40 protein-coding genes and 1 pseudogene (1 of these 41 running past the window's edge) are annotated in these 57,671 nt (G+C 71.4%); 31 read left to right on the top strand and 10 right to left on the bottom strand.

Annotated elements, in window-relative coordinates:
• From GXP76_RS00775 to GXP76_RS00730, 10 genes are all read left to right on the top strand, one after another.
• Positions 1 to 14,892 carry the 3' portion of a non-ribosomal peptide synthetase gene (locus GXP76_RS00775; protein ID WP_242569414.1) on the top strand. 942 nt of this gene lie to the left of the window's left edge, so 14,892 of the gene's 15,834 nt are visible here — the last part of the coding sequence; the start codon falls outside the window, past its left edge; the stop codon is at positions 14,890 to 14,892.
• A complete protein-coding gene (locus GXP76_RS00770; RefSeq protein WP_242569413.1) occupies positions 14,889 to 22,109 on the top strand; it encodes a non-ribosomal peptide synthetase in 7,221 nt (2,406 codons plus the stop codon). Before GXP76_RS00775 ends, GXP76_RS00770 begins: the two co-directional genes overlap by 4 nt.
• A gap of 3 nt (positions 22,110 to 22,112) precedes the next feature.
• Positions 22,113 to 22,349 carry an MbtH family protein gene (locus tag GXP76_RS00765; protein ID WP_242569412.1) on the top strand — a complete coding sequence of 79 codons (237 nt, stop codon included), beginning with the start codon at positions 22,113 to 22,115 and terminating at the stop codon, positions 22,347 to 22,349.
• 124 nt (positions 22,350 to 22,473) lie between these two features.
• Positions 22,474 to 23,343: an alpha/beta fold hydrolase gene (locus GXP76_RS00760; protein ID WP_242569411.1), complete on the top strand. Its 870-nt coding sequence runs from the start codon at positions 22,474 to 22,476 to the stop codon at positions 23,341 to 23,343.
• The gene (locus GXP76_RS00755; protein WP_242569410.1) at positions 23,340 to 24,383 is read left to right on the top strand and encodes a class I SAM-dependent methyltransferase; all 1,044 of its coding nucleotides are present in this window, start codon (positions 23,340 to 23,342) and stop codon (positions 24,381 to 24,383) included. The genes GXP76_RS00760 and GXP76_RS00755 overlap by 4 nt, the downstream gene beginning before the upstream one ends.
• Positions 24,384 to 24,395: 12 nt before the next feature.
• Entirely contained in the window at positions 24,396 to 25,358 is a 963-nt protein-coding gene (locus GXP76_RS00750) for a TauD/TfdA family dioxygenase (protein WP_242569409.1), read from the top strand.
• Positions 25,359 to 25,398: 40 nt separating this feature from the next.
• Positions 25,399 to 26,241, top strand: a complete 843-nt coding sequence (locus GXP76_RS00745) for an FkbM family methyltransferase (RefSeq protein WP_242569408.1) — start codon at positions 25,399 to 25,401, stop codon at positions 26,239 to 26,241.
• Positions 26,238 to 27,197, top strand: a complete 960-nt coding sequence (locus GXP76_RS00740; protein WP_242569407.1) for a TauD/TfdA family dioxygenase — start codon at positions 26,238 to 26,240, stop codon at positions 27,195 to 27,197. Before GXP76_RS00745 ends, GXP76_RS00740 begins: the two co-directional genes overlap by 4 nt.
• 13 nt (positions 27,198 to 27,210) lie before the next feature.
• Positions 27,211 to 28,158: an ATP-binding cassette domain-containing protein gene (locus tag GXP76_RS00735; protein ID WP_242569406.1), complete on the top strand. Its 948-nt coding sequence runs from the start codon at positions 27,211 to 27,213 to the stop codon at positions 28,156 to 28,158.
• Positions 28,155 to 29,015: an ABC transporter permease gene (locus tag GXP76_RS00730; RefSeq protein WP_242569405.1), complete on the top strand. Its 861-nt coding sequence runs from the start codon at positions 28,155 to 28,157 to the stop codon at positions 29,013 to 29,015. Before GXP76_RS00735 ends, GXP76_RS00730 begins: the two co-directional genes overlap by 4 nt.
• A 40-nt stretch (positions 29,016 to 29,055) precedes the next feature.
• Here GXP76_RS00730 and GXP76_RS00725 read toward each other — a convergent pair whose 3' ends face one another.
• Positions 29,056 to 29,478 carry a hypothetical protein gene (locus GXP76_RS00725; RefSeq protein WP_242569404.1) on the bottom strand — a complete coding sequence of 141 codons (423 nt, stop codon included), beginning with the start codon at positions 29,476 to 29,478 and terminating at the stop codon, positions 29,056 to 29,058.
• Between the two features lie 827 nt (positions 29,479 to 30,305).
• Between GXP76_RS00725 and GXP76_RS00720 the strand changes: the two genes are divergently transcribed.
• Both GXP76_RS00720 and GXP76_RS35485 read left to right on the top strand, forming a co-directional pair.
• Entirely contained in the window at positions 30,306 to 30,971 is a 666-nt protein-coding gene (locus GXP76_RS00720; protein WP_242569403.1) for a hypothetical protein, read from the top strand.
• A 543-nt stretch (positions 30,972 to 31,514) separates the two neighbouring features.
• The gene (locus GXP76_RS35485; protein WP_308354058.1) at positions 31,515 to 32,069 is read left to right on the top strand and encodes a M23 family metallopeptidase; all 555 of its coding nucleotides are present in this window, start codon (positions 31,515 to 31,517) and stop codon (positions 32,067 to 32,069) included.
• Positions 32,070 to 32,332: 263 nt separating this feature from the next.
• On the opposite strand, the gene GXP76_RS00710 is transcribed toward GXP76_RS35485, so the two are convergent.
• Positions 32,333 to 32,992 carry a TetR/AcrR family transcriptional regulator gene (locus GXP76_RS00710; protein WP_242569402.1) on the bottom strand — a complete coding sequence of 220 codons (660 nt, stop codon included), beginning with the start codon at positions 32,990 to 32,992 and terminating at the stop codon, positions 32,333 to 32,335.
• A gap of 62 nt (positions 32,993 to 33,054) precedes the next feature.
• Here GXP76_RS00710 and GXP76_RS00705 point away from each other — a divergent pair, with 62 nt between their 5' ends.
• Together GXP76_RS00705 and GXP76_RS00700 are read left to right on the top strand one after the other, a co-directional pair.
• A complete protein-coding gene (locus tag GXP76_RS00705; RefSeq protein ID WP_242569401.1) occupies positions 33,055 to 33,678 on the top strand; it encodes a class I SAM-dependent methyltransferase in 624 nt (207 codons plus the stop codon).
• Between the two features lie 404 nt (positions 33,679 to 34,082).
• Positions 34,083 to 34,454 (top strand): hypothetical protein, encoded by a 372-nt coding sequence (locus GXP76_RS00700; protein WP_242569400.1) that lies wholly within the window; start codon positions 34,083 to 34,085, stop codon positions 34,452 to 34,454.
• A 482-nt stretch (positions 34,455 to 34,936) separates the two neighbouring features.
• Here GXP76_RS00700 and GXP76_RS00690 read toward each other — a convergent pair whose 3' ends face one another.
• On the bottom strand, positions 34,937 to 36,157 hold the full coding sequence (locus GXP76_RS00690; RefSeq protein ID WP_242569399.1) for a metallophosphoesterase: 1,221 nt from the start codon (positions 36,155 to 36,157) through the stop codon (positions 34,937 to 34,939).
• 106 nt (positions 36,158 to 36,263) lie between these two features.
• Here GXP76_RS00690 and GXP76_RS00685 point away from each other — a divergent pair, with 106 nt between their 5' ends.
• The 5 genes and pseudogenes from GXP76_RS00685 to GXP76_RS00665 all read left to right on the top strand — a co-directional run bounded on the left by GXP76_RS00685 (position 36,264) and on the right by GXP76_RS00665 (position 40,471).
• Complete coding sequence (locus GXP76_RS00685) at positions 36,264 to 36,839, top strand: dihydrofolate reductase family protein (protein ID WP_242569398.1); 576 nt, start codon at positions 36,264 to 36,266, stop codon at positions 36,837 to 36,839.
• Positions 36,840 to 36,879: 40 nt separating this feature from the next.
• Positions 36,880 to 37,160: pseudogene (locus GXP76_RS00680) on the top strand (DUF2267 domain-containing protein); the annotation flags it as partial.
• A gap of 64 nt (positions 37,161 to 37,224) precedes the next feature.
• Complete coding sequence (locus GXP76_RS00675) at positions 37,225 to 37,875, top strand: type III effector protein (protein WP_242569397.1); 651 nt, start codon at positions 37,225 to 37,227, stop codon at positions 37,873 to 37,875.
• Positions 37,876 to 38,005: 130 nt separating this feature from the next.
• On the top strand, positions 38,006 to 39,925 hold the full coding sequence (gene htpG / locus GXP76_RS00670; RefSeq protein ID WP_242569396.1) for a molecular chaperone HtpG: 1,920 nt from the start codon (positions 38,006 to 38,008) through the stop codon (positions 39,923 to 39,925).
• Positions 39,926 to 40,096: 171 nt separating this feature from the next.
• On the top strand, positions 40,097 to 40,471 hold the full coding sequence (locus GXP76_RS00665; RefSeq protein ID WP_242569395.1) for a hypothetical protein: 375 nt from the start codon (positions 40,097 to 40,099) through the stop codon (positions 40,469 to 40,471).
• An 83-nt stretch (positions 40,472 to 40,554) separates the two neighbouring features.
• Here the strand turns inward: GXP76_RS00665 and GXP76_RS00660 are convergent, their stop codons facing one another.
• From GXP76_RS00660 to GXP76_RS00645, 4 genes are all read right to left on the bottom strand, one after another.
• Positions 40,555 to 40,791: a hypothetical protein gene (locus tag GXP76_RS00660; RefSeq protein ID WP_242569394.1), complete on the bottom strand. Its 237-nt coding sequence runs from the start codon at positions 40,789 to 40,791 to the stop codon at positions 40,555 to 40,557.
• Between the two features lie 57 nt (positions 40,792 to 40,848).
• Complete coding sequence (locus GXP76_RS00655; RefSeq protein WP_242569393.1) at positions 40,849 to 41,007, bottom strand: hypothetical protein; 159 nt, start codon at positions 41,005 to 41,007, stop codon at positions 40,849 to 40,851.
• 1,101 nt (positions 41,008 to 42,108) lie between these two features.
• The gene (locus tag GXP76_RS00650) at positions 42,109 to 42,885 is read right to left on the bottom strand and encodes an IclR family transcriptional regulator (RefSeq protein ID WP_277992838.1); all 777 of its coding nucleotides are present in this window, start codon (positions 42,883 to 42,885) and stop codon (positions 42,109 to 42,111) included.
• 150 nt (positions 42,886 to 43,035) lie between these two features.
• Positions 43,036 to 43,848 carry a nucleoside phosphorylase gene (locus GXP76_RS00645; protein WP_242569391.1) on the bottom strand — a complete coding sequence of 271 codons (813 nt, stop codon included), beginning with the start codon at positions 43,846 to 43,848 and terminating at the stop codon, positions 43,036 to 43,038.
• Between the two features lie 405 nt (positions 43,849 to 44,253).
• Here GXP76_RS00645 and GXP76_RS00640 point away from each other — a divergent pair, with 405 nt between their 5' ends.
• From GXP76_RS00640 to GXP76_RS00590, 11 genes are all read left to right on the top strand, one after another.
• Positions 44,254 to 45,003 carry an ABC transporter ATP-binding protein gene (locus tag GXP76_RS00640; RefSeq protein ID WP_242569390.1) on the top strand — a complete coding sequence of 250 codons (750 nt, stop codon included), beginning with the start codon at positions 44,254 to 44,256 and terminating at the stop codon, positions 45,001 to 45,003.
• A gap of 2 nt (positions 45,004 to 45,005) precedes the next feature.
• The gene (locus GXP76_RS00635) at positions 45,006 to 45,842 is read left to right on the top strand and encodes an ABC transporter permease (protein ID WP_242569438.1); all 837 of its coding nucleotides are present in this window, start codon (positions 45,006 to 45,008) and stop codon (positions 45,840 to 45,842) included.
• Positions 45,843 to 45,874: 32 nt separating this feature from the next.
• Positions 45,875 to 46,903: an ABC transporter substrate-binding protein gene (locus GXP76_RS00630; protein ID WP_242569389.1), complete on the top strand. Its 1,029-nt coding sequence runs from the start codon at positions 45,875 to 45,877 to the stop codon at positions 46,901 to 46,903.
• Complete coding sequence (locus GXP76_RS00625; RefSeq protein WP_242569388.1) at positions 46,890 to 47,702, top strand: ABC transporter permease; 813 nt, start codon at positions 46,890 to 46,892, stop codon at positions 47,700 to 47,702. The genes GXP76_RS00630 and GXP76_RS00625 overlap by 14 nt, the downstream gene beginning before the upstream one ends.
• A gap of 57 nt (positions 47,703 to 47,759) precedes the next feature.
• Positions 47,760 to 48,737, top strand: a complete 978-nt coding sequence (locus GXP76_RS00620; RefSeq protein ID WP_242569387.1) for a dihydroorotate dehydrogenase — start codon at positions 47,760 to 47,762, stop codon at positions 48,735 to 48,737.
• A gap of 77 nt (positions 48,738 to 48,814) precedes the next feature.
• Complete coding sequence (locus tag GXP76_RS00615) at positions 48,815 to 49,399, top strand: hypothetical protein (RefSeq protein ID WP_242569386.1); 585 nt, start codon at positions 48,815 to 48,817, stop codon at positions 49,397 to 49,399.
• On the top strand, positions 49,396 to 49,875 hold the full coding sequence (locus GXP76_RS00610) for a hypothetical protein (RefSeq protein WP_242569385.1): 480 nt from the start codon (positions 49,396 to 49,398) through the stop codon (positions 49,873 to 49,875). Before GXP76_RS00615 ends, GXP76_RS00610 begins: the two co-directional genes overlap by 4 nt.
• Positions 49,875 to 51,173: a Zn-dependent hydrolase gene (locus GXP76_RS00605; protein WP_242569384.1), complete on the top strand. Its 1,299-nt coding sequence runs from the start codon at positions 49,875 to 49,877 to the stop codon at positions 51,171 to 51,173. Before GXP76_RS00610 ends, GXP76_RS00605 begins: the two co-directional genes overlap by 1 nt.
• Positions 51,170 to 52,060, top strand: a complete 891-nt coding sequence (locus tag GXP76_RS00600; RefSeq protein ID WP_242569383.1) for a dihydroorotate oxidase electron transfer subunit — start codon at positions 51,170 to 51,172, stop codon at positions 52,058 to 52,060. The genes GXP76_RS00605 and GXP76_RS00600 overlap by 4 nt, the downstream gene beginning before the upstream one ends.
• A gap of 17 nt (positions 52,061 to 52,077) precedes the next feature.
• Positions 52,078 to 53,418 carry a dihydroorotase gene (locus tag GXP76_RS00595; protein ID WP_242569437.1) on the top strand — a complete coding sequence of 447 codons (1,341 nt, stop codon included), beginning with the start codon at positions 52,078 to 52,080 and terminating at the stop codon, positions 53,416 to 53,418.
• A 270-nt stretch (positions 53,419 to 53,688) separates the two neighbouring features.
• Positions 53,689 to 53,985, top strand: a complete 297-nt coding sequence (locus GXP76_RS00590; RefSeq protein ID WP_242569382.1) for a hypothetical protein — start codon at positions 53,689 to 53,691, stop codon at positions 53,983 to 53,985.
• Positions 53,986 to 54,218: 233 nt separating this feature from the next.
• Here the strand turns inward: GXP76_RS00590 and GXP76_RS00585 are convergent, their stop codons facing one another.
• Complete coding sequence (locus GXP76_RS00585) at positions 54,219 to 55,085, bottom strand: AraC family transcriptional regulator (RefSeq protein ID WP_242569436.1); 867 nt, start codon at positions 55,083 to 55,085, stop codon at positions 54,219 to 54,221.
• Positions 55,086 to 55,204: 119 nt separating this feature from the next.
• Between GXP76_RS00585 and GXP76_RS00580 the strand changes: the two genes are divergently transcribed.
• Positions 55,205 to 56,014 (top strand): phytanoyl-CoA dioxygenase family protein, encoded by an 810-nt coding sequence (locus GXP76_RS00580; RefSeq protein WP_242569381.1) that lies wholly within the window; start codon positions 55,205 to 55,207, stop codon positions 56,012 to 56,014.
• 373 nt (positions 56,015 to 56,387) lie between these two features.
• On the opposite strand, the gene GXP76_RS00575 is transcribed toward GXP76_RS00580, so the two are convergent.
• Together GXP76_RS00575 and GXP76_RS00570 are read right to left on the bottom strand one after the other, a co-directional pair.
• Positions 56,388 to 57,041, bottom strand: coding sequence for a TetR family transcriptional regulator (locus tag GXP76_RS00575; RefSeq protein WP_242569380.1), 654 nt, complete (start codon positions 57,039 to 57,041; stop codon positions 56,388 to 56,390).
• A 95-nt stretch (positions 57,042 to 57,136) separates the two neighbouring features.
• Positions 57,137 to 57,671: VOC family protein (locus GXP76_RS00570; RefSeq protein ID WP_242569379.1), on the bottom strand; the 535-nt coding region annotated here is incomplete at its 5' end.

The raw sequence follows: 57,671 nt of genomic DNA, 5'->3' as shown, positions 1-57,671 counted from the left end.
CGGCAGACCGATCTGGCCGCGTACGCCCACCAAGACGTCCCGTTCGAGGGCCTGGTGGAGGCCCTGAGCCCGGAGCGCTCCCTGGCCAGGCACCCGCTCTTCCAGGTCAGCCTCAACCTGCACAACACCGCCGCGACCCGCGTCGACCTGCCGGGGCTGCGGGTGTCGGGCATGGACACGGGCCGGCGCGCGGCCAAGTTCGACCTCGCCTTCGACCTCGTCGAGCGATTCGGGCCCGACGGTGACCCCGACGGCATCACCGGCAGCATCGAGTACGCCACGGACCTCTTCGACGCCGGGACCGTACGCGCCCTCGGCGAGCGGTACGTCCGGCTGCTGACCGCGGTTCTCACCAACCCGGCGGCGCGTATCGGATCGGCCGACCTGCTGGAGCCCGCGGAACGGCACGAGTTGCTGAGGGACTTCGGCACCGGGGCGCACCCCGGCTCCGCGGTGGACGGCGCCCGGGTGCGGGACGAGGACACGCCACTGCCGGACATATTCAGCGCGCAGGCCGCACGCACCCCGGAAGCCACGGCCGTCGTCAGCGGCGCCGTTTCCCTGACCTTCGCCGAGGTCGAGGCCCGCGCCAACCGGCTGGCCCGGCTTCTCATCGACCGCGGTGCGGGACCGGAGAAGCATGTCGGTGTCTGCCTGCCGCGCACCCACGAGTGGGTGACCGCCGTGCTGGCGGTCCTCAAGAGCGGGGCCGCCTACGTCCCGCTGGACCCGGGGCTGCCCGCGGAACGTCTCGCCGCCGTCACCGAGGACGTGGCCCCGGTGCTCGTGCTGACCGACGGCCACGGCGCCGGGAGGTTCCCCGGCGCGACGGGCCCCGGCCTGCTGCGTACCGACCACCCCGGCACCGGGACCGAGCTGGGTCGCCGCAGCGCCGCCGCCGTCACGGACGGGGACCGTATCGCTCCGCTCACCCCCGCCAACGCCGCCTACGTCATCCACACCTCGGGCTCCACCGGGCGCCCCAAGGGCGTCGTGGTCAGCCACCGCTCCCTCGCCCATCTGTTCGCCGCGCACCGGGCGGTGACCTTCCCCCGGATCGTCCCCTCCCTGCCGGGCCCGGGCCGCGTCGCCCACGTCTCGTCATTCTCCTTCGACGCCTCCTGGGACCCGCTGCTGGCCATGGTCGAGGGCCGCGAACTGCACATCATCGACGACGACATGCGGCTGGACCCGGCCGCGACCGTCGCGTACCTCCGCGACCGGAACATCGACCACGTCGACCTCAGCCCCACGTACTTCCGCCAACTCCTCGACGCCGGCGTGCTGGAGGGGTCCGGCAACCGGCCCTCCGTCCTCGCGCTCGGCGGCGAGGCCGTCGACGCGGAGCTGTGGGACCGGCTGCGCGCCGCCGCGCCCGGCGTCACCGGCATGAACACCTACGGTCCGACCGAATGCGCCGTGGACGCGGTCGTCGCCATGGCCGACGCCCACGGACGTCCCGTCATCGGCAGGCCGCTGCCCGGCTACCGCGCCTACGTCCTGGACGCGGCGCTGCAGCCGGTGCCCGTCGGCGTGGCCGGCGAGCTGTACCTGGCGGGACCCGGTGTCGCCCGCGGCTACCTCGGTCGCCCCGCCATGACCGCGGAACGCTTCGTTTCCTGCCCGTTCGGCCCGCCCGGCGACCGCATGTACCGGACGGGCGACATCGTCCGCTGGGACGCCGACGGCGCCCTCGGCTACCTCGGGCGGGCCGACGAGCAGGTGAAGATCCGCGGTTTCCGCATCGAGCCCGGCGAGATCGAAGCCGTACTGGCCGCACTCGACGATGTCGCGCACGCCGCCGTCGTCGTCCTGGAGGACCAGCCCGGCGTCCGCCGCGTCGTCGCCTACGTCGTGGGGACCGAAGGCCGCCCCGACCTCGGGAAGACCGACGTCCGGCTGCGTGAACTGCTCCCCGAGTACCTGGTGCCGGCGGCACTCGTCGCCCTCGACGCGCTGCCGTACACCACCAGCGGCAAGCTCGACCGGAAGGCGCTGCCCGCCCCCGGCCACGCGGAGCGCCGCACGGCCCGGGCGCCCGGCACCGCGCTGGAGGCACGGCTGTGCGGGTTCTTCGACGCGATCCTCGGCACCGGGGACACCGGCGTGGACGACGACTTCTTCCGCGGGGGCGGCGACAGCATCCTGTCCATCCAGCTCGTCGGCGCCGCCCGCAGGGCCGGTGTGGTCTTCACCGTCCGCGACGTGTTCGAGCGGCGCACCCCCGCGGGGCTGGCCGCTGTCGCGCGCCGGGAGGACAACGCTCTGGACGAGGACCCGGAAGCGGGCACCGGGCCTCTTCCGCTCACCCCCGTCGTCGCGGAACTCCTCGAACGTGGTGGGCCCACGGCGTCCTTCAACCAGTCGATGGTGCTCACCGCCCCGGCCGCCGCCACCCACGACGCCGTACGGCGGACCGTGCGGGCCCTGCTCGACCACCACGACGCGCTGCGCATCAGCGCCCGCCGGGACGGGGACAGCTGGGAGCTGTCCGTCGCGGCCCGCGGCTCGACAGCCGTCGAGAGCTGCCTGCGCCGCGTCGACGCCACCGGACTCGACCCGCGGGCGCTCGACGCCGCCGTCACCGCCGAGGCCCGCCGGGCCCGCGAAGACCTCGACCCGCTCGCCGGGGCGGTGCTGCGCTGTGTCTGGTTCGACCGGGGTGACGCGCCGGGGCGACTGGTCGTCGTCGCGCACCACCTGGCGGTCGACGGCGTGTCCTGGCGCATCCTGCTCGGCGATCTGGACCAGATCTGGCAGGCGGTCACGGCGGGCCGGGAGCCCGCGCCCGCCGGAGTCGGCGCCTCCCTGCGCACGTGGGCGCGGCGGCTCCACGCGCTCGCCGCCGAGCCCCGCGTCACCGAAGGACTCGACCACTGGGAGCGGCTGCTCCGGTCACCGGAGCCGGTCGTCGGCGGCCGGGAGCTGGACCCCGCACAGGACACCCTCGCCACCGCCGGCCGGCTCACCTCCACGCTGGCCGCGGAGCCGACCGCGGCGCTGCTCGGTCCGGTCCCCGCCGCCTTCCGCGCCGGGGTGAACGACGTGCTCCTCGCCGCCTTCGCGATGGCCGTCGGCCGCTGGCGGGACGACGAGGCGCCGTCCGTGCTCGTGGACGTGGAGAGCCACGGGCGGGCCGAGCAGGTGGCCGGTACGGCCGACCTGTCGCGCACCGTCGGCTGGTTCACCAGCGTTCACCCTCTGCGGCTCGGTACCGTCGCGGCCACCGGACCGGCCGGGCGGGACGCCGTCGGGCGCGCCGTGCGGCAGGTCAAGGAGACGTTGCGCGCGGTGCCCGACGAGGGGCTCGGCTTCGGCCTGCTGCGCTACCTCAACCCCGCCACCGCACCCCGGCTGGCCACGGGGGCCCGCGCCCGGTTCGGCTTCAACTACCTGGGGCGGTTCGCCGCTGAACAGGCGGGTGGCGCCGGTGGTCCGGTCGGCGCCGGCACGCCGGACGGCGCGGCCTGGGCACTGCTCGGCAGCGACGTCGCCGGCCAGGACCCGGACACCCCGCTGAGCCACGAGATCGAGCTGAACGCCGTCGCCGTGGAGGGCCCGGACGGACCCCGGCTCGTCACCCATTGGACCTGGGCGGGCGAGGTGCTCGCCGAGGAGGACGTACGGCGGCTCGCCGATGCCTGGGACGATTCGCTGCACGCGATCGTGGAGCACACCGCGTGGGTCGGCGGGGGCGGCCTCACCCCCTCCGACGTCGCCGTGCCCGGTCTCGGCCAGCCGGAGATCGAGAGCCTGGAGCGTCGCGCGGGCACCGCGCTGGAGGACGTGCTGCCGGTCGGACCGCTCCAGGGCGGACTCCTCTTCCACAGCGTGTACGACCAGGGCGAAGCGGACGTGTATGTGGGCCAGCTCACCTTCCGCCTCGACGGCGCCGTGGACCCCGCGGCTCTGCACCGGGCGGCCCGCGAACTCGTCGCCCGTCACAGCGGTCTCCGGTCCTGCTTCCACCAACGGGCGTCCGGGGAGTGGGTGCAGGCCGTGGCGGCCGCCGTGGACGTGCCGTGGACCTATCACGACCTCAGCCAGGACTCCGATGCCGCTGTCGAGGAGCGCATTCCCGGGCTGGTGGCAGGTGAGCGCGCCTCCCGCTTCGACCTGTCCAGACCCCCACTGATCCGTTTCCTCCTGGTGCGCACCGGCCCCGAGCGGTTCCGGTTCGTCCTCACCACCCATCACACGGTCATCGACGGCTGGTCCATCCCCGTCATGCTGCGCGAACTCCTCACGCTCTACCGCGGAGCGGGGGCCGAACTGCCCGCCGCCCCCGGGCACCGTGCCCACCTGGAATGGCTCGCGGACCGTGACCGGGGCGCGGCGGAGCGGGCCTGGAAGGAGTACCTGGACACCGTCGAGGGCCCCACCCTGATCGCTCCCGGCGCCTCCAGGAGCGGCCCGGTGCCCGAGTCCGTACGCACTGTGCTCCCCGCCGGGGTCTCCGCCGGGCTCCAGCGCCGGGCCCGCGAGGACGGCGTGACCCTCAACTCCGCCGTCCAGGCCGCGTGGGCGCTGGTCCTGGCCCAGGAGACCGGGCGCGACGACGTCACCTTCGGCGTCACCGTCTCCGGCCGGCCCGGCGAGCTCGCCGGTGCCGAGGCGATGATCGGCATGTTCGTCAACAAGGTGCCGCTGCACGCCCGTACGCGACCCGCCGAGCCGCTGCGCGCCTTCGTCGCGCGGCTGGAGCGGGAACAGTTCGCCCTGCTCGACCACCGGCATGTCTCGCTGACCGACCTGCACGCCTGGTCGGGACTGCCCGAACTCTTCGACACCACCATGGTGTTCGAGAACTACCCGGCCGAGATGACGGAGCAGGAGGTGTCCTTCCGCGCCATCGGTACCGACAGCCACAGCCGCAACCACTACCCGGTCACCCTGGTGTGCGCGATGCGCGGACCGGAGCTGACCGTACGCGTCGACTACCGCCCCGACCTCCTGGATGCCGCGCGCGCCCGCAACCTTGCCGACCGGGTGGTACGCGCCCTCACCGAGCTGGCGCTCCGCCCCGACACGCCCGCCGGCAGGCTCGACCCGCTCGACGCGCGGGAGCGGCGCCGGGTGCTCGACGAGTGGGGCACGGGCACCGCGCCGAACCGGCGCCCCGTCCCCTTCACGGAGCGGTTCGCGGCCCAGGCGGCCCGTACGCCCGACGCCGTCGCGGTGGCGGCGTCCGGCGGCCGACAGGCGGTCGGCTACGCGGAACTCGACCGCCGGGCCAACCGCACAGCCCGCTGGCTCATCGAGCGCGGCATCGGCGCCGGTGACCTCGTCGCCGTCGTGGCCACGCCCTGTCCCGAAGTCCTCGCGACCGTGCTCGGCGTGCTGAAATCCGGCGCCGCCTACCTCCCGCTGGACGCCGAATGGCCGTCGGAGCGGATCCGCTTCGTCCTGGGCGACGCGTGCCCCGCCGTTGTTCTCGCCCCCGGAGGGGACGAGGAGCACCAGCGGCCGCAGGACGGTGCGGACGTCGCGCGGACGCCAGACCTCACCGGCTTGTCCGGCGCCCCCCTCGCCGGAGGCGAACCCCTGCGGCCGATTTTCCCCCGCACCGCCGCCTACGTCATCTACACCTCTGGCTCGACCGGCCGCCCGAAGGGCGTCGTGGTCGACCACGGCTGCCTCGACGCGTACGTGGACGGCGCGCGCGAACGCTACCCCGATGCCGCCGGCACCTCCCTGGCCCACACCTCCCTCGCCTTCGACCTGACCCTCACCACCCTGCTGACACCGCTGGCCGCGGGCGGCACCGTGCGCCTCGGAGAACTGGACGAGGCCGCCGCGGAAGCCGGAGCCACGCTGGTGAAGGCGACCCCGTCCCATCTGGGGCTGCTCGGCGCCCTGCCCGGCATCCTCGCCGGTGACGGCACGCTGATCCTCGGCGGTGAGGCACTGACGGGCGAGGCCCTGCGCGACTGGCGCGAACAGCACCCGGCCGCGCGGGTCGTCAACGCCTACGGACCCACCGAACTCACCATCAACTGCACCGAGTACCGCCTCCCGCCGGGCGCCGAGCTGCCCGACGGCCCGGTCCCCATCGGCCGGCCGTTCCCGGGAGTACGGATCCATGTCCTCGGTCCCGGCCTGCGGCCCGTCCCCGTCGGAGCCGACGGCGAGCTGTACGTGTCGGGCACCGGTGTCGCCCGCGGCTACCTCGGCCGCCCGGGGCTCACCGCCGGCCGTTTCGTGGCCTGCCCCTTCGGCGAGCCGGGGGAGCGGATGTACCGCACCGGTGACGTCGTGCGCTGGGAGCCGGAAGGCCGGCTGAGCTATGTCGGCCGCGCGGACGACCAGGTGAAGGTGCGCGGCTTCCGGATCGAGCCGGGTGAGATCACCCGCGCCCTGCTGCGCCACCCGGCGGTCGCCGAGGCAACCGTCGTCGTCCGCGAGGACCGGCCCGGCGACCGGCGGCTGGTGGGCTACGTGGTGCCCGCCGGCACCACCCCCGACACCACGGAGCTGACGGCCGCGCTCGCCGCCGGACTCCCCGGCTACATGGTGCCCCCGGACCTCGTGGTCCTCGGCGAACTGCCGCTGACCCGGAACGGGAAGCTCGACCGGGCGGCGCTGCCCGCCCCCGATCACCGGCCCGATTCCGCCACGGGCCGGCCGCCACGCACCTCGCGCGAGGCGATTCTGTGCGGCCTCTTCGCCGAGGTCCTCGGCGTCCCCGACGTCACCGTCGACGACGACTTCTTCGCACTGGGCGGCCACTCCCTGCTGGCCATCGTCCTGATCAGCAGGGTGCGCTCGACGCTGCGGACGGAACTGCCCATCGACGCGCTCTTCGACGCCCCGACCGTCGCCCGGCTCTCCGCCGTCACCGGCGAAACCGGCGGCGTCGTGAGCGGGGTCGTGCGCCGGACTCCGCGGCCGGCGCGAGTCCCGCTCTCCTTCGCCCAGCAGCGCCTGTGGTTCCTGCACCAGATGGACGGCCCCGGCGGTACGTACAACATCCCTGTGGCGTTCCGGCTGCGGGGCGCGCTGGACATCCCGGCGCTGCGGGCCGCGCTGGCCGACGTGACCGCCCGGCACGAGAGCCTGCGCACGGTCTTCGCCGAGGACGACCAGGGTCCCTGCCAGCGGGTGCTGGACGCCGCCGTGTCCGCCCCCGGCCTTCCCGTGCGCCACACCACCGAGGACCGGCTGCGCGCCGAGCTGGAGGAAGAAGCGGCGCACCCGTTCGCGCTCGCCGACGGCCCACCGCTGCACGCCTGTCTGTTCGCCCTGAGCGAGCGCGAGCACGTCCTGCTGCTGGTGACGCACCACATCGCCATGGACGGCTGGTCCGTCCGGCCGCTCACCCGCGACCTCGAACTGGCCTACACCGCACGCCGGTCCGGCAGCCCCGGCCGGCAGCCGGAGCTGCCCGCCCAGTACGCGGACTACGCGCTGTGGCAGCGGGAAGCGCTCGGGGACGAGGACGACCCGGACAGCCCCTTCGTCCGCCAGCTCCGGCACTGGGAGGAGACCCTGCGGGAGCTGCCCGACGAACTCCCGCTGCCCACCGACAGGCCGCGGCCGCGCACCGCCTCGTACCGCGGCGACCGCGTCGCCTTCGACATTCCGGCCGGTCTGCACGCCCGGCTGTGCGCCGTCGCCCGCGAACACCACGTCACCCCCTTCATGGCGGTGCAGGCAGCCCTCGCCGGACTGCTCACCCGGCTGGGCGCCGGGACCGACATCCCGATCGGCTCGCCGGTCGCCGGGCGCACCGACGAGGCGGTGGAGGAGCTGGTCGGCTGCTTCGTCAACACGTTGGTGCTGCGCACGGACACCTCCGGCGACCCGGCGTTCACCGAGCTGCTGGACCGCGTACGGGCCACCAGCCTGGCCGCGTACGCCCACCAGGACGTGCCCTTCGAACGGCTCGTCGAGGCGCTCAATCCGGCCCGCTCGCTGGCCCGCCACCCGCTCTTCCAGGTGCTGCTCGCCTTCAACAACGGCTTCGCCGCATCGGCGGGCGGTACGGGGGGCGCCTCCGGCCTCGTCGTCCGGGGCGAGATCGTGGAGTCGGCGTCGTCGAAGTTCGACCTGTCGTTGTCCTGCAACGAGCGCCGCGCGGACGACGGCCGGGCGGCCGGTGTCGGCTGCGTGCTGGAGTACAGCACCGACCTGTTCGACCGCACCACGGCGGAGTCGCTCGTACACCGCTTCCTGCTGCTGCTGGAGGCCGCCGTCGAGGCGCCGGCGCGGCGGCTCGGGCAGCTGCGCATCCTGGACGACGCCGAACTCCACCGCCTGCTGGTGCGGTACAACGACACCGCGCGCGACCTGCCCGCCGTTGGGCCGGTGGCGGCCTTCGAGGCACGGGCGGCACGCACGCCCGGGGCCGAGGCCCTCGTGGCGGGTGCTGAGCGGTTGTCGTACGGCGAACTCAACGCGCGCGCGAACCGTCTGGCCCGGCTGCTGCTGCGGCACGGGGCCGGCCAGGGGGCGCCGATCGCGATGGCGCTGCCGCGCGGCTCGTGGCTGCCGGTGACGGTGCTGGCGGCGCTGAAAGCGGGGGTGCCGTACGTGCCGCTCGACCCGGCGCATCCGCGGGAGCGGACCGGGCACATCCTGCGCGATTCCGGGCCCGCGCTGCTGGTGGCTCCGCGCAGCGAGAACGCGTTCGGCGCGGAGTCCGTACTGGCCCTGGAAGACCCGGCGGTGGCCGCCGAGCTGGCCGCGATGCCGGGCGGCGATCTGGTCGACGCGGAGCGTGCGGTGCCCGAGGCGGACGGGGCGCTCGCCTACACGATCTACACCTCGGGCTCCACCGGGCTGCCCAAGGGCGTGGCGGTGACCCGCGGCAACCTTGCCAACTTCCTGGCGGAGATGGAGCGGTGGGTCGGGCTGCGGGAGCGGGACCGTCTGCTGGCGGTCACCACCGCCGCCTTCGACATCTCCGCCCTCGAACTGCTGTCACCCCTGCTCGCGGGCGCCGTCGTCGTCCTCGCCGACAGTGACACGGCACGCGATCCGCGGCTGGTCCGTCAGCTGTGCGCGCAGGAGGGCGTCACGGCCGTGCAGGCGACGCCGAGCTGGTGGCACGCCGTCGCCGTGGAAGGCGGCCTGTCCGTCGACGGGCTGCGGGTGCTCGTGGGCGGCGAGGCGCTGCCCGCCGAACTGGCGCGGACGCTGGTCGCCGCGGGGGGCCGGGTGCTCAACCTGTACGGTCCGACGGAGACCACCGTGTGGTCCACCGCCTGCCCGCTGACCGGCGACCGCGACGCGAAGCCGGCGGGCCCGGTCTCCATCGGCACCCCCATCGGCAACACCACCGTCCACGTCCTCGACGCCCGGTTGAACCCGGTGCCCGAGGGGGTGCCCGGCGAGCTGTACATCGCGGGCGCCGGTGTCGCCCGCGGGTACGCGAACCGGCCCGGCCCGACCGCCGAGCGGTTCCTGCCCTGTCCCTTCGGCGCCCCCGGCGGCCGTATGTACCGCACCGGTGACCTTGCCCGGTGGCGCCGTGACGGCAAGCTGGACTATCTGGGCAGGACCGACGACCAGGTCAAGGTACGCGGGTTCCGCATCGAACTCGGCGAGATCGAGGCCGCGCTCGCGGCCTGCGCGGGTGTCTCCCGCGCCGCGGTCGCCGTCCGCACCGAGGCCGGCACCGCCCGCGTGGCCGGATACGTCGTACCCGACGCCGCGTCCGGTGACGCGCTCGACGCCACCGCGGTGCTGGCGACGGTACGTACCCGGCTGCCCGACTACATGGTCCCGTCCGTCCTCGTGATCCTCGAAACCCTCCCGCTGACCCCCAACGGCAAGGTGGACCGGTCGGCGCTGCCGGCCTCCGGCGCCGGGGAGTACCGGGCGGGGGCCGTGGGACCGGTCGGGCGCGCCCCGCGCGGTCCGCACGAGGAGATCCTCGCCGGGCTCTTCGCGGAGGTGCTCGGGCTGCCCGAAGTCGGCGTCGACGACGACTTCTTCACCCTCGGCGGGCACTCCCTGCTCGCCACCCGGCTCATCAGCCGGATCCGCGGCACCCTCGACGTGGAGATCACGGTCCGCGAGATGTTCGAGGACCCCACCGTGGCCGGACTCGCCGCTGCCGCCGGGCGTGCCGGACGGGCCAGGGGGGCGCCGGCTCCCGTCGTGCCCAGGCCCGACCGCGTCCCGCTCTCCTTCGCCCAGCGCCGGCTGTGGTTCGTACAGAAACTGGAAGGCCCCGGCGACACCTACAACCACCCCACGGCGCTGCGGCTGAGCGGCCCGCTCGACACCGGCGCGCTGCGCGCCGCCCTCGGCGACGTACTGAAGCGGCACGAGGCCCTGCGTACCCTCGTCGCCGAGGACGGGGACGGACCCCACCAAGTGGTGCTGCCCGCGGCCGAGTGCCCGCCCCTGCTGCCGGAGACGGTGCACACCGATGAGAGTGTGCTGCCGCGCCTGCTCCGCGAAGCGGCGGCGCGCCCCTTCCGGCTCGGGGCCGAACTTCCCGTACGCGCACGGCTGTTCCGGACCGGAACCGACACCCACGTGCTGCTGCTGGTGCTTCACCACATCGCCACCGACGCCTGGTCGCGGCGCCCCCTGCTCGCCGACCTCGCCGCCGCCTACACGGCCCGGTGCGCGGGCGGGACGCCGCAACTCCCGCCGCTGCCCGTGCAGTACGCGGACTACGCCCTGTGGCAGCGCGCCCTGCTCGGCTCCGAGCACGACCCCGGCAGCGCCCTGTCGGCGCAGACGGATCACTGGCGACAGGTACTCGACGGCTCGCCCGAGGAACTGGACCTGCCGTACGACCGTCCGCGCCCCGACATCAGTACGCACCGGGGCGGGCGCGTCCCGCTGCGTATCCCCGCCGCCGTCCACCAGGACCTCGCCAGGTCCGCGCGGGACCGGCAGGCCACCGTCTTCATGGCGGTGCAGGCAGCCCTCGCCGGACTGCTCACCCGGCTGGGCGCCGGGACCGACATCCCGATCGGCTCGCCGGTCGCCGGGCGCACCGACCGCGCGGTGGAGGACCTGGTCGGCTTCTTCGTCAACACGTTGGTGCTGCGCACGGACACCTCCGGCGACCCGGCGTTCACCGAGCTGCTGGACCGCGTACGCCGTACCGACCTGGCCGCGTTCGACCACCAGGACGTGCCCTTCGAGCGGCTGGTGGAACTGCGCGACCCGGAGCGTTCCCTGGGGCGGCACCCCCTCTTCCAGGTGGCGCTGAACTTCGACACCGCCGCCGCGGTCCGCCACCGGGACGGCCTCCCGGCCCTCGGTGACCTGTCCGTCGCCGGTGAGGACATGGGCGTGGGCACCGCCAAGTTCGACCTCACGCTGGCGCTCACCGAGTACCGGGACGCCGACGGGCAGGGCGCCGGTCTCGCGGGTGCGCTGGAGTACAGCACCGACCTCTTCGACCCCGGGACGGCGGAGCTGCTGGCCGCCCGGCTCGTCCGGTTGCTGGAGGCCGTGGCTGCCCGGCCGGATCTGCCGCTGTCGGCCGTCGGCATCCTCGGCGCCGACGAGCGCGAGGCGCTGGAACGCTGGAGCGCCCCCGACCCCGGCCATCCCGGGAGGGCCGTGCCGGAGGCGGCCGGGCCGACGTTCCCCGCGCTCTTCGCCGAGCAGGCCGCCCGGACCCCGCACGCTCCCGCGCTGCGGGACGCGCACACGGAGCTGGACTACGCCGCACTGGAGAAGCGCGCCAACCGGCTCGCCCGCCATCTCGTCCGTCAGGGCGCCGGACCCGAGGACACCGTCGCCGTGCTGCTTCCTCGGAGCGCGGACCTCGTGGTGGCGCTGCTCGCCGTCCAGAAGGCCGGCGCCGCGTACCTTCCGGTGGACACCGAACTGCCCGCGGAACGAATCGCGTTCATGCTGGGCGATGCCGCGCCCGTGCTCTGCCTCACCGACCATGAGTCGCGCCACGCCCTGCCCGTCGCACCGGCGGACGGGGGTGTGACCGTACTGGACACCGAGGAGACCCGGGCGGCGCTGGCGGCGCTGCCGGCCACCGCGCTCACCGACGCCGAGCGTCCCGTGCCCGTCGATCCCCGCAACCCGGCGTATGTCGTCTACACCTCCGGCTCGACGGGCCGGCCCAAGGGCGTCATCGTCGAACAGCGGTCGCTGGCGGCGTTCCTGGCCCGCAGCCGCCGACGCTACCCCGGTGCCGCCGGGGAGAGCCTGCTGCACTCGTCGGCCGCGTTCGACCTGACGGTGACCACCCTGTTCACCCCGCTCGTGGCCGGCGGCTGCGTCACCGTGGCGGACCTGGACGAGCCACCCGCCGACCGCCCGTCGTCGCCGCCGGCCTTCCTCAAGGTGACGCCTTCGCACATGGCGCTCCTCGACGACACGGCCGCGTGGGCCTCGCCGGACACCGACCTCGTCATCGGCGGCGAGCAACTCACGGGAGCGCGGCTCGCCCGCTGGCGGGCGGCCCACCCGGGGGTGAGGATCTTCAACGACTACGGACCCACCGAGGCGACCGTGAGCTGCGCGGACTTCGTCCTCGAACCCGGCGACCCACTGCCCGGCGGTGTCGTCCCGATCGGCCGACCGCTGCCCGGCCACCGGCTGTTCGTCCTGGACGCGCGTCTGCGGCCGCAGCCGCCCGGGGTGCCGGGCGAGCTGTACATCGCGGGCACGGGCGTCGCGCGCGGCTACCGCGGTCGTCCTGGCACGACCTCCGAACGTTTCGTGGCCTGCCCGTTCACCGGTGCCGGGGAGCGGATGTACCGTACCGGCGACCTGGCGCGCTGGCTGCCCGGCGGCAACCTGGAGTACCTGGGGCGCGGCGACAGCCAGGTCAAGATCCGCGGCTTCCGTATCGAGCCCGGCGAGGTCGAGGCGGCGCTGCTCGCCCAGGAGGCCGTCGGCCAGGCCGCGGTCGTCGCACGCGACGACCGGCTCGTCGCCTACGTGGTCCCTGCCGTCACGGAGGGCCCGTCCGTCCCCACCGGCTCCACCGGGGCACCGGACACCGGCGGTGCCCCCGCGTTCGACGTGGACGGGGCGCTGGCGCGGCTGGCAGCCGAGCTGCCGCGGTACATGGTCCCCGCCGCCGTCGTACCGCTGGCCCGGCTGCCACTGGCCCCCGGCGGCAAGCTCGACCGGCGGGCCCTGCCCGAGCCGGACCCCGCCGCCGTCGTCGTCTCCCGGGCGCCCCGGGACGACCGGGAGCGGGCGCTGTGCACCCTCTTCGCGGAGGTTCTGGGTCTCGACGAAGTCGGTGTCGACGACGACTTCTTCGCGCTCGGCGGCGACAGCATCTCCTCGATCCAGCTCGTCAGCCGGGTCCGGCGCACCGGCGGAGTCCTCACCGTCCGCGACGTCTTCGAGCACCGCACCGTCGCGACCCTGGCCGCCCTCGCCCGGAGCGGTGCGGCGGGAGTGCTGACCGGCCCCGGGACCGGCCCCGTGCCCGTCACGCCCATCGTGGCCCGGCTCGCCGAGCTGGGCGCCGGCGACCCCGTACGCACCCGCGGCTACAACCAGTCGGTCCTGCTGCGCACGCCGGCCGGCACCCGGGAGGTTGACCTCGTCGCGGCACTCCGGACACTGCTGGACCACCACGACGCCCTGCGCATGAGCGCCACCCTCACCGGCGGCGAGTGGGACCTGGTCATCGCGGAGCCGGGTACGGTCGCGGCCGCCGGCCTCGTGGAGACCGTGGACGCGCGGGGGACCGGCGACGAGGAACTGCGCGCGCTCGCCCGCGAGTCGGCCGCCGCCGCCCGGGAACGGCTCGACCCGGGCACGGGCGCGGTACTGCGCTGCGTATGGCTCGACCGCGGTCCGCGCGAGCAGGGCGCGCTGGTGCTCATTGCGCACCACCTTGTCGTGGACGGCGTCTCCTGGCGCATCCTCACCACCGACCTCGCGGACGCCTGGCGCGCGCTGGTCACGGGGCGCACCCCCGCGCCGGACCCCGTCGGTACGCCCTTCCTCACCTGGGCCCACCGTCTGTCGGAGCTGGCCGACGACGCGGCGATCGCCGATCGGACCGCGGACTGGACGCGGACCCTGCGAGAGCCGCTCGGGCCGGGTTCCCGCCTCGACGCGGTGGCCGACACCCGGGCCACGGAGCGGGCACTGACCCTGACCCTGCCCGCCGGCCCGACCGGCACCGTGCTCGGGCCACTGCCCGCCGCGCTGGGCGTCGGCGTCACTGAAGTGCTGCTCGGCGCGTTCGCGCGGGCCGTCGGGCAGTGGCGTCCCGAAGACAGCGGGCACGGGGTCCTGGTCGACGTGGAGGGGCACGGCAGGGTGGAGGATGCCGCACCGGGCGCGGACCTGTCCCGTACGGTCGGCTGGTTCACCAGCGTCCACCCGGTCCGGCTGCGCCCCGGCGCGCTGGCCGGCGACGACCTCGCGGACCCCGCGGTGGGCGGCGCGCTCCGAGAGGCCGCCGGCACCGCCGGCCGGCTTCCCGACGCCGGGCTGCAATACGGTCTCCTGCGTTACCTCAACGCCCTTACGGCGCCCGTGCTCCGCACGGCGCCGCGGCCGCGCTACGGCTTCAACTACCTGGGGCGCTTCACCGGCGCCCGCGGCCAGGTGCCCGTCACCGCCGACGAATCCGGCGGCGGGGGCGACTGGGCGCTGCTCGGCAGCGGCATCGCCGGACAGCCGCCCGGCCTTCCCCTGGCGCACGAGATCGAGTGCACCGCCGTCACGGTCGAGGGAGCCGACGGCCCCCGCCTGGTCGCCACCTGGTCCTGGGCCGGCCGGCTGCACGCCGAGGACGAGGTGCGCGACCTGGCCGAGCGCTGGTTCCGGGCCCTGCGCGAACTGGCCTCTTCGCGGGCCGGTACGGACGCGCCCCCGCCGCCCGCCGACGGCGGACGTGCCCGGCCGGCATCGCCGGCCCCCCTCGTCGACCTCTCCGACACGGAGATCGACCAGCTCGAAGCGGACTGGAAGGCCGACCGATGAGCCGATCCCTGAAGGACGTCCTGCCCCTCACCCCTCTCCAGGAAGGGCTGCTCTTCCACAGCAGCTACACCGAGGACGAACCGGACGTCTACACCGTCCAGACGGTCGTCGACCTGCGCGGCACCCTCGACGTCACCGCCCTGCGGAACGCCGTCGCCACGCTGCTGCGCCGACACGACAACCTGCGCGCGGGTTTCTCCGTCCAGGCCGCCAAGTCCCCGGTGCAGTTCGTGCCCCACGAGGTCGAGCCGCCCTGGGAGGAGCTCGACCTGCGGCAGGCCGCCGATCCCGAGGAGACGACGCGCGAAGCGCTGGACGAGCATCGCTGGCGCCGCTTCCGGCTCTCCCGGCCGCCGCTGGTGCGCTTTCTGCTGCTGAGGCTGGCCGACGACCGGTACCGGTTCGCCCTCACCAACCATCACATCGTGCTCGACGGCTGGTCGATGCCCTTGTTGCTGCGTGAACTCATGACCCTGTACCGGTCCTCGGGCGACCCCGCGGCGCTGCCTCCGGTACGCCCCTTCCGGGACTACCTCGGGTGGCTGGCGGCGCGCGACGGCGCCGCGGACGAGTCCGCCTGGCGCGCGGCGCTCACCGGCCTCGACGGGCCCACCCTCGTCGCGCCGCGGGCACCCCGGGCCGCCGAGGCCCCCGCATGGCTCGGCTTCGCGCTGCCCGAGCACACCTCCGAGGCGCTGGTCCGGCTGGCGCGCGGAACCGGGGTCACCCTCAACACCGTGGTCCAGGGCCTGTGGGGGCTGGTGCTCGGCCGGGCCACCGGTCGCGAGGACGTCGTCTACGGAGTGACCGTCTCCGGCCGCCCGCCCGAACTCGACGGCGTCGAGAACATGATCGGGCTGTTCGTCAACACCCTCCCGCTGCGCGTCCGCACCCGGGCACACGAGCCGCTGAACGCGTTCCTGCGCAGGCTCCAGGTCGAGCAGACCGCTCTGCTCGACCACCAGCACCACCGGCTCGCCGACATCCAGCTCCAGACCGGGCACCCCGAACTGTTCGATTCCGTGATGGCGTTCGAGAACTACCCGTCGGCGCCCTCCGGGGCCCCGGACCCGGTCGCCGCGCCCGGGCGCGGCCCACTGCGGATCACCGGTACCGGCATGCGCGACGCCATGCACTACCCGCTGTGCCTGCTCGCCTCGCCGGGACCGCCCCTGCGGTTCCGTATCGGCCATCGCCCCTCCGCCGTGGATCCCGCGGCTGCCGCGGCCCTTCGCGACCGGCTCCTGCGGGTGGTCGACGTCTTCGTCGCCGATCCCGGCCTGCCCACCGGGCGCGTCGACGTCCTCAGCCCCGATGAGCGCGTCCACCTCATCGACGGGCTGAACGACACCGCCCGCGAGGTCGAGGACGTCACCCTGCCGCAGCTCTTCACCCGCCAGGCCGCCCGCACCCCCGACAGCCCGGCCGTGGCGACCGCGAAGCGGACGCTGACCTACCGGGAGCTGGCGGCGGAGTCCGACCGGCTGGCCCGGGTGCTCATCGGACGCGGCGCCGGCCCCGGCACGAACGTCGCCGTGGCGCTGCCCCGCTCGCCGGAGCTGGTGCTCGCCGCCCTCGCCGTCATGAAGACCGGCGCCGCCTACGTGCCCGTCGACCCCGAATACCCGCCCGAGCGCGTCGCCTTCATGCTCGACGACGTCCGGCCGCTGCTCGTACTCACCGACACCGCGGCAGCCCCCCTGCTCCCCGCCACCGAGTGTCCCGTGGTGGTGCTGGACGACCCACGCGAGACCGCCGCCCGGGGCTCGGTCGAGGACGGCTCCGTCCTCGACGCGGACCGCCTCGCGCCGTTGCTGCCCGCCCACCCCGCGTACGTCATCTACACCTCCGGCTCCACCGGCCGGCCCAAGGGCGTCGTCGTCGCGCACCGCTCTCTGGTGGGCTATCTGTTGCGTGCCGCGGGCGAATACCCCGCCACGGGGCGCGCCCTCGTGCACTCTCCGGTGTCCTTCGACCTCACCGTGGGCGCGCTGTACGTCCCGCTCATCAGCGGCGGCTGCGTACGCCTCGCGTCGCTGGAGGACGACCCGGTGCTGGGGCCGGACGAGGCGCCGCCCGACTTCATGAAGGCGACCCCCAGCCACCTCACGCTGCTCGACACCCTGCCCGGCCGGGTCTGCCCCACCGGCGCCATCACCTTCGGCGGCGAGCAGCTTCTCGGCGCTCCGCTGCGCCGCTGGCGCGCGGACCACCCCGGTGTCACGGTCTACAACGTCTACGGCCCCACCGAGACGACCGTCAACTGTTCCGAACACCGGCTGGCACCCGGCGACCCGACCCCGGACGGGCCCGTGCCCATCGGGCGGCCGGTGTGGAACACCCGCCTGTACGTGCTCGGTTCCGGCCTCCGGCCCGTGCCCGCCGGTGTCCCCGGCGAGCTGTACGTGGCCGGCGAAGGCGTCGCGCACGGCTACGTCCACCGGCCCGCGGGGACCGCGGAGCGCTTCGTGGCCTGCCCGTTCGGCGCGCCGGGTGAGCGGATGTACCGCACCGGCGACCTCGTCCGCTGGAACGCCGACGGCGCCCTGGAGTACATCGCCCGCACCGACACCCAGATCAACCTGCGCGGCTTCCGGATCGAAGCCGGCGAGATCGAGGCGGCGCTGGCCGCACACCCCGTGGTGGAGCGGGCCGCCGTCGTCGTCACCGAGGAGGACGACCCGGCCCACGCGCGGTTGGTCGCCTACATCGTTCCCACCACGGCCGGCACCGGACCCGACGGCCTCCCCGGAACCGACGACCTGACCGCCCACCTGCACCGTTCACTGCCCGCCCACATGGTGCCCGCGCTGTACGTCGGGCTCGACGCGCTGCCGCTGACCCCCAACGGAAAGATCGACCGCGGCGCGCTGCCCCGGCCGCGCCCGGATGACGCGACCCGCGCCGGGCGTGCTCCGAGGTCGCCCCGTGAGGAGATCCTCTGCCGACTGTTCGCGGAGATCCTGCGCCGGCCCCAGGTCGGCATCGATGACGACTTCTTCGCGCTCGGCGGCCACTCACTCCTCGCCACCAGACTGGTGAGCAGGGTCCGTTCGACACTCGACGTCGAACTGTCCATCAAGCAGATGTTCGAGAACCCGACGGTCGGCGCTCTCGCCGGACTCCTCGACACCTCCCACGCCGTCCGCCCATCCGTACGGCCGGTCCCGCGTCCCGAGCGCGTCCCGCTCTCCCACGCGCAGCAGCGGCTGTGGATCCTGCACCAGTTGAACGGCCCGAGCCCCACGTACAACATCCACGCGACCCTGCGCCTCGACGGCGCCCTCGACGCCGGCGCGCTCCGCTCCGCCCTCGAGGACGTCGTGGCCCGGCACGAGAGCCTGCGCACCCGCTACGAGGAGGACGAGCAGGGGCCGTACCAGGTCATCGCCACACCGGTCGAGGCGCGCCCCTTGCTCGACGCCCGTGACGTACCCGAGGACGGCATGGACGCGGCGGTCGCCGAGGCCATCGCGTACTCCTTCGACCTGGCGGGCGAGTTCCCGCTGCGTGCCCGGCTGTTCGCGGCCGGTCCCGAGGCGCACGTCCTCGTCCTCGTCGTGCACCACATCGCCGGCGACGGCTGGTCCACCAAGCGGCTCCTGCGCGACCTGCTCACCGCCTACCGGGCGCGCTCCGCGGGCGCGGCCCCCGGCTGGCGGCCGCTGCCCGTCCAGTACGCCGACTACGCCCTGTGGCAGCGGGAGTTCCTCGGCGACCCGGACGACTCCGGCAGTGTCGGCGCCGCCCAGCTCGCCTACTGGGAGGAGGCCCTGCGCGGCCTTCCCGAGGAGCTGACCCTGCCCTTCGACCGGCCCCGGCCGTCCGTCTCCACCCAGACCGGGGCGCAGGTCTTCGCCGAGACCGGTCCCGGCGTGCACACCCGGACGGCCGAGCTGGCCCGTACTCACCAAGCCAGCGTGTTCATGGTCGTGCAGGCCGCGTTCGCGGCCCTCCTCAGCCGGATGGGCGCCGGCGACGACATCCCGCTGGGTACCCCCGTCGCCGGCCGCACCGACGACGCGCTGGAGGAACTGGTCGGCTTCTTCGTCAACACGCTCGTCATGCGCGTGGACACCTCCGGCGACCCGTCGTTCGGCGAACTGGTCGGACGGGTCCGGGAGACGGCTCTCGCCGCGTACGCGCACCAGGACCTGCCGTTCGAGCGGCTGGCCGAGCGGCTCAACCCCGACCGCACCCTCTCCCGGCACCCGCTCTTCCAGGCCGCGCTCACCTGCAACAACACCGAGGCGCAGCTCTCCGGCCAGAACGGGGGAGTACCGGGGGTCACGGTGAGCCCGCAGCCCGTCGAGTCGGCCACCGCCAAGTTCGACCTGCTCCTGTCCTTCGTCGAGTCCTACGACGAGGAAGGAGAGGCAACCGGCATCGCCCTGTCCCTGGAGTACAGCACCGATGTGTTCGACCGTGACACGGCCACCGGTCTCCTCACCCGCTTCCACCGCTTGCTGGCCGACGTCACCGCGGACCCGCGCCGGACCATCGGCCGGGCGGAGATCCTTTCGGGCGAGGAACGAGACAGCGTGCTCAGCCGCTGGAACGACACGGCACGTCCCCCTGCCGGCGCCTCGCTGCCGGAGATGTTCGAAGAGCGCGCCGCGCGGGACCCCGAGGCGCCGGCCGTCATCGCGCCCGGCGAGCGGCTGAACTACAGCGAGCTGAACAGCCGCGCCAACCGACTGGCCAGGCTGATGATCAGCCGCGGCGTCGGCCCCGAGTCCACCGTCGCCCTGCTCCTGCCCCGCTCCGCCGACCTGGTCACCGCCATCCTCGCCGTCCTCAAGACAGGCGCCGCCTACCTGCCGCTCGACCCGGAATACCCCCCGGACCGCCTCACGTACATGCTGGCGGACGCCGGCCCCGGGCTGCTCGTCACGACCGCCGAACTCGCCGCCGGTCTCACCGACACGGCACCCGCTACGCCCGTGCTGCTTCCCGGGGCTACGGAGACGCGCCGGGCACTGGCCGAGCTGCCCGCCACGGACCCGACGGACGCCGACCGCCTCTCGCCACCGCACCCGGACTCCCTCGCGTACGTCATCTACACCTCCGGCTCCACCGGCCGCCCCAAGGGCGTCACCATGTCCGGTGGCGCACTCGCCAACCTCCTCGCCTGGTACGCCGAGACGGTGCCCCGCGGCCCCGGCCACCGCATCGCGCAGTTCGCGGCCATCGGCTTCGACGTATCGGCGCAGGAGACCCTGGCCGCCCTCACCTCGGGCAGCTGCCTCGTGATCCCGGACGACGAGCTGCGCCGGGACCCGGTGGAGCTGGTCCGCTGGCTGGACGCCCAGCAGGTGTCCGAGCTGTACGCCCCCAACCTGATGGTCGAGGCCGTGTGCGAGGCGGCCGGGGAACTGGGCACCACGCTGCCCGCGTTGACAGGCCTGGTCCAGGGCGGCGAGACGCTGACCGCCGGCGAGCCGGTCCGCTCCCTGCACCGCGGCAACCCCGCGCTGCGGCTGTACAACCACTACGGGCCAACCGAGACCCACGTCGTCACCGTCGCCAACCTGCCGGCGGACGTGGACTCCTGGCCCGCCACGCCATCCGTCGGCACGCCGATCCGCAACGCGCGCGTGTACGTCCTCGACACCGCGCTGCGGCCCGTGCCCCCCGGTGTACCGGGCGAGTTGTACATCGCCGGCCGCAGTCTCGCGCGCGGCTACGGCAATCGGCCCGGGCTCACCGCCGAGCGCTTCGTGGCCTGCCCCTTCGGCGCCCCCGGCGAGCGGATGTACCGCACCGGCGACCTCGTACGGTGGGACAAGGACGGCGCGCTGCACCACCTGGGCCGACTCGACCACCAGGTCAAACTGCGCGGCTTCCGGGTGGAACCGGGGGAAGTGGAGAACGTGCTCGCCGCGCGCCCGGAGATCGCGCGGGCCGCGGTGCTGGTCCGCGAGGACCGCCCGGGGGACAAGCGGCTCGTCGCGTACGTGACGCCAGGCCGCGACGCCGCTCCACCCGACCTCGCCGCCCTGCGCCGGTACGCCGAGGCGAAACTGCCCGACTACATGGTCCCCTCGGTCTTCGTCCCCATGGACACGCTGCCGGTCACGCCCAACGGCAAGCTCGACCGCCGCGCCCTGCCCGCACCCGGCCACCAGGGCGGCACCGGCAACCCGCCGCGCACCGAGCGCGAGGCGCTGCTCTGCGAGCTGTTCGCGGAGGTCCTCGGCATCGACCTGATCGGCATCGACGACGGGTTCTTCGAGTCGGGCGGGCACTCGATGCTCGCCATCCGGCTCGTCTCCCGCATCCGCTCCCGGCTGGGCGCGCCGGAGCTGGGCATACGCGACCTCTTCCAGGCCCCTACGGTCGCGCGGCTCGCCGCCCGTATCGACGGCGCGACGGAACGGCGCGCGCCGCTGCGGATGCTGGCGCTGCGCGAGCGCGGTGCCGAACCCCCGCTGTTCTGCCTGCACCCGGGCGCCGGGCTCGGCTGGTGCTACGCGCCGCTGCTCACCCATCTGACCTCCGACACGCCGCTCCACGCGATCCAGGCTCGTACCCCCGGACCCGGCGGGGACGGTCTGCCGGCCACCCTGGTGGAGATGGCGGCCGAGTACGTGGGGCTCGTCCGTTCCGTGCAGCCCGGCGGCCCCTACCGCTTTCTCGGCTGGTCGCTCGGCGGCCACATAGCCCACGCCATGACCGAGCTGCTGGAGGCCGAGGGCGAGGAGGTCGAGCTGCTCGCCATGCTCGACTCCTACCCCGTCGAGGACCGCGACCCGGCGGTCGGGGAGCCCACCGCGGCCGAGATCGTCGCGGACAACCTGCGCGCCGCCGGATTCGAGTTCTCCGACGACGAGATCGGGGAGGGGCGCTTCCCCCTCGCCCGGTTCCGCGCCTTCCTCCAGGACCAGGACGATTCGATGGCGTACCTGGAGGACGAGGAACTCCTCGCCGCCAAGGACGTGTACGTCAACAACGTCCGGCTCATGCGCGCCTTCGTCCCCGGCCGGGTGCGGGCCCGCATCCTCCACCTCACCGCCGACAGGACCCGCGCGGCACGCCCCGGCCGCACGCCGGACTCCTGGCTGCCCCACACCGGCGGCGGCGTCGAGGTCCACGGCATCGACGCGGAACACAAGTCCATGCTCACCGAGCCGGAGTCGGCCGCGCAGGTCGGCCACGTCCTGGCTCAGCAGATGAAAGCCCTGCGGGGACATTCCGAGAAGAAGCAAGAGGTATGAGAGATGACCAACCCCTTCGAAGACCCGGAAGGCACCTTCCACGTGCTCGTGAACGACGAGGGTCAGTACTCGCTCTGGCCCGCGTTCGTGGAGATCCCGGACGGCTGGAAGGCGGTCGTGCGGGATTCCGGACGGCAGGAGTGCCTCGACCACATCGAGACCAACTGGACCGACATGCGCCCCAACAGCCTGGTCAGGGCGATGGAGGAGCACGAGCGGACCGGCTCCACCCCGAGCTGACGCCGGCGGGGCCGGTGGTCACTCACTTCCACCGGCCCCGGCCCGGCCTCACCCTGCCCACAACCGCCCCCGCCCGGCCACGAACCCGCACGCGGAGCGAAGAACGGCGAGAAAGGACACCACGATGCCGACTGCGGAGATCAACGGGATCCCGCTGCACTACAACAGCACCGGAGACGGGCCGATGGTGGTGCTCGTCATGGGTACCGGTGCCGCGGGACGCGCCTGGCATCTGCACCAGGTGGGCGCGCTCACCCGTGCGGGGTTCCGCGCGGTCACCTTCGACAACAGGGGCGTGGGAGCCACGCGCGGCGTCGGGCCGTTCACGATCGACGACATGGTGACCGACACGGCCGGTCTCATCGAGCACCTCGGTGCCGGACCCGCGCTCGTCGTCGGTACCTCCCTGGGCGCGCGCGTCACGACGGAACTCGCCCTGGCCCGGCCCGATCTGGTCCGCGGTGCGCTGCTCATGGCGACCCGCGGCCGGCTGGACCGCACCCGGCGGGCAGCCCTCGACGCGGAGATCGCGATCCGGGACAGCGGAGTGCGGCTGCCCGCCGCCTACGACGCCGCGATGAAGGCCCTGCAGAATCTCTCACCGCGCACCCTCGACGACGACCGGCGGGCCGCCGACTGGCTGGAGCTCTTCGAACTCGCCGGCGACGACGGTTCCGGCACCCGCGTGCAGATCGGCCTCGGCGCCTTCCCCGACCGGCTCGCCGCCTACCGCGACGTCTCCGTGCCCTGCCGGGTCCTCGGCTTCGCGGACGACCTCGTCTGCCCGCCCCACCTGGGCCGCGAGGTCGCCCAAGCCATTCCCGACTGCGACTTCAGGCTGGTCGAGGGGTGCGGCCACTACGGCTACCTGGAACGTCCCGACGAGGTCAACGCGCTCGTGCTCGAGTTCCTCGCCGAGCGGCAGACCACACCGGGTGGCGTGAGAGTGCCCGCCGGCGACATCCGACCCGCGACGAAGGAGGCATCCGCATGAGCGGTACGGCACAAGGGACCGACACCCGCTACCTGCCCGGCATGTCGCTGCACGACTACGAGCAGCACATGAAGGAGTACCACCAGCACGTCGCCGAACTCCTCGACCCCGCCCGGATGGCTGCCCTAACCGGTGCGCGCTGGCTGGAAGGGCGCAACGAATTCGACACCGACGACAACGGCGGCCGCGGCGACTCCTACCGCCGGGCCCAGCGCGCCGACGGAGCCCGCCGCCAGGGCATCGCACGTCTCTTCACCGAGTTGGCGGGCCCCGACCACGCCGCGCTGAGCCGCGTCCTGGACGTACTGGGCGGCGACGGCCTTCTCACCCGTGTGTGGCGCGGCATGAGCGGTGCCCGGAACTCCGGCCCGGTGCCCCTGATCACGGGTGACGTCAGCGCCGGCATGGTCAGGTCGGCCCTGGATCGCGGCCTGCCCGCGGTCCGCCAGCAGGCACACAGTCTGCTGCACCGTGACGGTGTGCTCGACGGTGTCCTGCTCGCCTACGGCACCCACCACCTGGAGGTGGGGCACCGTCCGGCCGCCCTCCGGGAGGCGTACCGCTGCCTGGGCCGCGGCGGGCGTGTCGCGCTGCACGACTTCGACGAGCGCTCCGCGGTGGCGCGCTGGTTCCGGGAGGCGGTCGCCCCCTACTCGCGGGCCGGACACGCCTACCCGCACTTCACGGCGGAGGAGATGCGCGGCTACCTGGAATCGGCCGGGTTCGCGGACGTCGAGGCGGACCGGATGTACGACCCCGTCGTGATCGAGGGCGACAGCGAGGAGGAGGCGCTGGCGGGCCTCGCCGACTACATGACCGACATGTACGGCCTCGCCCTCATCACCGAGGCCGCACAGAGCCGCGCGGACGCGCGCGACACGGTGCTGTGCATGCTGCGCGACATCTTCCGCTACACCGACGCCGACCTGCCGTACGACGCCCCCGGTGCCGTACGGGACCTCACCGTCCACCGTGCCGGGGCCCGCTTCCGGGCCGAACTGCCACGTGTCGCCCTGCTGGCGACCGGGACGAAGAACTGACGAGGAGAGCACGTGCACACACCTGAGCAGGCAGGCAGCACCGCGGTCGACTGGCGGCCCAAGGTGATCTCGCCGCGATACCCGGCCGTGGCGCCCACGGCGGACGGACTGACGGACGTGCTCGGCGACGGCGGACGCGTCGCGGAGCTGCTGGCCGAGCACGCCGCGCTCGTTCTCCGCGGCTTCGCAATCACCCCGGAGACGCTGGAGCGCGTCATGCCCCTCCTGCTGGCCGACCGTCTGGCGTACGTGCACGGCAACTCGCCGCGTACGAAGGTCGGCCAGAACCTCTACACGTCCACCGAGTACCCACGGGAACTGACCATCTCGATGCACAGCGAGATGTCCTACGCGGCGCGATGGCCCGCGCGCCTGCTGTTCTTCTGCCAGCAGGCGGCCGAGACCGGCGGCGCCACTCCGGTCGTCGACACCTCTCTGTGGTACCGGTCCCTCGATCCCGTGGTGCGGGAGGCCTTCGCCGACGGGCTGCGCTATACGCAGAACCTGCACGGCGGCCGGGGGTTCGGCAAGAGCTGGCAGGAGACCTTCGAGACCGAGGACCGCGACGAGGTCGACCGTTACCTGGGCTCCGCCGGGACCGACTGGGAGTGGAAGGCGGGCGGCGGCCTGCGCGTCACGCAGGTCCGCCCGGCCGTCGTGGAGGACCCGGCGACCGGGTCCACCCTCTGGTTCAACCAGGCCGACCAGTGGCACCCGGCCGCCCTCGGCGACGAGGCGGGCGCCGCGCTGCTCCAGACCCTGCCCCAGGCGGACCTGCCCCAGTCGGTCACCTTCGCCGACGGCTCGCCCATCCCCGCCGAGTACGTCCTCCAGATCCGCGACCGCGGCCTGGCGTGCGCGATCGACGTCGACTGGCGCACAGGAGACCTGCTGCTCATCGACAACGTACGGGTCGCCCACGGCCGCAGGCCGTTCACCGGGTCCCGCCGGGTCCTGGTCGCCATGTCCGACTGACCCCCGAAGCGCCCCCGAAAGCCCCAAGGAAGCGGAGCCCATGAACATCTCACTCACCGACGTGAAAGGCGTCAACCCGCACGAGACGGAGCTGCTCTACGACGAGATCTTCACCCGGCGTGTGTATCAGCCGCCCGGGCTCCTGCTGCCCGAGGCACCGGTGGTCTTCGACGTCGGCGCGAACATCGGCATGTACAGCCTCTTCGTCCTCTCCGAGCGTCCGCGTGCGCGGGTCTTCGCCTTCGAGCCCATCCTGCCCGTCTTCGACCTGCTGCGCGAGAACACGCGGCGGCACTCCGCGCGGACCCGGGTCTTCCCGTACGGACTGGCAGAGAGCGAGCAGGAGACGGAATTCACCCACTACCCCGGCTACTCCACGATGTCCACACGCAGGGCGTTCGCGGACACCGCGGGCGAGAAGGCGTTCGTCAGACAACGCGTGGTCTCCGCGAGACAGCCGCCGGAAGCGCTCCAGCTGCTCGACGAGCTTCTCGACCACCGCTTCCGCGAGCACCCGGTCCGCTGCACGCTGCGCCCGCTGTCGGCGGTGCTCGACGAGCACCCGGTCGACCGGATCGATGTACTCAAGATCGATGTCCAGCGCGGCGAGACGCAAGTGCTGCACGGCATCGAGGACCGGCACTGGCCGCTCGTCCGGCAGATCGTGATGGAGGTGCACGACGACCCCGCGGGCCCGACCGCGGGCCGGCTCGCCGGCGTGACCGCGGCGCTGCGGCGCCGCGGCTTCCACGTGGCGAGCGGCCAGGAGGAGGACCTGGCCGGCAGCGACCGGCACTCGCTCTTCGCCCACCGAGACAGTACGCATTCGACCGGCCAGGACGGCGCCGGGCGCCGAGGCCCAGTGGAGGACGACCCCGCATGATGCCCGAGAGCACCTTCGCGCTGACCCATGAGGAGAGTACCGGCCTGCGCGGGCTCGCCACGCGACTCTCCGAGACCAGACCGGCGCTGGTGGACGAGCTGAGCTGGCTGGCGGCCTGCCGCAGCGCCTCCTGCCGGCTGCCCACGCGGCTGCGCGAGCGCCTGCGCACCTTCCGGCACGACCCCGGCCCCGACGGCGTGCTGCTGCTGCGCAACCTGCCCGGCGCGGACGACGTACCGCCGACGCCGGTCGAGTCCGACTCCGTCGAACGGGCCGCCACCCTGAGCGCGTCGGTGATCAGCGCGGTCTCCATGGAGTTGGGTGAGCTCATCGCCTTCCGGAACGAGAAATCCGGCGCCTTGGTCCAGAACGTGGTCCCCGTGCCGGGCCAGGAGGCCCAGCAGAGCAACGCCGGATCCACCGTGCTCGCCCTCCACACGGAGAACGCCTTCCACCCGCGGCGCCCCGACTACGTCACCCTGCTGTGCGTACGCAGCGACCACGAGTCCACCGCCGGGCTGCGCACCGCCTCGGTGCGCAGGGCCGTCGAGGGGCTGGACGACCGGACGCGGGAAGTGCTGCGCCAGCCGCGCTTCCTCACCGACCCGCCACCCTCCTTCGGGCAGCCGGAGGGCGCGGCCAAACCGCACCCGATCCTGACCGGGGACCCCGACGACCCGGACGTGCGGGTCGACTTCCACGCCACCCGCCCTGTCGACGACGAGGCCGAGCGGGCCGCGCGCGTCCTGGAACGATGCCTGGACACGGTCGCCGAGTCGGTGCGTCTGGTCGCCGGGGACCTCGCCGTGCTGGACAACCGGGTGGCCCTGCACGGCCGTACGGCGTTCGTCCCGCGTTACGACGGCGGTGACCGCTGGCTGCACCGCACCTTCATCCATCTCAACCACCGGCGCTCCCGCGTGCTGCGCGCCCCGCTCGGCCACGTGCTCGACTGAGAGGGGCACCACCATGATTCGAACAACGGGAATCCACAAGCGGTTCGGCCAGGTCCACGCCCTGCGTGGCGTGGACCTGGAAGTGTCCCGCGGCGAGGTGCTGGGCCTGCTGGGCCACAACGGCGCCGGGAAGACCACCCTGATCAACGTGCTGTCCACGCTGTACCCGCTCACATCGGGCAGCGCGGAGGTCGCCGGCTTCGATGTGGCCCGCGACCCGCGCTCGGTCCGCGGCAGGATCGGCGTCACCGGGCAGTTCGCCGCGCTGGACGAGGCGCTCTCGGGCACCGGGAACCTCGTCCTGGTGGCCCGGCTCAGCGGTGCCACCCGGCGACAGGCGCGGCAGCGTGCCGCCGACCTGATCGAGGCCTTTGATCTGACGCACGCCGCGAACCGTCCGGCCAGGACCTACTCGGGCGGCATGCGCAGGCGCCTGGACCTGGCCATCGGGCTCGTCTCCCGGCCGGACGTGCTCTTTCTGGACGAGCCGACCACCGGCCTCGATCTGCCCAGCAGGCGCTCCCTGTGGCACATGGTCGAGGAGCTGACAGCCGCGGGGACGACCGTCCTGCTCACCACGCAGTACCTGGACGAGGCCGACCGGCTCTCCGACCGGATCACCGTCCTCGGCGAAGGGCAGGTCATCGCCTCCGGTACGGCCGCCGAGCTCAAGGGCAGCACCTGTACGGGGTCGGTATTCCTGCGGCTCGCGGGTGACTGCACCCCGGACGAGGCCGCCCGCACGCTGGCGACCGGCGGACTGCGGCCCACCGTCGACCACGACGACCGCTCGGTGAGCGTGCCGGCGGTCGCCTCCACGGAACTGGCCGTCGTGGTGCGGCTGCTGGACGCGGCCGGCCAGGAGGTCGCGGAGATCCGCTACCGCGAACCGTCGCTGGACGACGTGTACCTGGCCCTGATCGGTGACGGCGCACAGACTTCAGTTCAGGAGCCCGTATGACCTCCGTACCGACCCGGGAGGCGGCGCGGACCGCACCACGCGGCGAAGCCCCGTCACGGTCCGGACCGCTGTGGAGCGGCAGCGGCATGGCGCTGCAACTGTGGGTGCTCACGCTGCGGCAGCTTCGCATCGTCTACGCCGACCACCGGATCATCCTCGCCGGTATCGCCCAGCCGCTCATCATGCTCACCCTGTTCAGTCAGATCTTCGGCAGTATGGCGACCCCGGCCATACTGCCCCGACAGGTTGACTACATCGACTTCCTCCTGCCCGCGCTGCTGGTCACGACCGGCATCGGAATGGCACAGGGGGCCGGCGTCGGGCTCCTGCGTGACATCGAGAGCGGCATGGTCCGCCGCTTTCGCGTCCTGCCCCTCACTCTGATGCTCACCCTCGTCGCCCGGTCGCTCGCCGACCTCACCCGCTCCGTCGTCCACCTCGTCATTCTGATCGCCGGCGCCTCCCTGCTGTTCGGCTACAGCTGTTCCGGCGGGGTCGGGGGGCTGGTGGGCGCGGCGCTGCTCTCGCTGGTGGTGATCTGGTCCCTCATCTGGATCTTCATCGCGCTCGCGGTCTGGCTGCGCAAGGTTGACGTCCTCGCCAGCGTCGGCTTCTTCGTCAGCTTCCCGCTGATGTTCGCGTCCAGCGCCTTCGTTCCCACCGAGATCCTGCCCGGCTGGCTGGGCGCGGTGGCGAGGGTGAACCCGGTGACGTACGCCGTGGAGGGATCGCGCCACCTCGCGCTCGGCTGGGAGCCGGGCGGCGCGGTGGCCGCCGCGCTGGTGTCGAGCATCGCTCTGATCGTGGTGCTGATGACTGTGTCCGCATGGGCCTTCACGCGGAACCCCGAAGCCTGAGACGCACGGAAGCGGACGCTGCGCGCATGTCACTGATCGGTCAGTTCCGGTCGGCCACCCTGTGACCGACCTGTTCGAGGAACCCTTGGACGGACTCCGCGGCAACCTCGAACCCGTCGGACCAGGATGCCGTGGTCGACCTCCAGACTCGGCCACTGCCTGCCACTGCGAAGAGATGGCCACCACCGTCACTGGCGAACACGATGGCCGACGGATCGTCATCAACCTGAACGGAGCCGTATTCGCGGAACTGGTCGGCGGCCGTCGAGGCCGAGTGGATGAAGTATCCGTGCTCGACATCAGGCAAGGAGACTTCGCCAATCACCCAGTAAAGGGTGGTGAGGTCCGAGGGAATCGGCGTCAGGTCCACAAGCGCGTCCGTCGCCTCGCTGCTCGCATCGGTGGCGAGGATGACGGCGTTCTCGCCGGGCGGGAACCCATGCGTCCGCAGAAACGATGACATCAAGGTCTCGAGTGCAGCTGAAGTCTGCTCACACCAACCTCGCACCCACTCCGAGTCGAGCCGCCCACCGGACACGTTCGTCCTCCCCGACACACCATCAGCTCACGATCCGAGCCTCGGAGAGCGTACCGAAGGCATCAGGAACATATCCGCGACGCGTGGCCACAGCTCAGAGCTCGTACGGCCAACTCGGCGGCGGCCGGTAAAGACGATCTCCCGCCTCGGGTGGTTCTCCGGGCGGCCCCCGCCGTTATCTCGCCGGGACGGACGCGCAAACCGGACACGATCTCCGGTCGTCTTCGTTGCGTAGGGCTCATCGTGGCTCCGGACCGACCGGGCTTCAGGGGTAGTTGCCGTCCCGTACGGGTGGTCGCAGTGCGACAGCCGGATAAGGGCAGGGCCCCGGTGCAGCTCCTCAGTGCTGAAGACCGAGAAGCACAAGGGAGTCCCTGTTGTCGCTTTGGTGCGCCCTTTCACCCGCCGATTCCGGACGGCTCGTCGCCGCACGCCAGTGGGCCGCGGGCGATCCGGAGATCCTGATCGTGCTGACGCAGGCTACGAATGCCCGCGCGTCGCCCACCTGTTGTCCGGCCTACTCCTGATCGGGGACCATCCTGGTCGTGATTCTCTCCCTCACTTCCGAGCGTGACCGGGGGTCTTACGGCCCACCACTAACAAACCCTTAGCTGCCGCGAGTTGGTACTCCCTATGGGTTGTTCGGGGGATGTCCCGCCCGGGGGCTGAGTGGTTGGCTGATGCGTCGCTCTGCCCCCACTTCTCACCGCGGAGTCCCCATGCCACCCCGTCGCGCCGCTCGTCCAGCGATCGTGTCCGTACTGTCCGCCACCGCCGTCCTGCTGACCGCTCCGATCAGCCAGGCGCAGGAGACCCGGCCCGCGCGGGCGCAGGCCGCCGACACCGTCGCGGTCTACCCGCCTGTCCAAGGCCCCTCCCTGTGGGACCGGTTCGGGCAGACACCGCCCTCCTCCCACCACCGGGTCTTCTCCAACTGGGGCTACCTCAACGACTGGTCGGTGGACATCTATCAGAACCCCGGCGCCACGGTCGTCTCCCCGTTCGGCAGCAAGACCTCGGCGGGCAACCCGGTGACCGTGAAGGTGGTGACCGTCACCCCCGGCTGCGCCACGGGCAACCTCGCGGACGGGGGCTGGCGCATCGGGCTGGAGGCCAGCGACGGTGCGACGGGTGCCGTCGTGGGCCGTGCCGACGTCATGCACGTCGACCAGAAGCCCGACGCGATCAGCGTCGGCGCCACCGTCGGCCCCTGGACCCGGCTCGGCCAGACCGGCAGGTTCCGCTACTCCTCCTGCTACCAGGTGAACGGCGACACCGGTGCCCACATCCATCTGGAGGTGATCAACAAGACGAAGTACTCCTGCTTCATTGCCCGGCCGGCGGGCACCGGCCTCTCCGACGAGACCTCCGTAGGCCGCGTAGGCACTCTCAACTCCGGTCCGCAACAAGCCTGCTAGAAATTGTCGTCCAATAGGTCACGCCCACATCGCCGGCGAGGCCGGCGGGTCGCGATGCCGCGCCTTGTCGCTTCTGGGAGTGGGTGAGGACACCATCTGGGTGATGGCCAAGGCGGCACGTTCGATCGAAGAAATGAAAGACCGTGTATCGGTCGCTCTGGCATCGCCACCAACTGGAATTTATCGAGGCGGAATGTTTCCGGCCTGGGCTGGTCGGACACTTCGAGCAGATGGGACATGAGGCCTTCACCCTTTCGTCTCCCAGGACCCGACGAGTTCAGGCACACGTGACGCCTGACCTCGCGTGTCACCGTGTGTCCTTTCATCAGGCAGCAGCCCGGATCGTGAAAATAGGGGCCGTTATGTCAGGCGTTCTGCAGATCTGCCGGGGAGTTGATCCAGTTCCGGAACTCGCCCGATTTCCTGCAAGTGACACTCCCGGCAGGGCCGCGATAATTCGGTCCACCAAATGCCTTTCAACGCAAGCCATTTGATGACACGCTCAAGGCGATTTACGTCCGGCAATTGAACGGGAGACGCATTGTGTTCAGCACGAGAAGAGTCCTGCACCGCCTGGCAGCCACCGCGAGCGCCACGCTGATCGCGGTGGGGGCGGGCCTGCTCGGGGCAAGTCCTGCCGCGGCAGTCGACTACTACTACGAACTCCCGTACCCGGCGGGAGAGGCGTACACGGTCACCCAGGGGCCGGAGGGAACGTACTCGCACACCGGGCCGTACAACGAGTACGCGTGGGACTTCGGGCTGCCGGCGAACTACGAGGTGTCCGCCGCGCAGGGCGGCACGGTTCTCGTGTCGGACTGGTCGCCGTACTGGCAGAACGGCATCGAGGTCATCATCCGGCACTCCAACGGCCAGTGCACGCACTACGCGCATCTGAACAGGGCGATCTTCAACACCGGTGACTGGGTCCCGCAGGGCCGGATCATCGGCTGGTCGGGCAGTACGGGAGCCTCCACCGCGCCGCACCTGCATTTCCAGGTGATCGACTGCAACACCCGTGTCGGCCTTCCGGCCACGCTCCAGGGCTGGACGCCCTACACGGGGACCGCGCCGGTAAGCGTCAACACCCGGGCCTGACGGCCCTTCCGCCCTCGCGGCACGTGGTGCGGCGGTCCCGTGTCCGCCGGTGCCACGGCCGTGAGGGCGGCGGCTGCCGTCACGCGTCCACCACCCGTACTCGCGCGACGCGTCATGGGCGTGCGGCCGCCGCGGCGCTCGCGACAATGATGACGGTGCGGCGGAGTTGAGCGCCCCGGTCGGTCTCCGTCAGCCGCAGCCGTAAGCCGCAGCCGCAGCCGGTCGCGGGCCTGCCTCGGCAGTTGCTGCCGAGGGCCGGCGGCTTACTTGTGTTCGGTGCAGAGCTCGGCAATCAGGGCTGTGCAGGCCCACTTCTCCCAGGCGCCGGGGGACCAGCCCCGGTCGCGGACGAAGATCAGGTACAGCTCCGGGCTGAGAAGTCCGTAGAGCAGGTCGGCGGCGCGAGCGGTGTCGATGTCGGGGCGGGCGTCGGGCTTGGAGGTCAGTGCCTTCGCCGCGGCGTGCTGGACGGTGTAGCGCGGGTCGGGGCCGGGCCACTGCGCGGCGATCTCCGGGTCCGTGGCTGCGGCAGCGGCGATCAACGGCACGATCGGGGCGACACGGCCGAGGATGTCGCGTACGCCCCGTACGTGGGCGCGCAGTTGCCCGGCCGCGGTGGGCTCGGCGCACGCGGCGCGGAACCAGTCGCGGTCCATCGTGGCGACCGGTTCGACGTCGCCCGCGATGGATGCGTCGACGACGTCCTTGAACAGCGCACGCTTGTTGCGGAACACGAAGTACACGGTCTGGACGGCCACACCCGCCCGATCCGCGACCTCTTGAAGACTTGTCGCACCGTACCCCTGCGCGTCGAACAGCTCCCGCGCAGCCACCACGATCTTCTCGCGGGTACGCCGCGAGCGCTCGGCCCGCTTGTCGGGGCGCTTGATGTTCTGTCCGTCGGATCCCTTGACCGCATCCATGCCGGGAGTCTATCTCTAGAGTCAGACACTAGAGATGAACTCTAATTTATTGAGGGGTAGTGATGAGTGAGACTCGGACGGCTGCGGAGCTCGACCAAGAGGCCGCTGTGCGCCGCGTGTTGGAGGACTTCTACCGGGACGGCAAGCCGCCGTGGGACAGCGGCATCACGCCGCCCGAGCTGGTGGCCCTGATAGAGGGGCCCGGCGCGCCGATGGCGGGCCGGGTGCTCGAACTCGGCTGCGGGACCGGGACCAACGCGGTGTACCTGGCCCGGCACGGCTGGCGGGTGACGGCCGTCGACCTGGTCGACCGCGCGGTCCGGCAGGCGAGGGAGAAGGCCGACGCGGCCGGAGCGGACGTCACGGTGCTGTGCGGGGACGCCACCCGACTCGACGAGGTGGGCGTGCCCGGCCCGTACGACCTGTTCTTCGACCTGAGCTGCTACTGCGGGATTCCACCGCACCGCCGCGACGACTACGCCGCCGGCCTCACCGAGCGTGCCGCCCCCGGTGCACGATTGCTGATGTTCGGGTACGGGCCCGGGGCGTTTGACGACTCGTGGTCCGGCGTCACCGCGGACGAACTCACAGCCAGGTTCGCTGGGTGGGATCTGGCCGACGTGACGCCCGGCACGAACCCGGTCCCGACATTCTGGTTCACGCTGCGCCGCACCGCCGCGGCATGAACTCGGCCGCATCCGGCAATTTCACCCGAGCGGGCCGACAGGTTGAGCATGTCCGAGGCGGTGACAGGGGGCCTTGCGCCGGTCGGCGCGGAGTCCGAGCGGATTGTCAACCATCCCCGCGGGCGTGGGGAGCAGGCGTCGTACTGATTTCCTTCGGTCATGGCGGGTCGTGGGTGGCCCCCTGAGTGGCTTTGTTCACTCCAGCGGCTCCGGTCCACTTCTTGTGGAGCGGTAGCGGCCCCGCCGGATTCGGACACATGGGCCACCGGTACCGGTCATTCCTGTCGTTTGCACTCCGATCCCCCACAGATGCCATGAACAGATGGGCCTGACCCCGGACGCCAGTGAAACCTGCGGTGCCTGGGGCAAGAGTCCGAAACTGGGGGAATCAAATGGCTAAGAGAATGTTCAAACGTGGGGCCCTGATCGGTGCGGCGACTGCTGTGACGATCGGTTTCGCGGCGGCTCCGGCGTCGGCCGCCAACGCCGGTGTCGAGCTTCCGTACGATCGTGGCGACATGACGTTCATCGACGACGGGGACCGCTTCAGGGTCTGCGACAGCAGGGCCGACGGTCATGGTGTGACCGGATATCTGAGGGCCCTCAACCACCTCACCGGCCAGATCGTCACTCTCAAGAGCTGGGACGACGGCGGCGACAGCGGCTGCGACGGAGGGAATTTCGACGTCCGCGGCAACACGGCCCATGACATGGTGCTGTGTTGGAATGGCGGTGGCGCCTGCGTGGTCTCCCGAGTCTTCAAGGAGAACGAGTAAGCCCGCGAAACCTCGAACGCAGGCGAACTGATGCACCGGGCTGACAACGGCTGACTCGGCCACCGCAGCGAGTCCGGGCTCCGCATGCAGATCCCGCCGCCACCGCCGATCGCGCCGCTCCAGCCAACCGCACGGGCGGCCTCGTAGGCCCGCGCCGGGGCGCCTGACGCCGTCTCACCCGTACAACACCGACGCCCGCCCCCAGTAACACCGGAACCGGGGGCGGGCGACCGTTGCGATCGTTACGCGGCTGACTCCTACGTCACCCGCTGGTGCACGCAGCCGTCGGCGACACGCGGCAGGGCGTCACGCTCCGCCTGGTCGACGGACAGGGACCACCGCAGCTTTGTCGCCACCCACTCCTCACATATGTGCAGCGCTTCGCCGCCCGACCACCCAGCGCCGCGCGCCGCGCTGCCTCCAATCTGAATGAAGCCGAAATGCCGGAGGTAGCCGTGGTGCCTCGTGATGCGGCACAGCCCTCAGGGTGAGGTGGTGGGGTGCGGGGAGCGGAGTACGAGCAGTGTGATCTCGCTGGGCGCGAAGACGCGGAACGGCGGGCCCCAGAAGCCGGTGCCGCGGCTGGTGTAGAGAAGCGTGCGGGCGCCGTGGCGGCTGAGTCCGGCGAGGGCGGGCTGGTCGAGGCGGACCAGGTGGTGGAAGGGCCAGATCTGACCGCCGTGGGTGTGTCCGGAGAGCTGGAGGTCGACACCGCCCGCCGCGGCCCGGTCGACGAACGTGGGCTGATGGGCCAGGAGCAGGACGGGCAGATCGGGGTCGGCCCCCTCCAGAGCTCCGGCGAGGTGGGCTCGGTGTCCGGCCAGGCCGGAGGACTCGGCGGTGACATCGTCCACGCCGGCCACCACGAGGGTGTCGCCGCCACGTTCGAGCAGGAGATGGCGGTTGCGCAGCGGCTCCCAGCCCAGCTCCTCCATCAGGTCGACCCAGCCCTGGGCCTCGCTGTAGTACTCATGATTCCCGGTGACGTACACACGGGCCCGGGTTGCCCGCACCGTACCGAGTGGCACGGCCTGGGCCCGGCGGCGCTCAGCGGTGCCGTCCGCGATGTCGCCGGTGTGGCAGACCAGGTCGGCTTCCAGCGTGTTCACCGTCTCGCACACCCGCGCCGACCAGCGAGCGCGATCGAGCGGGCCGTAGTGGGTGTCAGTGATGAGGACGACCCGGAGGCCGTCCAACCCGGCACCCAGCCGTGGCAGTCGCACGTCGAGCCGGCGCACGCGCGGCACGCGACGGGCCTCGGCGTATCCCCAGCAGAGCAGTATGGCGCTGACGGCGAGGACGGCCCAGGTGACGGTCCGGGCCCCATCCTGACCCTCGCCGACCCCGGCCATGGTCAGGACAAGCCGCAAGAGGCCGCCGATCAGAACGGACCAGGTGAACAGAACCCAGCTCGTGCCCAGCAGGGTGTCACCTACGATCGCCGCCCGATCCTGCTGCCGCCGGCCGTGGCCGCGCGCCATCGCGAGCGGCATACCGACGAGACCAACGGCAAACAGAGCGGTGCCGACGAGCGTGACCGGCAGTGGCCAGTGCTGGCCGGTGTACAGGAGCACCCAGCAGGGCACGGCCCAGAGCAGGATGGGGGCGATCAGGGGGATGTAGCGCATCAGTCGGCGCAGTCGGCTCCGCCGCGGCGCTTGCGCTTCGCCCTCGGCGGGCCGGGTGTCGCTGGTGTCGGTCACGCTTCGCCTCCTGGAACAGGCTGCCGTCTCGCGCACTGTATCCGGTCGCCTTGGGCCGACCGGACCGGCGTTCATAGGCTCGGCCCCTCAGGACGGAGGGCTGGCCGTGGTCAACTTCGTCTCGCTGGACGGCGTCATGCAGTCGGTCCTCTCGGCCGACGAGGACCGGGACGGTGGGTTCGATCACGGCGGCTGGGTGCTGCCCCATGTCGACGAAGCGGTGGAGCGGTTCATGAGCGAGGCCACGGCTGGTGCCGGAGCCCTGCTCCTGGGCCGCAGAACGTACGAGATCTTCGCCACCACATGGCCGTACGCCCACATGAACGACCCCGCGATGGCCGCGATGAACGCGATGCCCAAGTACGTGGCCTCCCGCACGCTCAGGGATCCGGGCTGGGCGAACACCACCGTGCTCGGCGCGGATCCGGCGGCGGAAATCGGACGTATCAAGGCCGCGTCCGAAGGGGAGACGGTGGTGCTGGGCGGCGGAGGGCTGCTCGGAACGCTGATCGAGGCCGATCTCGTCGACGAGTACCGGCTGCTGGTCTTCCCCCTCGTCCTGGGGAGCGGGAAGCGGCTGTTCACCGACCGCAGAAGCCCGCGCGGCCTGAGGCTCACCGCCACAGAGCCGACACCGTCCGGCGTATTGATCAACACCTACCGGTGCCGTGCTGAAGGTTGAGGTCTCGGGTCACCTCGCTGACCGGATGAATATGGCGGTGACGGCACGCCTGCCCGAGGGATTCGCCCTGATCCTGCTAACCGGCCGCAGAGCGCCGGGCCGCTGTCGCCGGAGCGGTTCGTGCGGGCGACCCCGGCCTGGATCGAGGGTGCCACCGAGCAGACCGCGACCTGGGACGTCAGTGCCGTGCTGTCCACCGTCGCCGACGCAGCCGACGACGACCTCCACAATGAGATCCTGCTCCAGCTCCCCGCCGGCTACGACCTCATCGGCCGCCCCCAACCGGGTAGTTGCCAACGCGCTCCACCGACATCGTTGTAACATGTCATCCAATGGATGACAAACATGATGTCATCGACCTGATGACTCTCTGGGGGAGGTGCCCGTGACAGCAGCCGATCAGCCGTCGATGACCCGTACCGACGCCCACAGCCCGGCGTCCTTCCTCGCCGCTGCGGCGACCCTGGCCGCCATAGACGACGCGCTGCGCGATGCCCAGCGCGAGACCCCCGACGCCACTGCTCCCGGCCCCGAGCAGGCGCTGGGCTCCCTGATGCTGTTGCGGCAGGTGCGCGAGCAGCTCGCCGGCTGGGAGACCGGGCTGATCGAGACCGCCCGCGACGCGGGCGCCAGTTGGGCCGACCTCGCCCCGCCCCTCGGTGTCGCCAGCCGCCAGGCCGCCGAGCGCCGCTACCTGCGTGGCCGCCCCGGCGCCGTCGGCACCACCGGCGAGCAGCGCGTGACGGCCACCCGCCAGGCCAGGGCCGCCGAACGCGCCACCGTCAGCTGGGCCCGCGCCAACGCCGGCGACTTGCGCCGCCTCGCCGGACAGATCACCGCGCTCGCCCACCTCGCACCCGAAGCGCGCTCAGCCCAGGCTGCCTTGCATGCCGCTCTCGGCGCCGCCGACGCCGCCGAGCTCATTGCGCCCCTGACCGGCATGCGTCCCTACCTCGATGCCCGCCACACCGGCCTCGTCCAATCCCTGGAGGCCATCGAAGACCGGCACACGACGACAGTCGCTGACGATGACTGACTCCCACCACGCAGGGTCATGCCACACGCGTGCGCTCCGGCCCACCCCGAACCACGCCGACGACGGGCAGCGGTCCGTCCCCGGCCCGAGTCCACATCCATTCATTACCTACCCACAGAGAGAGACCCCCATGAGCAGCAGTGTCGAGACGCTGGAATTCCAGGCCGAGACCCGCCAGTTGCTCCGACTGGTGATTCACTCGATCTACTCGAACAAAGACATCTTTCTGCGCGAGCTGATCTCGAACGCCTCCGACGCCTTGGACAAGATGCGACTGGAATCGCTGACCGACTCCAGCCTCGCCGAAACCGGCATCACTGACCCGCACATCTCGCTGGAGGTCGACAAGCACGCCCGGACACTGACCGTCCGTGACAACGGGATCGGCATGACCCGGGACGATCTCGTGCAGCTGATCGGCACCATCGCCAAGTCCGGCACCGCCGCCCTGCTGGAGAAGATCAAGGAGTCCAAGGATGCCGCCACCGCCGAGAGCCTGATCGGTCAGTTCGGCGTCGGCTTCTACTCGTCGTTCATGGTCGCCGACAAGGTCACCCTGCGTACCCGGCGGGCCGGCACCGACTCCGGCACCCAGTGGGAGTCCGACGGCGAGGGCACTTACGGCATCCAGGCCGTCGACGGGCTGCCCGTGGGCACCTCGGTCACCCTGCACCTCAAGCCCGCCGACAACGAGGACGGGCTTGCCGACTACCTCTCCGAATCGAAGATCCGCCAGATCGTCAAGCAGTACTCGGACTTCATCCGCTGGCCGATCCGGATGGCCACCGAGCGCACCGACGCCGAGGGCAAGACCACCCACGACATCGACACGCTCAACTCGATGAAGGCGCTGTGGGCCCGTCCGCGCAGCGAGGTGACCGAGGACGAGTACAACGAGTTCTACCAGCAGATCAGCCACGACTGGCTGCCCCCCGCCGAGACGATTCACATGCGCGCCGAGGGCACCTTCGAGTACGAGGCGCTGCTGTTCATCCCCTCGCAGGCACCCTTCGACCTGTTCTCCCGCGAGACCAAGGGCGGCGTGCAGCTGTACGTCAAGCGGGTGTTCATCATGGACGACTGCGAAGCGCTCATGCCCAACTACCTGCGCTTCGTCAAGGGCGTCGTGGATGCCCACGACCTGTCGCTGAACGTCTCCCGCGAGCTCCTCCAGCACGACCGCCAGATCCGCGGTGTACGCCGGCGCCTGGTCAAGAAGGTCCTCGGCGCCATCAAGGGCATGCAGTCCAAGGACGCCGAGCGCTACACGAAGGTGTGGGAGCAGTTCGGCCGGGCGCTCAAGGAAGGCCTGGTCGAGGACACGGACAACACCGAGGCCCTGCTGGAGCTGGTGTCGGCCGCCTCCACTCACGACCCGGAGAAGACCACCACGCTGCGCGAGTACGTCGAGCGGATGAAGGACGGCCAGGACACCATCTACTACCTGACCGGCGAGAGCCGCGCGATGGTGGAGAACTCCCCGCACATGGAAGCCTTCGCCGCCAAGGGCTACGAGGTCCTGATTCTCACCGACCCCATCGACGAGGTATGGGTGGACCAGGTCCCCACCTTCGACGGCCATCCTCTGCAGTCCATCGCCAAGGGGCAGGTCGACCTCGACGACTCCGCCGACGGCCAGAAGGAAGCCGACGCCGAGAAGGCCCGGCGCGAGCAGGACTTCGCCGCCCTGCTGCCCTGGCTGACCACCAGCCTGTCCGAACAGGTCAAGCAGGTCCGCCTGTCCTCACGCCTGACCACCTCGGCGGCCTGCATCGTCGGCGACGCCCACGACGTGACCCCGACTCTGGAAAAGATGTACCGGGCCATGGGCCAGCAGATCCCCCCGGTCAAGCGGATCCTGGAACTCAACCCCGCACACCCGCTCATCACGGCCCTGCGCACGGCGCACGACGCGAACGCCGAGAACCCCGCACTGGCGGAGACCGCCGAGCTGATCTACGGCAGCGCGCTGCTCGCGGAAGGAGGCGACCTGCCCGACCCGGCCCGCTTCACCCGGCTGCTCACCGACCGCCTGACCGGCACCCTGTAACCCGGACGCGGCCCGGCACAGCCGAAGAGCCCGGCCGTAACCACCCGACCTCCCCCCTGACGCACTCCTCATCAACCTGCCTGTTCCGGCGCCCCGTACGGGGCGCCGGAACAGGCAGATGCCTCGAAGAAGTCCGGTCCGTACGCGTGGGGCACATACGAGTCCGGTGGCATGCCCAAGACGCCCGACGGCAACGCGCACCCGTACCTCTTCAACAACAGTGAGGAATGCGTGCAGACCTACGAGGGCCTGAACGACGACGGCACGCTGCACTTCCGTGACGATGGGCGTTACCCCGAGCCGGACTGGACGAAGGCCAAGTGCGGGCGGTCGTCGATGTCGCTGGAGGTCAATTCGGGGGCGATGCGTCTGTTCGGCCAGTTCTCGTCGTCGAAACGGCTGCTGGACGCCGACGGCTACTACGTCTGGACGGGCCTGACGACCGCCGGATGCAACTGGCTCGCGGAGAAGGTCATCTGCGACGCGTGGGCCAATGGTTTCCCCGAGAGGGGGCAGTCGGCGAAGCTAAGCCCGCTGCGCCGCTGACACCTCGACAACGGCCATCCGACAACTGCCGTCCCGCCCGTTACAGGATCAGTTCCTCAACGGGCGGGATCCGTTCGGCGCTCTCAGTGGAGTGCTCGAAGTTCGTCGGCCACCTCGGTCAGATACCCGGCCAGGGTGCTGCCGTCGTCGTACAGGTGGGAGACGTCCTGCCGGTTCCACGACCCGATCGACCCCGTCGCGGCGTCGATGAAAGTCCCACAGAACGGGTCGTCAGGTTCATCGGCGGTGAACGGAATCCACGCCGTCTCCCAGACCCCCGGGTGATTCAGCAAGTCGCAGGCATCCAGGGCGTGGCGCACTCCGAGCAATACCTCGCCCTCGGGCGTCAGCGGCGCGGCCGACCCTGCGCACCTCTGTCACAGCGTTCGGAGGTCGACGGGGAGATGGAAACCGAGCTCGGCTTCAGCCCCGGCGATCAGCTCGTTGGAGGCGCCGGGAACTATCGGGGTGGTTGGCGGGTGGAGTCTCAGCCAGGACTCGATGCGTTCCCAGGCCTCGATCACATCGTTGCTCATGTGTTCATGCTATGGACAGGCAAGGAACCGCATCCGCAGCCAGTTGCTGCACCGCCGTCGATCGCCTCGGACGCGAGGCGTTCCAGGATGCCGTGTTGACTCCAGGCCGCCGACGTCGCCACGGCCTACTCCAGCGGGAGTCGGCCTACCAGTTACCTGGTCTGCCTGCAGGCATGGACGGGAAGATGCCCGCAGGCCTGGACGATCGCGACCACCCCCTGTACGCCCAGGCCGAGCTCGCCACCCGCGCCCTGCGCCTCGCAGGCTTCCGCGACGGAGGGCGAGCCGCAGCATGGCCTACCTCGGAAGGCTCCTAGGGCCTGTCTTCAAAGTCCCGCCTGGCCCGCGGCGGCTGGCACGGCACCTCGCCGCGTTGTCGGACGCGGCCGAGTACGCCAGGTACGAGGCCGATCCTCCGCCTTGCGATGCACCGCACCATCCGCCGCGGGCCCCGCCCTACGGGCGGATGGCGCTACTTTGAAGACAGGCCCTAGGCTCGGACGATCGGGCCGCAGATACCCAGAGTGGAGTTGCACGGCTGAAGCCACACAACCGTATTGGTGGCCGTACCGACCTTCCGGTTTCCGCACCCGGATGCGGCGCCGTTGCTGTCGCTGACGCTGCCGGTACTCCCGTTTGCCAGTTCGTAGTCGACCCTGTACCCGTACCCGTCGGCCACCCCATCACATGCGGACACCCACTGGTGGCCGCCGGTCGTGCCACCCCAGCCACACGACTGAGCCCGGCTCGCGCCACACGCGTACGGCCCGCTCACAGTGCCATCGTGAGCGCTCGCCGGCGCGGCTCCCGCGAACGCGAGGATCAGTGCCCCCGCCGCGCTTCCGACTGCCATAACGAACTTCCTCATAGGTCCTCCCCGGTTAGTGGCAGCGACAGCAACTCCAGGCGTTCCGTCACCGGCCACGGCTAACGTGGCAGACGGCCTTTGGACAAACCTGCAGAGAACCTTGAAAGGCCGGGTAGATGTCGCCCTGGCGGGACGTGGCTATATCGACGAGTACAGCCCGAACTGGTGGGGACGGCGGGCGACTTCCGGTTCTGCGATCTCCTTCACTCTGGCCACTCCGGGCACGCCCGGTCCTATCCGGCGGGTTCGGGCGAGGGGCGATGTCGGGCGGGGGAGGCGGCGCCGGCGTAGCCCTGTTCCATCGAGAGTGCGCGGGCGGCCCGCAGAGCGGTCTCCGTGGCGCGGGTGCGGGCCAGTGGGTCCCGCATTCGCCGGCCCGCGGCGGCGAGGGTGATGCTGGACGTGGTCTGCCCGGTGGATCCGAAGACGGGGGCGGACACTGCCCAGACGTCGTCGTCCAGTTCGTTCTCGCACACGTCGAAACCCTGCAACCGCACCTGGACGAGATGGGCGGTCACGTGCTCCTCCGTGTGCGGGGTGTCCGCGGTGTAGGCCGTCAACTCCTGCGCACGCAGCACCCTGGCGACGGTCTCGGGTGTCTGGTACGCGAGGATGCTGCGTGCCGAGGCCGCCGCGTGCGGTGGCATGTCCTGGCCCACCCGGACGAACAGACGGAGCGGGTGCACGCCCTCGACCAGGGCCACACAGAGCAGGCGGGTGCCGGTCAGTTCGGTGAGGAACACGGTCTCGCCGCTCTCCTTGGCGGCTTCTTCCATGGGGCGCGGCGGGCTGACCGCCGTGCCCTGGGAGGCGAGAGCCATGGTGGACAGCTCGGTGAAGGCCGGTCCGAGGAAGTAGCGGCGGTTTGTGGCGGAGCGCGTCACGTAGCGTTCTTCGACGAGCGCGGCCATCACCCGGTGCAGGCTGCCTATCGGGATGCCCAGCTCCTCGTGCAACTGTTGCAACGACATACCGCGCAAGTGGGCCGCGATGGCCCGCAGGATGCGCAGCGTTCTGGTGTAACTGTCGGTACTCAGCGGTCTGTCCGTTCGTTGGGGCCAAAGGACTGCCGGGCGGGAACATAGGGGCGCCGTCCTGGCACCGTCGTCACGCCCGCTCGTACGTGGCTCCGGTACTGATGTGCGGCTACCGGGCGCTGTTCAGGACGTGACCGCGGTGTCCGCCTGCGGATCGTCGTCGTTCGAGAGTAGCGCCGCGGCGTTCACCGCCACCCTCAGCATGGCGAGTTGGGCGGGACGGTAGTCCTCCAGCCAGCCGTCGGTGGCACGGTTGGCGTGCGCGACCAGAACGGCGCCCGCTCGTACGCCGAGGGTCCCGGCCACCGCCAGCACCGTCTCGGTCTCCATCTCCACCCCGTCGACGCCCAGTCCGCGCAGGACGTCCATCCTCGTGGCCGCGTGTTCCTCGTGTCCGGGAAGAGGCCGTCCCTGCCCGAGGTAGTACGAGTCGACCGTGGCGACGGAGATCTCGGTGAGCGGTACGTCCAAGTCGCGTGCCGCACGCCGCAGGGCGGTCAGGACGGCCGGATGGGCCGCCGGGCCGACGGGGTCGGCGGGGTAGTACGAGGCGGCGCCGCTGCCCGGCAGCGCCCGGGTGGCCGCGCAGACGGTGCCCGGCGGTATGCGGTCGGTCAGAGCGCCCATGCCGCCGGTGCGCAGCACGGTCTTCACTCCGAGCCGGGCGAGTTCGACGACGGCGATCTCGGTGGAGGGGCCGCCGATGCCGGTCGAGCAGACCGCGATCCGCCGGCCGCCGGGCGCACGGCCGGTACCGATCCTGAACTCCCGGTTCTGGCCGAGGACATGGAAGTCGTCGAGAACCTCGGCGGCCAGGTCGACCCGGGCGGGGTCTCCCGGCAGCAGACAGACCGGTGGGAGAGGTTCGGCCGCAGCGGCGGCCGGGAGATGGGGCGGTGCCCCCCTGTGCCATGGATCCTGGGCGCTTCTCGCCATCGTCGAGAACCTCCATATGAGTTCGCTATTTCCGCTAGTGGAAAGAATGGATGACGGGGACGTAACTTTTCGGCATCGGGGTTGTGGTCGCACAGGCCCCCATCCCGCGAAAAATCGAACCCGCATCACGGTATACACCGAATTGCGGGCCAGATCTAGGTCTTGACTGTGGCCGAAAAACAGCCCAACCTCTGACCAGCGCAGTGGAAACGCCATTTCCAGATACGGAAGCTGCGAGGCGGTGGTGTGCCGGTGCCCGGAACGATCCCGCCGGGCTCCGTACGGACACCAAGTCGCCGTGACTATTGAGGAGATCTTCATGCCGCACCACTCCACATACGCCGATGACAGGTGTCACCGCGTCCCGGGCGTCTCGGGCCGCGCGACTCCGGGGGCGGGGTCCGCATGAACCCCCTCCTGTCGGTGCGAGGCGTCCACAAGACCTACACCGCCGCCAAGCGCTCGAAGGTGGTGGCTCTGGAGGACGTCGACCTGGACGTGGGCGAGGGCGAGATCGTCGCGCTCATCGGCCCCTCGGGGTGTGGCAAGTCGACGCTGCTGAGGATGATGGCCGGCCTGGACACGGACTTCGAAGGTGACCTGAGCTGGAGCGTCCCGCCGCGCCCGGGAAAGGACATCGGCTTCGTCTTCCAGGAGCCGGCGCTGCTTCCCTGGCGCACGGTGCGGCGCAATGTCTCCCTGGGTCTGGAGGCGCAGCGCGACACCTCGGAGCAGGGGCGCGAACAGGTGGCGACCCTGCTCGACCTGGTCGGACTCACCGACTTCGCCGACTCGTTCCCGAAGGAACTGTCCGGCGGTATGCGCCAGCGCACCGCCATCGCAAGGGCGTTGGCCTACAACCCCCGGATCCTGCTCATGGACGAGCCCTTCGGGGCTCTGGACGCGATCACCAGGGACCGGCTCCACGACGACCTGTTGCGCATCTGGGAAACGACCCACAAGACCATCGTCCTGGTCACCCACAGCGTCGAGGAGGCCACCTACCTCGCCGACCGCGTGGCCGTGATGTCGGCACGGCCGGGCCGTATCAAGGCCCTCCACACCGTTCCCCTGAGCCGTGAACGCAACCCCGAGACCAGGCAGTTGCCCGAATTCGCGAAGTTCGCCGGCATGCTCCGTCAGGAGCTGGTGTGAGCATGGAGACCCTCACCCGCCGCCGGGGCACCGACCGGGATGTGAAGGGTTCCGCCGCGTCCGGCCCCGGTGACAGCGGCACCGTCCGCACGGTAGTCGTACGCGTACTGACGCCGCTCGCCTATGTGGCAGCCGTGCTGGTTGCCTGGAGCGCGTACGTCACGCTGGCCGACGTACCGTCCTATCTGCTGCCCGCCCCCGGTGACGTGCTGGACGCGGGGGTGAAGCTGGTACAGGACGGCACCCTCTGGCCCAACCTCACCTACACCTTGCGCAACATCGTGCTGGGGTTCGTCGGCGGGTCGCTGATCGGTATCGCCCTGGGCTGGGTCCTGTGGGCCTCCCGCACCGTCCGGGAGATCCTCGCCCCCTACATGGTGCTGCTCCAGGCGGCTCCCAAGATCGCCGTCGCGCCGCTGCTGGTGCTGTGGTTCGGTCTCAGCCTGACCTCGCAGTACGCGCTCATCCTGCTGCTGGTCTTCTTCCCGATGGCCATGGCCACGATGCTCGGGCTGAAGGACGTTCCCGCCGACATCGGCACACTGGGCCGGCTGCTGCATCTGTCCCGATGGCAGTACCTGCGGATGATCCAGCTGCCGGCGGCCGTGCCCGCGCTGCTGGCCGGCGCCAAGATCGCCGTTATCGACGCCATGACCGGCGCGTTCCTGGCGGAGTATCTCGCCTCCGAACGCGGCCTGGGATACCTCATGGTGCTCGGCAACACATCCAGTGACACACCCCTGTTGATCGCCGCGGTCCTCATCACGGTAGCGGTCGGGCTCCTCGGTTTCGGCCTCGTCTCCCTGGCCGAGCGCAGGCTCCTGCGCGGACGCCGCTGATTCTCATTCCCACTTCGCCCTAAGGAAAGATCATGAACAGAAGGCCTTTGAAGCTCGTCGGCATCCCCGCCGCCGTGGCCGTCGCCGCCCTCCTCGCCGCCTGTAGCCCCGGCTCCTCCGAGTCGGCGAAGACGTCGTCCGACGGCACCAAGAAGGTCACCATCCAGATCGACGGCGCCGCCGTGCCGTACTACGCCCCGCTGTACGCGGCCAAGGAGCAGGGGTACTTCGCCGACGCGGGCCTGGACGTCGAATTCACCTACGCCCAGGGCTCCGACATCGTGAAGAACGTGGCGTCGGGGAACGTCGACTTCGGCTTCCCGAACGGCGACTCGGTCGTCACCGCGTACGGCAAGGGCATCAAGACCAAGGTCGTGCACACCACGTACCAGCAGGGCATCGGCGCGCTGCTGTCGCAGCCCTCGGCGAACATCAAGTCCCCCGCCGACCTGAAGGGCAAGACCGTCGCCGTCACCGACCTCGGCAGCCCGAACTACATCCAGCTCCAAGCGATGCTGGAGAGCGCCGGACTGAAGCTCTCCGACGTCAAGGTCCGCACCCTGGGCACCGGCGTCATCGTGGACGCGCTGAAGAACGGGCAGGTCGACGCGATCGTCTTCTCGCGCCTGCGCTACTACGCGCTCCAGTCCGCCGGGGTCGACGTGAACCAGATACTGAGCGACAAGTACCTGCCCTCCTTCGGCAACGTGGTCATCGCCGGCGAGGACAAGGTGAAGAACGACCCGGACACCGTCAAGGCGTTCGACAAGGCGCTGAACAGCGGCATCGAGTACACCGTCGAGAACCCGCGCGCGGCGGTCGACATGTCGGTGAAGAAGTACGCCTCCTCCTTCAAGGGCCAGGAGAACGAGATCACCACGATCATCGAGGACCTCTTCGCCAAGAGCCTGTGGCAGTCGGACAACACCAAGAAGAACGGCCTGGGCTCTCCGGACCTCGCGCGCTGGCAGCAGGCCATCGACTCCCAGAAGGAGTTCAAGCTCCTCGACACGTCCTTCGACGCCGGTGACCTGGTGGTGAAGCCGGATGACCTCGGCTGAGGCGCCCGCCCGCCCCGGCGGCTCCGCCCGCCCCGGCCGGACGGCCGACGCCGTCCGGCCGGTGGTGGTCGGCACGCTGTCCCTGCTGGCCGGTGTCGGGCTCTGGTGGCTGGTCACAGTGGCTTTCGGGATACCGGCCTACAAGCTGCCGAGCCCGGCCGCCGTGGCCGAGCACGCCTGGCGGCTGGCCGGGGACGACGTGCTCACGGTGCACATCCAGCAGACGCTGGCCGAGGTCCTGCAAGGTGTACTCATCGGGGCGTTGGCAGGGGTCGTCCTGGCGATCCTCTTCACCCGCGTGCCGCTGGTCGAACGACTGCTGATGCCGCTCGTCATCGTGGCGCAGGTGACCCCGAAGATCTCGATCGCCCCGTTGATCGTGCTCTGGCTGGGGCTCGGTGTCGGCTCCAAGATCGCGCTCGTGGCACTGGTGTCGTTCTACCCCGTCATGATCAACATGGTGACGCGGCTACGGTCCGTTCCCAAAGGGGTCGACGACCTGGCCCGCCTGCTGCGCATCGGACCGGTCGCCAGAGCCGTCAAGATCGATCTGCCGTACAGCCTGCCGGCCATCGCCGTAGGTCTGCGCCTGGGAGTTCTCCAGGCGGTGACGGCGGCGGTCATCGGTGAGTTCATCGGAGCGCAGTCGGGGCTCGGCTACCTGGAGAAGCAGGCACAGGACAACGACGACATCAAGCTCGTGATCATCTGCCTCGGGCTGCTCTGTCTCATGGCCTGGGTCATGTACGCCCTCATCGGCTGGGCCGAGCGCAAGCTCACCGAGCGATTCGGCGGCTGACACCCACATTTCCGCCCCATTTCTCCCCCGATCCCCCCGACGCGGAAGGCAGGCCCCATGACGGAGGTCCAGACCCACAGTCCCGCGGTGCTCGACGACCGCGACCGGCATTTCGCGGACCACGCGGCGTTCCGGACCGATCTCGCGGTCTCGCTGGGCCCGCTGGGGCTGGCCAACCCCGTCATGCCCGCGTCGGGCTGCTTCGGTCCCGAACTCGCCGGTCTCCTGCCGGTGCGCGAACTGGGCGCGGTGGTCACCAAGACCCTCTTCTCGCAACGGCGTTCCGGCAACCCCTCGCACCGGCTCACCGAGAGCGCGCAGGGGATGCTGAACAGTGTGGGAATCCCCAGCCCGGGCTCGGCGGAGTTCATCCGCACGGTGCTGCCGCGCTACCGGTCGTTCGGGGTGCCCGTCGTGGTGAGCGTCGGGGGTCTTGCCGTGGAGGAGTACCTGCGGATCACCGAGGATCTCGCCGACGCCCCCTGCGAGGCACTGGAGGTGAACGTCTCCTGCCCGAACCTTGAGCACGGCGGGCTGGCCATCGGAACGGACGCGGCGACCGTGGAGCGCGTCGTCTCGGGTGTCGTGGCACGCACGTCGCTGCCCGTCCTCGTCAAACTGACCCCGAACGTGACATCGATCGGTGACATCGCGCGGGCCGCCGAGCAGGCCGGCGCGACCGCGGTGACCGTCGCCAACACCTTCCCCGGCATGGCCATCGACCTGGACGGGCGGAGCGCGGTCCTGGGCAACGGGGTGGGAGGACTCTCCGGCCCCGCGGTCCGGCCCATGGTGCTGCGCCTGGTGTGGCAGGCCGCCGCGGCCGTCCGGATACCCGTGATCGGATGCGGCGGCATCAGCACCGCGCGGGACGTCCTGGAGTTCGTCCTGGCCGGAGCCACGGCCGTACAGATGGGCACCGCGACGTTCACCCGCCCGTACGCGATGACCCAGGTCCTGCGGGACCTCGACGCCCTGTGCGGCGAACTCGGCATCGCCCGTGTCGCGGACATACGCGGCACGGTGCGGACCTGACCCTCAGCCGCGGACCACCTGTGGACCGTGCCGTCCTCGGACCGTCCGGTCCACAGATCGCCCACCCCGGAGCCCTCATGAACCTCGCCCAGGTCCTGCGTACGGCACCTGACGCCCCGAGCGCCTTCCAGAGCGCCGAGCAACGAAGCGCCGAACTGTACGCCGACATACTCGCGGTGGCCCCCGGCGGCGACGGCCGGTTCGACGCCGAAGCCGTCCAGAGCCGGCCCTCCATCCTGCGCCGTACCGCGGCGCTGCTTTCCGAAGCGCTCCCACCCGGGACCGACCGGCTGGTGTGCGCCGCCCCCGACGGTATCGCCGTCACCACCGCCCTGGCCCTGCACACGGGGCTGCCGTTCGCGACGGTGACCGGTACCCGGGACGACGCCCGGCTGACCGGCGAGGCCCACGCGGGCGAACACGCCGTCGTCGTCGTGCCGTTGGTGGGCTCGGCGCGGGACGCGGCACCACCGGTACTCACCGCCACGAAGGCAGGGATGCGGATCTCCCGCGTCCTCAGCGTGCTCGACAGCGGCGACAGCAGCGTGGCGGACACGCTCCTTGAGCAGTACGGAGTACGGTTCCACGCGCTCTTCTCCGCCACCCCGACGCGGGCCCCGCTCGGGCCCGCGACCGACAAGAAAGAGGTGGATCCCCGATGACCGAAAGCACCTCCGCGATCCTCTCCGGCGTCCGTGAACTCGGCGCGGCCACGGACGCCTACGGCACCACCCTGAACACGCAGGTTTCCCCGGCCGCGGCCGACCTCGTCGGCCGGGCCGTCGCCGACGCCGTGCGGGACCTGGCGCCGGACCGCATCTCCGTGTGGGAGAGCAGCGACGAAGCCGTGCTCGCCCACGTCGTGGCCCTGGCGACGGGCGCGACCGTCCTACGGGTCACCGACGAGTCCGGAATCACCTCCGTCACCCCGGCGATCACCCCCGGCGACCGGGTCGTCCTGCTGGCGACCGCCTGGGAGCCGCGCCGACTGCAGACGATGCTCGGCCTGCTACGGGGCGGCGGCGCCGAAGTGACCGCGGTGGCCGCTGTCCTGCACACGCCGACCCTCGATGCCGCGGGTTCCGTCCCCGTGGTGTCGCTGCTCTCCGAGGCGGAAGCCTCGTCGGCCGGACTCTGATGACCGCGCCGACCCTCGCCGCTCCCCGTCGCGCCGACGCCGACCGGCTCCGAACGCACCTGGACACCTTCGCCGGAATATCGGAGCCCGGCCGGGGCCCCGGCGTCACCCGCCTCGCCTACACCCCGCTGGAGCGGCAGGCCCATGGCGTGTACGCGGCGTACATGCGCGCGCTCGGCCTGGACGTACGTACGGACACGGCCGGCAACACCGTCGCCGAACTGCCCGGCACGACCACCGGACTGCCGGGCCTGGGAACCGGCTCCCATCTCGACAGCGTGCCGGGAGCCGGCGCGTACGACGGCATAGCCGGTGTGGTCGCGGCGATGGAGGTGGCACGCCTGTTCGTATCCGGCGGGATCCGGCTCACCCGGCCGGTCCGCTTCGTGGCCTTCGCCGCCGAGGAGGGAGCCCGCTTCGGACAGGCGTGCACGGGCAGCCGGATCGCCGCGGGACTGACCGGCCCCGCCGACCTGAGGACCACACAGGACGCCGAAGGCGTATCGCTGGCACAGGCCATGACGGCCGTGGGCCTCGACCCGGACGACACCGAGGCGGCCCGCTGGCGCGGCGAGGACTGGGCCGCCTTCCTGGAACTGCACATCGAACAGGGCTCCCTGCTGGAGTCCGAGTCCGTTCCCGTCGGACTCGTCGACCTGATCTCGGGCAGCACCCGGCTGCGCCTCGATCTCACCGGACGGGCCTCGCACACCGGGGGAACCCCGATGCGGATGAGGGCCGACGCGATGGCCGCGGCGGCGGAGATCATCCTCATGATCGAGACCCTCGCCAACGACAGCCGCCATCACGGCACCCGTGCCACCGTCGGACGCATGCACGCCTCGCCGGGCTCCCTCACCACGATCGCCGGGAGCGCCGAGGTGTATGTCGACGTCCGGGACGTCGACAACGACCGGCAGCGGCTGACCGCGGCCGAGATCGTCGACAGCGCGCAGAACATCTGTTCCCGGCGCGGGATCGGCTGCGAGTCCCGGCTGCTGGCCGACGCCTCCCCCGTCATCCTCCCCAGATGGCTGCGCGACACCGTCGCCGAGGCCACGGCGGAGGCCGGGATCGCGCACCGGGTCATGCCCAGCGGGGCCAGCCACGACGCACAGATGATCAACCATGTGGTGCCCACCGGCATGATCTTCGTCCCCAGTCACAACGGAGGGGTGAGCCACAGTCCCGAGGAGCTGACCCGTTCGGCCGAACTCGCCGTCGGCACCGACATCCTGGCATCGGGTCTTCTGCGGCTCGATGCCCGGCTGTCCGCACAGGAGGCCCCAGCAGCATGAACACCCTCGACACAGAGGCCGGCATACCGGTCCGGGACCGCGTGACACCGCTGCGCGGTTCCGGTAACGGCCTCCCCGCCCCGACCTGGCACCGTGCCCGGGTCCTCGCCTCCACCCCGCACGGCCGCGGCTACCACTTCCTGCGCCTGGAAGCACCGAGCATCGCCCGGACCTGCCAGGCAGGGCAGTTCGTGATGCTGACGGCCGCAAGGGACGGGGACAGTGACCCCGTACTGCCCCGCCCGATGGCGGTGTACGGCCGGAACCCGGCGGCCGGCACCATCGACATCCTCCTCGGAGTGGTCGGTGACGGCACCCGTCGGCTGGCCTCGTTCCGGCCGGACGAACGCATGCTGGTCGTGGGACCGCTGGGCCGGGGATTCCGGATCGCCCGGCGAACGCGGCGCGTCCTGCTGGTCGGGCGCGGCATCGGCACCTGTTCGCTGACCACGGTCGCCCAGGAATACGCCGGGACCGACGTCGAGATCGTCGCCGTGGCCAGCGGCAGAAGCGCGGACCGAGTGGTGGGCGGAGACGTCTACCGGGCGGCCGGTGTCACACGACTGCACGAGGTCACCGACGACACCGGCAGCAGCGACGTGACCCGGCTCCGGGACACGCTGACCGCAGACCTCGACCAGGCCCCACCACAGCAGATCATGACGTGCGGTTCGGAGCGGCTGGCCCGGCTCTGCGAGGAACTCGGCCGACGCTGGGCGGCGGACGTCCAGGTATCGCTGGAAGCCCACATGGCCTGCGGCCTCGGGTACTGCCACGGCTGCGCGACCGGGACCAGAAGCGGTCCCGAGGAGTCACCGCTGATCTGCACGGACGGACCGGTCTTCCGCCTCACGTACCAGGACACGCACCTGGACGTGGACCGGTGAACGGCTCCGCGGGGACGATGATCCTGCGGGGCGTCCGGCCTCTCGGCGGCGCACCCCGGGACGTGACCGTACGGGGCAGCCGGATCGCCGCCGTGACGGCCCCCGGGAAGGGGGACGGCACGGGTGCCGCGGACGCGACGACAGCCGACTGTGACGGTCTGATCATGCTGCCGGCCTTGGTGGACCTCCATACCCACCTGCGCGAGCCCGGAGACACCGCCTCGGAGACCATCGCGAGCGGCACGAGGGCGGCGGCGCACGGCGGATACTCCGACGTGCTCGCCATGGCCAACTGCGCGCCGGTGACCGACACCCCCGAGCGGGTACGGCACATCATCGAGCGGGCGGCACGAACCGCGTCCTGCCGGGTGCACCCGGTGGGGGCCGTCACCAGCGGGCTCGCCGGCCGCGACCTCGCACCCCTCGACGCCATGGCGGACGCCGGCGCCCTGATGTTCTCCGACGACGGCGTATGCGTCGACGACCCCAGGCTCCTGCTGCGGGCGCTGGAGGCGGCCCGCCGCACCGGAACCCTTGTCGCCCAACACGCGCAGTGCCCGCGTCTCGTGGAGCGAGGCCAGGTCAACGCGGGCGCGGCGGCGCGGGCCACCGGTCTGCCGCCCTGGCCGGCGACGGGGGAGGAGACGATCGTCGCCCGTGACGTGGTACTCGCCGGCGCCACCGGCGGACGCCTGCACATCTGTCACGTCTCCACGGCGGGGACCGTCGAAATCGTCAGGTGGGCCAAGTCGCGCGGCTGGCCGGTAACAGCCGAAGTGACCCCCCACCACCTGCTGCTCACCGATCTCATGACGCGCGACACCGACCCTCTGCACAAGGTGAATCCGCCCTTGCGCGGCGCCGAGGATGTGGCGGCTCTGCGCGCGGCTCTGCGCGACGGAACCATCGACGCCGCCGCCACCGACCACGCCCCGCACACCGCGTCGAGCAAGGACAACCACTGGTGCGAGGCGCCTTTCGGCATGCTGGGCCTGGAGACCGCGCTCCCCGTGGTCGCTGAGGCGCTGGGCGCCGGGGGCGAACCGGACTGGGGTCTCGTGGCCATGGTGATGTCGACACGTCCCGCCCGTATCGCGGGGCTCGCCGACGTGGCGGGCCGTCCGCTGCGCGCGGGGGAGCCCGCGACGTTCACCTTGGTGGACCCCCGGGCCGACTGGCAGGTGGACCGTGCTGAGTCGGTCAGCGCGTCGGACAACACCCCGTTCCACGGCATGACGTTCCGCCACCGCGTCGTCGCGACCATGGTCGAGGGCCGCGTCACCGCCGACATCGACCGCAGGCTGGCCTTCCCCACGGCCGAGGACGACAGCCCGCCGGTGTCGAGGCCCACCGGTTGAGCCGAGACCCCTGAGCTTGTTCCTCATCGACGGGCCGCGTTTCGGCGTTCGCATGAACGTACCCAGCACAGTGGCCTTGCGGGTCTAGAAGAACCCCAGCTTCTTCGGCGAGTACGACACCAGCAGGTTCTTCGTCTGCTGGTGGTACAGCCGTCGCCAACCAAAGTCTCCTGCACCGCCCGGGCGGCATCGCCGCTCTCCTGGCCCACCGGCCGTTCGACCTGCTCGAGTCCGCCGATCGAACACGCGGATCGTACTCACGGGGAGTCGATGCCCGACACCTGGAACGACCGTCTCCTGGCCGACGCGAGTCCTGTCCGGGACCGGGAGCCGATCCATTACCGCGTCCACGACGCTGACAGCGGCCGGCTGTGGGGTTCGGCAACGGCGCGCAGTGGCGACTACCTGGCCGTCGCCGACCGCTACCGGCAGATCCAGAAAGCCAACTCCGGCCGGTTGTTGGTCCTTCGCCGCTACGACCGCTCGGCAGGCGACGAGTTCAGCTGCACGGAAGGGCCTGAAGCGCAGAAATGGGGATCCCCCACGCTTCCCAGTGACCACCCTTGAATGTTCAGGTGTGGTCGGGCTCCTGATTCTGGGGCCGCAGACTCAGCGTCCGGAGCTGAGGTGATCGCGCCGGGTGATGGATGTCGGTGCCAGGAGGCGACGCCGCTGGTGCCAAGAATCGTTCCCCGACGGTGCCGGCCAACTACCGCGACCCGGCACGCCGGGTGACCGCCCGTCTGCGCCGGTACCAGCACGCCGGCCCCGGCGAACAAGGGCAGGAAGGGATTTCAGAATCAATAGGCCTCCCGTTCCACCGGCAGCCACAGCTCGGCATCGGCCTCGCTGCCGTCCGCCGACATTCGCGTGCGAAGGATCTCCGGCCCGGACCGGCTCCGGTACGGGTTCGATGGGAACCACTCGGTGAACACATCCCGCCACAGCGCCTGGACCGCCTCCGGCGCCGGCCCCGAGGTGGTGAAGACCGCCCATGTCCCGGCCGGTACGGGCAGCGTGGACATGCCTTCCGGCGCGAACGCCGAGGTGACGACCCCGTGGAAGTAGTCGAGGCCGGTGCCCTCCGCCCGGCTGGGATCGAGGTCGTCGCAGACCGCGAGAATGCCGTGCGGCTCCTGGTCGGACAGCTCCTCCAGCAGTTTCCTTGCCTGGTCGCCGATCCCGCGGACGAAATCGATGATCGCCTGGTTCGGCCCCGAGTGCACGAGCGGTACCCGGGCCTTCGCCCCGACGACGTTGAACTCCGGCTTGTGCACAACGCGGTAGCGCATGCTGCTGCTCCCCTCAACGATGAGGCGGAAGGTCATCCGGGGCTGGGAACTGAGCGCCGCGCCGGTGCGCCGCGCCTCGCCGGGCCCCACGCCGTGCACCGCGCGGAACGCCCGCGCGAAGGCCTCTCCCGAGCCGTATCCGTACCGCACGGCGATCTCCAGCAGCGTCCGCTCATCGGCCAGCACCTCCGCGCCCGCGACGGTCAGCCGACGGCGCCTGATGTACTCCGACAGCGGCATCCCTGCGAGCGCCGAGAACATCCGCCGCAGGTGGTACTCCGAGGTGGCCGCGAACCGCGCCAGCTCGCCTACGTCGACGGACCTGTCGAGCTGCCGCTCGATGTGCTCCATGGCCTGATTGAGCCGTTCCAGCACGCTCGCCTCCAAGATCCCGACCATCAATTCAATCAGGTGCGGCCCTGAACGCCGCACCCGAGAAAGGCGGTGCGGCAAGTGTCGGGTGACCGGGACGGGCGGCGCCGCACGATGGAGGCATGGACGACATGACCTTGGGATCCCGCTTCCTCCGCGACGGCTTCGTCAAGCTGGAGGGCGCTGTCGCGCCCCGCGTGGCCGCGAGCTGCGCGCGGCTGCTGTGGCGGGAGACGGGCTGCGACCCGGACGACCCGGAGACGTGGACGCAGCCCGTGCACTGGGTCGGTGGGATGGCACAGGGACCGTTCGCCGCCGCACCCAACTCCCCGGCCCTGCACTGGGCGTACGACCTGCTGGTCGGCGCCGGGCGGTGGGAGCCGAGCTACTCGCTCGGCACCTTCCCGCTGCGCTTTCCGCACGAGGAGGAGCCCGAAGACGCGGGCTGGCACATCGAGGGCAGCTATGCCGTGGAGGGCGAGACCTGGCCCTTCACCAATCTCCGCTCACGCGGCCGGGCCCTGCTGATGCTGTTTCTGTTCAGCGAGGTGGGGGAAGAGGACGCCCCGACCCGGATCCGGGTCGGCTCCCACCTTGACGTGCCGAAGGTGTTGGAGCCGTACGGGGAGGAGGGCGCGAGCGGCCTGGCCATCGCGCCGGACCTCGAAGCGGCATCCGCCCACCGGCCGCTCGCCCTTGCCACCGGGTCCCCGGGTGACGTCTTCCTATGTCATCCGTTCCTGGTGCACGCAGCGCAGCCGCACCACGGGGCGCGGCCACGCTTCATGGCCCAGCCGCCGCTGATGCCGGCCGCGCCGTACGAACTGGAGCGGGCCGACGGCGCGTACTCACCCGTGGAGATCGCGATCCGCCGGGGTCTGGGACAGGCCACCTCCGGTCCCGACGGGGAGGACGCCGGACCCGCCAAGTAGAGCGCTCATCCGCCAACTAGCGCACTCAGTCACACCCTGGCATTGAAACTGCCAGGGGCGAGGCGTTCCGCTGGGACGAAGGCTGGATTGCCGAATCGGCGCGGCGGGAAAGGGCCGACGGCCAGGGCCCCGTCGTCGCGTAGCTCGACGTAGCGACAGACGGTGCTGGAGCAGCCCACCTCCTAGACGGGCAGTGCCGGAGCTCCCTCACTCGAACGGGTGAAGATCAGTTCGCGCCGGTGTGGTCGAACCCGCGCAACATGGGCTCCAGTTCCTGCACCGCACAGCACGCACAGCCGAGTGGCGGGTCGTTCCGCAGCATCCAGGGCCTGTTCCACCCGGTACCGCGCGACAGAGCCCGGGTCGCGTCACGTCATGGGCCGGTGAGGTAGGCCACGATCATGTCGCCGAGCATGCGGCGGTGCCGGGTGCGGTGCTTGGCGGCGGTCAGGTCGCGGCCGAACAGGGCATGGAACGTGTGCTGGTTGGAGATCCTGAAGAAGCAGAACGAGCTGATCGCCATGTGCACGTCGATGGCGTCGGCCGAGGCGGTGAAGTCGCCGCTCTCCCGGCCGGCCTCCAGGATCCGGGTAATCAGGTCGAGCGCCGGGGTGCCGAGGCTCGCAAGCACCGGAGACTTTCGGATGTGCTCGGCCTGGTGGATGTTCTCGATACTCACCAGCCGGATGAAGTCGGGGTGCGCGTCATGGTGGTCGAAGGTCAATTCCGCCAGGGTGCGGATCGCCTCGACGGGGCGGAGATGATCGACGTCGAGGGCGCGCTCCGCGGCCCTTACCTCGGCGTACGCGTTCTCCAGCACAGCGGTGTACAGCTGCTCCTTGCCGCCGAAGTAGTAATAGATCATGCGCTTGGTGGTGCGTGTGAGGGCGGCGATCTCGTCGACCCGGGCGCCGGTGTAACCGTGCCTCGCGAATTCCCGCGTGGCGATCTCAAGGATCTCCGCCTTCGTCCGGTCGGCGTCCCGCTGACGTTCGCGGCCGACTCGGGGTGCGGGATTCGAGGTCATGGGACTCCACCGGTCGACGCGTTGAGACTCCATCGTAGGCGTACGGGCCCGGGGTAACGCTGCCGGTACCCCGGACCTGGTGGACCTGGAGATCTTCAGAACCGTGCCGGCGTGGGGACGTGCTGGGCGGCCAGCCGTACCGCCGCGTTCGGCAGGCCGAAGCCGCGGTAGCCGCCGGTCCGCTGGACGATCTCGAAGAAGACCTGCCCGACCGTGGTGGTGTAGAGGTGGAGGAACTCCCCGCCGTGGTCCGCGTCGTACAGCAGCCCCAGCGCGCGCAGCTGCCGGTGGCGCTGCGCCCCCAGGTCGTACCGGGCTTCCAGGTCGTCGTAGTAGTTGTCCGGGATCGGCAGCAGCACGTCCGGCAGTGCGCGCAGGTTCTCGGCGACGGCCACGATGTCGTCGGTCGCCAGCGCCACGTGCTGTCGTGGCAGGTCCTTGCCCCCGAGATGGGCGATGTTGAGCGCCATGCGTACCGTCCCGGCGGCGTTCGACATGGCGCGGCTTCGCAGCAGCCCGTACGGGTCGGCCACCTCGACGCTGTCGTGCGGGCGCAGCCCCAGGACGGTGCGGTAGAACAGCACGGCCTCGTCGAAATGGTGCCAGGGGTGGCTCAGCGCCACGTGGTCG

Source organism: Streptomyces sp. NP-1717, assembly GCF_022695985.1.
Lineage (GTDB): Bacteria > Actinomycetota > Actinomycetes > Streptomycetales > Streptomycetaceae > Streptomyces.
This window is presented reverse-complemented; position numbering and strand designations above follow the sequence as displayed.

Bases quoted from the DNA above. Each gene is read 5' to 3' on its own strand.
- GXP76_RS00770 (WP_242569413.1), top strand. From the start codon at position 14,889: ATGAGCCGATCCCTGAAGGACGTCCTGCCCCTCACCCCTCTCCAGGAA.
- GXP76_RS00765 (WP_242569412.1), top strand. From the start codon at position 22,113: ATGACCAACCCCTTCGAAGACCCGGAAGGCACCTTCCACGTGCTCGTG.
- GXP76_RS00760 (WP_242569411.1), top strand. From the start codon at position 22,474: ATGCCGACTGCGGAGATCAACGGGATCCCGCTGCACTACAACAGCACC.
- GXP76_RS00755 (WP_242569410.1), top strand. From the start codon at position 23,340: ATGAGCGGTACGGCACAAGGGACCGACACCCGCTACCTGCCCGGCATG.
- GXP76_RS00745 (WP_242569408.1), top strand. From the start codon at position 25,399: ATGAACATCTCACTCACCGACGTGAAAGGCGTCAACCCGCACGAGACG.
- GXP76_RS00740 (WP_242569407.1), top strand. From the start codon at position 26,238: ATGATGCCCGAGAGCACCTTCGCGCTGACCCATGAGGAGAGTACCGGC.
- GXP76_RS00735 (WP_242569406.1), top strand. From the start codon at position 27,211: ATGATTCGAACAACGGGAATCCACAAGCGGTTCGGCCAGGTCCACGCC.
- GXP76_RS00730 (WP_242569405.1), top strand. From the start codon at position 28,155: ATGACCTCCGTACCGACCCGGGAGGCGGCGCGGACCGCACCACGCGGC.
- GXP76_RS00725 (WP_242569404.1), bottom strand. From the start codon at position 29,478: ATGTCATCGTTTCTGCGGACGCATGGGTTCCCGCCCGGCGAGAACGCC.
- GXP76_RS00710 (WP_242569402.1), bottom strand. From the start codon at position 32,992: ATGGATGCGGTCAAGGGATCCGACGGACAGAACATCAAGCGCCCCGAC.
- GXP76_RS00705 (WP_242569401.1), top strand. From the start codon at position 33,055: ATGAGTGAGACTCGGACGGCTGCGGAGCTCGACCAAGAGGCCGCTGTG.
- GXP76_RS00700 (WP_242569400.1), top strand. From the start codon at position 34,083: ATGTTCAAACGTGGGGCCCTGATCGGTGCGGCGACTGCTGTGACGATC.
- htpG (WP_242569396.1), top strand. From the start codon at position 38,006: ATGAGCAGCAGTGTCGAGACGCTGGAATTCCAGGCCGAGACCCGCCAG.
- GXP76_RS00665 (WP_242569395.1), top strand. From the start codon at position 40,097: ATGCCCAAGACGCCCGACGGCAACGCGCACCCGTACCTCTTCAACAAC.
- GXP76_RS00655 (WP_242569393.1), bottom strand. From the start codon at position 41,007: ATGAGCAACGATGTGATCGAGGCCTGGGAACGCATCGAGTCCTGGCTG.
- GXP76_RS00645 (WP_242569391.1), bottom strand. From the start codon at position 43,848: ATGGCGAGAAGCGCCCAGGATCCATGGCACAGGGGGGCACCGCCCCAT.
- GXP76_RS00640 (WP_242569390.1), top strand. From the start codon at position 44,254: ATGAACCCCCTCCTGTCGGTGCGAGGCGTCCACAAGACCTACACCGCC.
- GXP76_RS00635 (WP_242569438.1), top strand. From the start codon at position 45,006: ATGGAGACCCTCACCCGCCGCCGGGGCACCGACCGGGATGTGAAGGGT.
- GXP76_RS00630 (WP_242569389.1), top strand. From the start codon at position 45,875: ATGAACAGAAGGCCTTTGAAGCTCGTCGGCATCCCCGCCGCCGTGGCC.
- GXP76_RS00625 (WP_242569388.1), top strand. From the start codon at position 46,890: ATGACCTCGGCTGAGGCGCCCGCCCGCCCCGGCGGCTCCGCCCGCCCC.
- GXP76_RS00620 (WP_242569387.1), top strand. From the start codon at position 47,760: ATGACGGAGGTCCAGACCCACAGTCCCGCGGTGCTCGACGACCGCGAC.
- GXP76_RS00615 (WP_242569386.1), top strand. From the start codon at position 48,815: ATGAACCTCGCCCAGGTCCTGCGTACGGCACCTGACGCCCCGAGCGCC.
- GXP76_RS00610 (WP_242569385.1), top strand. From the start codon at position 49,396: ATGACCGAAAGCACCTCCGCGATCCTCTCCGGCGTCCGTGAACTCGGC.
- GXP76_RS00605 (WP_242569384.1), top strand. From the start codon at position 49,875: ATGACCGCGCCGACCCTCGCCGCTCCCCGTCGCGCCGACGCCGACCGG.
- GXP76_RS00600 (WP_242569383.1), top strand. From the start codon at position 51,170: ATGAACACCCTCGACACAGAGGCCGGCATACCGGTCCGGGACCGCGTG.
- GXP76_RS00595 (WP_242569437.1), top strand. From the start codon at position 52,078: ATGATCCTGCGGGGCGTCCGGCCTCTCGGCGGCGCACCCCGGGACGTG.
- GXP76_RS00590 (WP_242569382.1), top strand. From the start codon at position 53,689: ATGCCCGACACCTGGAACGACCGTCTCCTGGCCGACGCGAGTCCTGTC.
- GXP76_RS00580 (WP_242569381.1), top strand. From the start codon at position 55,205: ATGGACGACATGACCTTGGGATCCCGCTTCCTCCGCGACGGCTTCGTC.
- GXP76_RS00575 (WP_242569380.1), bottom strand. From the start codon at position 57,041: ATGACCTCGAATCCCGCACCCCGAGTCGGCCGCGAACGTCAGCGGGAC.